We start from the raw sequence: 54,558 nt of genomic DNA on the forward strand, positions 1-54,558 counted from the left end.
GCCGTTTCTGATTCGGCGCGGCGGTTGCTGCCGCGCACGGTGGGCCTGTTGATGGGGCAGGAGATGCTGACCGTGCCTGACATGGCCAGCAAACTGAAGCTGCAATGCGAAGGTGTGGGCTTCGGCTTCCTGCCCGAGCCGTGCGCGCGCGCTGCAGTGGCGCGTGGTCAGCTGGTGATCCGCGAGGTGGAGGAACACAAGCCGGAGGAAACGTTCTGGCTGGCCTGGCGCACCGGCGAGGACGGCGCGGCACTGCGGTGGTGGCGCGAGCGCCTGCGCAGGCCGGAGCTGCTGTCGCAGTGGTGGCAGGCAATGGCCAAGGGGTAGGGGTTTGGCAGGGCTGCGCCCTGCACCCGCTACGATCCAGGGCAACAGCAACAGCAACAGCAACTGCGTGCATTCCGTGAGATGGCGGGGTGGGTCCGGCTGCGGGAGACGCCGTAAACCCTTCCATGGGGGCTTGGCCGCGGCATCCATGCCGCGGACACTCCCGCAACCGGACCCACCCCGCCTTCGACAGTTTTCCGCGATCTGTCGGAACGGCGTACTGCTCTGGTAGGTGTCGACCTTGGTCGGCACGGTGGATCCACGTCATGCGTGGATGAATTCACTCGATATCTGACAGATGTGTCGACCAAGGTCGACACCTACCAACAGCCGCGTGAACCTGTCGAAGGTGGGGCGGTGTCGGAGTGCGGGGTGTCAGCCGCATGGGCCCGAGGCATGCCTCGGGCGGGTTGGGCAGGACGCCCAACCCCGGTCTTGCCGTGTGCGCAGGAAAGTGCACACGAGCAAGCGGCTGCCAAGCCTGCATGGACGTACTTGCGGCGTCCCCGCACTCCGACACCGCCCCGCCAACCCACGGAATGCGTGCTGCTGCTGTTGTCGTTGAGGTTGCCGGCCAGTGGCCGGCACTACCAAGGGTGCAGGGCGCAGCCCTGCCGAAAAACACGCATAAAAAAAACAGCAGGCCGAGGCCTGCTGTTTCGGTGTAATGGTGCGCCCGGAGAGATTCGAACTCCCGACCGCCTGGTTCGTAGCCAGGTACTCTATCCAACTGAGCTACGGGCGCCAATTACATAAACTTGTTGTGCTGACTGTGTATGGTGCGCCCGGAGAGATTCGAACTCCCGACCGCCTGGTTCGTAGCCAGGTACTCTATCCAACTGAGCTACGGGCGCGCGGTACACAATCAAATTTTACTGCATTTCCAGCGGCGTATGCTGAAAACCTGTCGAGTGGTGCGCCCGGAGAGATTCGAACTCCCGACCGCCTGGTTCGTAGCCAGGTACTCTATCCAACTGAGCTACGGGCGCCCTGCGACAGGAGCGGAATTATGCGGATGTCGGCGCGTACCGTCAACAGTTTTGTGAAAATTTTCATCCAACTGAATGAAAAAGCGGTCCGCCACAGCGTCAGGGACCTTCAACCAGGCGAAATGATCGGCACGCGTGCCCAGTTCCTGCGCCGACAGCACGCGCAGCTGCGCGTCCACATTCGGCAGCTTGGCCAGCAATGTCTGCATCGATCCGGTCGGTGCCAACCAGTCGTGTTCCATCAACACCGCCTGCGCGCTGCCATGCACGCGCGCCATCTGTGCGTCGAGGTCTTCGTCCATGCCGGCCGCGGCATAGTGGTTGTTCAGACCGACGCGCGCCCAGTCGGCGATCAGTCCGCGCGCTTCGGTGCCGCCGAAGCCGAGGCGCCGGCCATGCAGCACGCCCTGGCGCTGTGCGATCCACGGCAGGAAGCGGTAGACCAGTGGCAGCAGCCAGCCCCGCGGTGGCGGGAAGCCGCGCCAGAACGGTGAGCCGCTGGCCGCCAACCACAAGCGGTTGAAGTGCTGCGGATTGCGGCCGGCATGCACGCAGGCCAGCTGACCGCCGAGGCTGTGGCCACCGATGATCCAGGGCAGCGCGCCGGCCTCGTCATCCGCCGCGACAAGGACCGCCTGGCTGGTGGGCAGATCCTGTTCGAGTACCTCGCGATAGCCCCAGTCCTGCGTGCGCGACGGCCGCAGTGAGCTGCTGCCATTGCCGCGCCACTCGTGCAGGTACACCGCCACGCCCTTCGCCGCCAGCGCCTGCGCCAGCGGCAGGTAGTGGCGCGCGGCCACGCCCAGTGCCGGCAGCCACAGCAGGCGCGCGATGGGCTGTGCAGGCACGCAGGCAATCACTTCGTAGCGATGGCCATCAGCGCACTGCACGGCGAGGACGTCCGGTGTGAGGCTCATGCGTGTGGTGCCGCGCCGAAGTGATCGAGCACCAGCACCTCGCTGCGGCCGGGGGCATAGCCCTGCTGCAGGCCGCGTGCAACGTAGTCGATACCGGCTTCGCAGGCATTGGCCAGGCTCAAGCCGTTGCACAGTTGCGCGGCGATGGCCGAGGCCAGCGTGCAGCCGGTGCCATGTGCGTCCAGCGGCAGGCGGGCGTGGATGAATTCTTCGCTGCTGACGCCGTCGAAGTAGCGGTCGATCACGCGGTTGCCTTCCTGCAGATGGCCACCTTTGAGCAGCACCGCACCGGCGCCCAGGTCGAGCAGGGCGGAGGCCGCCCGTTCGGCGTCATCGCCGTTGCCGATCTTCCGTCCGACCAGCAGCTCTGCTTCCGGCGTGTTCGGGGTGATCAGCGTGGCCAGCGGGATCAGCCGCTCGCGCATCGCCTGCAGGGCGCTGTCTTCCAGCAGGCGCGCGCCGCTGGTGGCGACCATCACCGGGTCCAGCACCACGTGTGGCGGGCGATGGCGCTCCAATGCATCGGCGACGGCATTGATCACCTCGGCGTTGGCCAGCATGCCGAGCTTCACCGCGTGGATGTCGAAGTCGTCGAAGCAGGCGTCCAGTTGCGCGCGCAGGAAATCGATCGGCGGCACATGCACGGCGATGACGCCGCGGGTGTTCTGCGCGGTCAGTGCAGCAATCGCGGAGAGGCCGTGCACGCGATGCGCTGCAAAAGCCTTCAGGTCGGCCTGGATGCCGGCACCGCCGCCGGAGTCGGAGCCGGCGATGGTCAGGGCGGAAACGGGAGTGGTCGGGCTCATCCAGCGATTGTGCCGTGGTCACCGTAAAGGCGGTAGCGTCGCCGCTGATAGATGGGGTCAGATCCCTTTGCCGCAGGAAAAGGGATCTGACCCCTGGAGCGCCGCCCTCAATGCCGCCAACGCGCCCACTGCTGGTACAGCACATAACCCAGTCCGGTCAGGCCGGTGAGCAGGGCCGGGGCGAGCAGGGCGTCGTACTGCCAGCGCACGAACAGCCAGGCGCCGAGGATGCCGCCGGCGAGGAAGCCGCTGATGATCAGGCCGCTGAGGGTCAGTCGTCGCACCTGCAACGGCAGTCCGCGCAGCAGGTGGCCCAGGCCGATGCCGAGGTCGGTGAACATGCCGCTGAGGTGGGTGGTGCGCACCACCGCGCCGCTGAAAGTGGTGGCCATTGCATTCTGCAGGCCGCAGGCCATGGCGGCGGCCAGTGCGCCCCAGATCTGGTGCCGTTCGAACAGCGGAATGGACACCAGCAAAAGAGCCGATTCCAGCGCCAGTGCCACGCCGTAGCGTCGGCCCAGCTGCAGGGTGCTGTCCTGGATCAGCAGGCCGCTGAGCATTGCGCCCAGCGAGAACGCGATCAGCAGTCCCCACAGGTGGCCGACCGCGCGCCAGTCACCCTGGGCCAGTGCCATGCCGAGCTGGCTGGTACTGCCGGTCATGTGGCTGACCGCCTGGTGCTCGAAACCGAGGAAGCCGACCACGTTGACCATGCCGGCCACGCACGAGAGCGCGACCGCGCCGATCCAGACCCAGGTGGGCAGGCGTATTCCCATCGGCGGGGCCCCTCAGGGCCCGCCGAAGCCGCCGTTGAACTGCAGCTCGCTGAAGGTGTTGCTGGCCGGGTCGAACACCGCGCCCCAGAACTGCGCGCCGCCATCGCAGACGCGGATCGCTTCGCGGGCCGGATTGATGCCGCTGTCGTCGGGCAGGTGGAAGGCATTGATGTAGATCAGCCGTCGGCCTGCGCTTTCGATGCCGACGTACTGCCGGTCAAAGTCGAGCACCTTCGGCACCTGGGCCTCCAGCGAAGACAGATTCGCTTCCAGCTGGTCGATCTGCTGCCGGCTGGGTGCCCAGTAGCCGCTGACCCGCCCGGCCTCGCGGCCGGGGCTGGGCCGCGAGCAGGTGTCGAGCACCTGCGCGGCGATGATCGGGCGGGTGACCACCCAAGACTGGCCGGTGCGCTCGGCGGTGGGCACACTGGCCGGGCCGCGCGTAGTCGTGCAGGCGCCCAGCACGGCTGCGAGGGTGATTGCAGCCGTGGGCAGCAGCAGGCGGGTGCGGCGGTTCACAACACCTCCGAAGCGTAATCGGCCAGGCGCGAACGCTCGCCACGGCGCAGGGTGATGTGTGCACTATGCGGCCAGTTCTTGAAGCGATCCACCGCGTAGGTCAGGCCCGAGGTGGTCTCGGTCAGGTACGGGGTGTCGATCTGCTCGACGTTGCCCAGGCAGACGATCTTGGTGCCGGGGCCGGCGCGGGTGATCAGCGTCTTCATCTGCTTCGGGGTGAGGTTCTGCGCCTCGTCCAGGATCAGGTAGCGCGACAGGAAGGTGCGGCCGCGCATGAAGTTCATCGAGCGGATCTTGATGCGGCTGGCCAGCAGGTCGTTGGTCGCCTGGCGTCCCCACGTGCCGCCTTCCTGGTTGTGCGTGAGCACTTCCAGGTTGTCGGTCAGCGCGCCCATCCACGGCGTCATCTTCTCTTCTTCGGTGCCGGGCAGGAAACCGATGTCCTCGCCGACGCTGACCGTGGCGCGGGTCATGATGATCTCGCGGTAGCGCTGCTGGTCCATCGTCTGCGCCAGGCCGGCGGCCAGCGCCAGCAGGGTCTTGCCGGTGCCGGCGGTACCCAGCAGCGTGACGAAGTCGATCTCTGGATCCATCAGTGCGTTGAGGGCGAAGTTCTGCTCGCGGTTGCGTGCGCTGATGCCCCACACGGCGTGGCTGCCGTGGCGGAAATCATCGACCAGCGACAGCACCACCTTGCCGTCACCGACCACGCGGCTGACGCGCAGCTCGACTTCATCTTCGCCGGGCAGGTAGACGTACTGGTTCGGGTACCACTCCTCGCCGTCCTGCGCCTGGATTTCGTAATGGGTACGGCCCTTGTCGCTCCAGCTGCGCAGGTCGTCGCCGTGGCGCTTCCAGAAGTCTTCCGGCAGCTCGGTAGCGCCGGTGTAGAGCAGGCTGAAATCGTCCAGCGCGCGGTCGTTCTCGTAGTCCTCGGACACGATGCCGGCGATGGCGGCCTTGATCCGCAGGTTGATGTCCTTGGAGACGAACACCACCGGCAGGTCGGGGGTTTCTTCCTTCAGGGCCAGGATCGCGCCGAGGATGGCGTTGTCCGGGATCACCTTGCCGAAGCTCTTGCCAGCGTCGAAATGGCTGGTCTGGAAGCGCAGCTTGCCGGCGCTCTGCTTGCCGCGCAGCTGCAGCCCATTCGGGCGCTGCAGCGGAATGCCGTCGGCCAGGTTGTCCAGGCCGGATTCCTGCACCAGCTCGTTGAGGAAGCGGCTCACCTGGCGGGCGTTGCGGCTCGCTTCGGAGGTGCCCTTCTTGCCGTTGTCCAGCTCCTCGATCACCTGCATGGGCAGGTAGATGTCGTGCTCCTCGAATTTGAACAGCGCGGTCGGATCGTGCATCAGCACGTTGGTATCCAGCACGTAGATGCGCTTGCCTCGGGTCATCGTCGATTCCTGGTTACGGACAGGGAAAAACCACCACGGCCTGCTGCGGGGCAGGGTGATGGCAGACACAGTAGGCAGTGGGACTCACTTGGACTGGGAGGCCTTCAGTTCGGCGAGAACGGCATCGGCATGGCCGGCAACCTTGACCTTGCGCCAGGACTGCACGATGCGGCTGTCGGGGGAAATCAGGAAGGTGCTGCGTTCGATGCCACGTACTTGCTTGCCGTACATGTTCTTCATCTTGATCACGTCGAAGGCGCTGCACAGCGCTTCGTCGCCATCGCTGACCAGGGGGAAGCCGAAGCCCTGCCTGGCACAGAAATTGTCGTGCGACTTCACCGAATCGCGCGAGACGCCCAGCACGACCGCGCCGGCCTTCTTGAACTTCGGCAGCAGCGCGTTGAAGTCGATGCCTTCGGTGGTGCAGCCGGGAGTGCTGTCCTTGGGGTAGAAGTACAGCACCAGCCACTGGCCGGCATAGTCGCCGAGGGTGGCCTGGTCGCCACCGGACAGCGCCAGCGGCAGGGAGAGGGTGGTGCTGTCCAGGGTATCGCCGTTGTTCATGAGGTCCTTCTGTCGAGCCTGGGTTCTTTCCAAGACAATTGCATGAAACGCCACGCGCCCGTGAGAGGCGCGCGAAAAATCAGGAATTCATTCAGAACTTCATCGGGTCCATGATCGCGTCCAGGTTCAGGTGGTCGCAGAATTCAAGGAAATCGTCGCGCAGCGCGGCGATGTGCATGTTGGCCGGCACGCCGATGGTGACCTGTGCACTGAACATTTCCGCACCGGTCTGCATGGCGCGGTAGCGCGTGCTCTGCAGGTTCTCGATGGTGATGCCCTGGCGGTCGAAGAAGTCGGCCAGCTGGAACAGGATGCCCGGCTTGTCGGCGGCGATCACTTCGACGATGTACGGCAGCAGGTTGGACTGCGCCTGCTTGGCGGCGGTGCGGTACCAGACCAGCTTCAGGCCCTCCTCGCGCTCCAGCCGGGTCAGCATCGCCTCGAGCTTGGCCACCGAGTCCCAGGAGCCGGTGGCCAGGGCGGTGACCGAGACATCGCGGCCGACCGTGGCCAGGCGTGCGTCCACCAGGTTGCAGCCGCTGTCGGCGATGCGGCGGGTGACGGACAGCAGGGGGGACTCCGGATGCGTCGTATAGGCGTTGATCAGGAGGTGGTTTTCGCTCGGCGCGGGGCGCGGGGTGGTGTCGGTCAAGGCGATTCCGGGTAATGCATGCGTGAGTCTGAATGCCCGCCAGAGGCGGGGATCCACCGGTGTCCAGCATACTTGCCCGTGCTTTCGCGCCGCAAGTAACATTCAGGCCGCCCCCAGCCTTTCGTGGCGGGCGTTTCCCTTCCCAGCCAAGAGCAGCACGTCCTTGTCCCTTTCCGGCCTCATCACCGCGCTGGCGACCCCGTTCCGGGCCGACGGCGCCCTCGATCCCGATGGTTGGCAGCGCCTGCTGCACCTGCAACTGGAGGGTGGCGTCCATGGCGTTGTCGTGGCTGGCTCTACCGGCGAAGCGGCGACCCTGACCGATGCCGAGTACGACCAGCTGCTGGCCAGCGCCGTCGAACGCATCGGCGGCCGCATTCCAGTCATGGCCGGCACCGGCCTGTCGGGTACCGCCAAGACCATCGAACAGACCCGCCGTGCCGCCGCCCTTGGCGCCAGCCACGCACTGGTGGTCACCCCGCCGTACGTGCGGCCGACCCAGGCTGGCCTGATCGCGCACTATCGCGCGGTGGCCGACCAGGGCGGGCTGCCGGTCGTGCTGTACAACGTGCCCGGCCGTACCGGCTGCGACATGCAGCCGGAGACCGTGGCCGAGCTGGCCAGCCACCCCAATATCGTCGGCATCAAGGAAGCGGTGGGTGACACCGGCCGGGTGCAGGCGCTGCTGGCGCTGCGCAGCCCGAAGTTCGCCGTGCTCAGTGGCGACGACGGCACCGCCGCGCGTTCGATCCGGGCCGGCATCGATGGCCTGATCTCGGTCGGTTCCAACGTGCTTCCGGGCGCGTATCGCCGGATGTGCGAGCTGGCTGCCGCGCACGACCACGAAGCCACCGAGTCGTGGGACGCGCGCCTGCATCCCTTCCATGATTTCTGTGGCGTCGAACCCAACCCGATCCCGGTCAAGGCACTGCTGCGCCGCATCGGCATCGGCCATGACCTGCGCCTGCCGCTGCTGCCGCTGTCGGCAGCACATCATCCCGCGGCCGACCACCTTGCCGGCGACATCGCCGCCCTCGAAGCCCTTTCCAGCCACTGACCTTCCGTCTTGGTCTGACCCAGGAGATTCACATGCGTCAATCCGTTTCCACTGTCCGCGTGCTGTCCTACGCCCTGCTTGCTGTAGCTGTTGCGGCCGGCACCACCGGTTGCTTCAAGCGTGGCGTCAAGGGCGACTACGCCCTGGCCCCGGAAATGCGCCCGCTGGAAGTACCGCCGGACCTGAACCTGCCCAACGCCACCACCGACAACAAGGTGCCGACACTGGCCTCGGCCACCAAGCCGGCGGCGCCGGTCGCCGCAGCCCCGGCGGTGGGCAACACCGGTTTCACCATTGCCGGTGGCAAGGATGAAGCCTTCGCCAAGGTCGGTACCGCACTGGAAGGCGTGGAAGGCGTGACCATTGCCAGCCGCGCGCAGCTGCTGGGCTCGTACGACGTGGCCTACGAAGGCAGCAACTTCCTGGTCCGCGTGGTGGCGGTTGATGCAGGTGCCTACATCTCCGCGGTCGACCCGCGTGGCCTGCCGGCCACCGCCGAAGCGCCGGTGAAGCTGATCGCCGCGCTGAAGGCGAAGCTGGCTCAGTAAGGGCCGCCCTGGTAGAGGCCGACCTTGGTCGGCGCTTCCGTGCCAACCAAGGTTGGCACCTACCGGAAGACGTGCCTTGGTAGAGGCCGACCTTGGTCGGCGCTTTTGTGCCAACCAAGGTTGGCACCTACCGAGAACAGAAAAGGGCGCCATGGGCGCCCTTTTCCGTTGCCGCCGCGGGCGCTTCTCAGCGCTCCAGCAGCTTCAGCTTGTCCGGCTTGCCGTCCCATTCGCCGGCGTCGGCGGGCGGGTCCTTGCGCACGGTCAGCACCGGCCATTCCTTCGCCAGCTCGGCGTTGAGGGCAACGAAGCCTTCCTGGCCGGCGGGGACGTCGTCCTCGGGGAAAATCGCGTTGACCGGGCACTCCGGCTCGCAGAGGGTGCAGTCGATGCACTCATCCGGGTCGATCACCAGGAAGTTCGGGCCTTCGTGGAAGCAATCCACGGGGCACACTTCCACGCAATCGGTGTGTTTGCACTTGATGCAGTTTTCGGTGACGACAAAGGGCATGGGCTGGGGGTGGATCGATTCCTGAACCCGCCAATTCTAGAACAGGTTGGCCCCCGGTGTCGGGATGGGGCGGAAAACGGGCGTCTGGCAGGCGCGGCCATTGGCGGCACGGCAGGGCCTGTGCGAGGCTGCGCGACAACCGGTCCTGGTGGCCGGGCTCCCTTCCCAGCAGGATCGTCCATGTCCCAGGCCCCGTCCCGCACCGCCTCCCACGGTGGTGAAAACACGGCGTTCATCGTCCTGATCAGTTGCGTGGCCACGCTTGGTGGCTTCCTGTTCGGCTTCGACAGTGGTGTCATCAACGGCACGGTCGATGGCCTGCGCCAGGCCTTCAACTCCAGCGAGGCGGCGCTGGGTTTCGAAGTTGCCTCGATGCTGCTGGGCTGCGCGATCGGTGCATTCCTGGCCGGTTGGTTGGGCGACCGCCTGGGGCGCCGTGGTGTCCTGATCGTCTCCGCGCTGATGTTCCTGGTCTCGGCGCTGGGCGCCGGGGCGGCCCACGCGTCCTGGCTGTTCATCGCGGCCCGCGTGCTGGGCGGCTTTGCGGTGGGGGCGGCCAGCGTGATGTCACCGGCCTACATCGCCGAAGTCGCCTCGGCGCGCTATCGCGGCCGGCTGGCCACGGTGCAGCAGATGGCCATCATCTGCGGTTTGTTCGCGGCCTTCCTCAGCAATTACCTGCTGGCCCGCGCCGCCGGCGCCTCGACCGAGCCGCTGTGGCTGGGCCATGAGGCGTGGCGCTGGATGTTCTGGATGCAGGCGCTGCCCTCCGCGCTGTTCCTGGTGCTGCTGCTGGTGATTCCGGAAAGCCCGCGCTTCCTGGTGCTGAAGGGCCGCCAGGGGCAGGCGAGGGCGGTGTTGTCGCGACTGTACGGCGAGGCCGCTGCCCGGGCCAAGCAGGCCGAGATCGAAGCCAGCCTGGCCCAGGACCAGCACAAGCCGCGCTTCGGCGACCTGCGCAGCAGGGCTACCGGCAGGCTGCGCCCGATCCTCTGGGTGGGCATCGGCCTGGCCATGTTCCAGCAGCTGGTCGGCATCAACGTGGTGTTCTACTACGGCGCGGTGCTGTGGCAGGCGGTGGGTTTCTCTGAAAGCGACGCACTGCTGATCAATGTGCTGTCCGGCGCGCTGAGCATCGGCGCCTGCCTGCTCACCGTGCTGCTGATCGACCGCATCGGGCGCAAGCCGCTGCTGTGGGTCGGCTCGGTCGGCATGTCGGTGGCGCTGGTGCTGATGGTGGTGGCGTTTGCCAGCGGCAGCCTGGCCGGCGGGCGCCTGCAGCTGTCCGATGGCATGGGGCGGCTGGCGCTGGTCGCCGCCAACGTCTACGTGGTGTTCTTCAACATGTCCTGGGGCCCGGTGATGTGGGTGATGCTGGGCGAGATGTTCCCCAACCAGATCCGCGGCCCGGCGTTGGCTGTTGCCGGTGCGGCGCAGTGGACGTCGAATTTCGCGATCACCGTGACCTTCCCGATGCTGCTGGCCGGCATCGGCCTGGCCGGCGCCTATGGCATCTACGCGGTCGCGGCGATCCTCTCGATCGTCTTCGTGGTCCGCTACGTACGCGAGACCAAGGGCAAGGAGCTGGAGCAGATGGAAGGCTGACGGCGACTGGCTTCGGTTGTGTTCCGTTGGCGCCTGCTTGTCCAGAGTGTGAGAGGGCGGCCTGCCCCCTCCTGACAGTTCATGGTGCGTGCGGATGCGGCGAAGCGCTGGTCGGTTGTTGCCGCAGCTCGCGGGAAACCGTCCAGAGCCGGTGGGGTCACCCAGGGCAGGACCGTTGGCGCCATGGATGGCGCCATCGAGCCCCCATGGATGGGTTTACGGCGTGTCCTGCCCTGGGTGACCCCACCGGCTCAAGCCGATTGCAGGCCCGGAAAACAGAAAAGCCCGCACAAGGCGGGCTTTTTCGGTTCCTGCTGCAGCGACTGGCGCTCCCTAGGGGACTCGAACCCCTGTTTTAGCCTTGAGAGGGCCACGTCCTAACCACTAGACGAAGGGAGCGTAACTGTGTCGCTGCCGAGGCAGGAGCGCTAGTATATGCACCTCGATGCCATTGGGCAATCCCGAAACTTCAACCGGAAGCGCCAACATCATTTCCTCTGCTACATCACCGTTCAGCCTGCGCGTCATCCCGCGCGACCAGCACACGATCTCCCGCAAGGACATCAGCCCGAACGCCCTGCGCGTGCTTTATCGCCTGCGCGATGCCGGCTTCGGCGCCTACCTTGTCGGCGGCGCGGTGCGCGACCTGCTGGTCAATGGCCAACCCAAGGATTTCGACGTGGCCACCGACGCCACGCCCGAACAGGTCAAGCAGCTGTTCCGCAACTGCCGCCTGATCGGCCGCCGTTTCCGCCTCGCCCACGTTGTGTTCGGCCGCGAGATCATCGAAGTCGCAACCTTCCGCGCCAACAGCGATGACGGTAGTGGCGACCGCGAGATGGAAAACGGCATGCTTGTGCGCGACAACGTGTACGGCACCATCGAAGACGACGCCGTCCGCCGCGACTTCACCTGCAACGCCCTGTACTACGCCATCGAGGACTTCTCGGTGCGTGACTACACCGGTGGTTTCGAGGACGTGCAGGCGCGCCTGATGAAGCTGATCGGCGACCCGGTGCAGCGCTACCAGGAAGACCCTGTACGCATGCTGCGAGCGGTGCGCCTGGCGGCCAAGCTCGGCTTCCAGATCGAAGAGGGTACTGCCGCGCCGATCCCGCACCTGGCCGGCCTGCTCAACGAAGCCGCGCCAGCGCGCCTGTTCGAGGAAGTGCTCAAGCTGTTCCTGTCCGGACACGGCGTGGCCAGCTTCGAAGGCCTTGAGCGTTACGGCCTGCTCGACGTGCTGTTCCCGGAAAGCGCCAAGGCGCTGAAAGCCAACCGCACCGGCGCGCTGCGCCGCATGCTGGTCGAGGGCCTGGCCAATACCGATGCGCGGGTGGCCAACGACGAACCGGTCTCGCCGGCGTTCCTGTTCGCGCTGCTGCTGTGGCCGGCGTTCTGCCGTGCACAGGCGACCCTGCTCAAGCAGGGCGTGGCACCGGAAGAGGCGCAGCGCCGCGCCGCCGACCGCGTCACCGTGCAGCAGTTGAGCACCATCGCGCTGCCGCGCCGCTTCTCGCTGCCGATGCAGGAAATCTGGCTGCTGCAGTCGCGCTTCAGCTCGCGCCAGCGCAAGCGCGTGTTCCGCACCCTGACCCATCCGCGCTTCCGTGCCGCGTTCGATTTCCTCAGCCTGCGCCAGGTGGCGTCGTCCGAGCACGCCGCCGATGTCGAGTTCTGGCGCGAAGCGCAGGCGCAGTCCGGTCGTGAGCTGGAGTCGTCGCTGGATGCGATGCACAGCGAAGATGGCGATGACGAGAGCGGAGCGCCGCGCAAGCGCCGCCGTCGCCGCCGTCGTCCGGGTGCCGCGGCCGGTGCAGCGGGCGAGTAGGCGATGACCCTCGCCTGGATCGGCCTCGGCGCCAACCTCGGCGACGCGGCCGCCACCGTCGGCGCGGCGATTGCCGCGCTGGACGGCCTGCCCGGGACCCGGCTGCGCCAGGCCTCGCGGCTTTACGCAACGCCGGCCTGGGGCAATGAAGACCAGCCGCCGTTCGTCAATGCGGTGGCCTCGGTCGAAACCACCTTGCCGGCCGATGAGCTGCTGCAGGCCATGCTGGCGCTGGAGCAGCGCTTCGGTCGCACGCGTGATCCGACAGTGCACTGGGGCCCGCGCGCGCTGGACCTGGACCTGCTGCTGTATGGTGCGCAGGCGCTCGACCAGCCTGGGCTGAAGGTGCCGCATCCGTACCTGCACGAGCGTGCCTTCGTGCTGGTGCCGCTGGCCGAAATCGCGCCGGAACTGACAATTCCTGGCCATGGACGCGTGCAGGATGCAGTGATGCGGGTCGATGCCTGCGGGATCGCGCCGATAGGGTGATAATGCCCGGGTTATCTCCACCGGTTATCAGCACATGAGCACCCACGCAGACAGCAAGCCCTGGACCGTTCCCGCCCTGGCCGAGGCCAAGCGCAATGGCCAGAAGCTGGTCATGTTGACCGCCTACGACGCCGGCTTCGCCCGCACCTTCGATGCCAACGGCGTCGATCTGATCCTGATCGGCGATTCGCTGGGCATGGTCGTGCAGGGTCATGATTCGACCCTGCCGGTGACCGTGGCCGACATGGTCTACCACACCCGGGCCGTGGCCCGCGTGCTGCAGCGTGCGCTGCTGGTGGCCGACCTGCCGTTCGGCGCCGATGCCACCCCGGAACGCGCGCTGGATGCCTCGCTGCAGCTGCTGCAGGCCGGTGCCGAGATGGTCAAGATCGAAGGTGCCGGCTTCAAGGTCGACATCATCCGCTACCTGGTCGAGCGCGAGATTCCGGTCTGCGCGCACCTCGGCCTGACCCCGCAGTCGGTGCTGCGACTGGGCGGCTTCAAGATCCAGGGCCGCGGCGATGCTGCGCGCCAGCTGGTGGAGGACGCCAGGGCCGTGGCCGCCGCAGGCGCCAGCATCATGGTGCTCGAATGCGTGCCGACCCCGGTCGCTGCCGAAGTGACCGCTGCGGTGGATGTGCCGACCATCGGCATTGGTGCTGGCCCGCAGTGCGATGGCCAGGTGCTGGTGCTGCACGATTTCCTCGGCCTGGACAGTGGCCATCGCCGTCCCAAGTTCGTCAAGGATTTCCTTGCCGAAGGTGGCTCGGTGGCCGGTGCCACCCGCGCCTTTGCCAACGCGGTGCGCGACGGCAGCTTCCCCGACGAACAGCACGCCTACGCCCAATGATCCAGACCTTCAACGAGCTCGGCGCGTTGCGCGAGCAGATCGCCCAGTGGAAGCGTGAGGGCCTGCGTGTGGCGCTGGTGCCGACCATGGGCAACCTGCATGGGGGGCACCATTCGCTGGTGACCCTGGCCCGCCAGTACGCCGACAAGGTGGTGGCGAGCATCTTCGTCAATCCGACCCAGTTCGGCCCCAACGAGGATTTCAGTCGCTACCCGCGCACGCCCGAGGCCGACGTGGCCGGGCTGGAGCAGGTCGGCTGCGATGCCGTGTGGCTGCCCAGCGTGGAGACGATGTATCCGCTGGGCGTGGACAGGACCACGCGCATGCACGCGCCGGGTGTCAGTGAAGTGCTGGAAGGCGCCAGCCGCCCGGGGCACTTCGATGGCGTCTGCACGGTGGTGGCGCGCCTGTTCCTGCAGGTGCAGCCGGACGTGGCCGTGTTCGGCCGCAAGGACTACCAGCAGCTTGCCGTGATCAGGCAGATGGTGGCCGAGCTGTCGTTCCCGATCCAGATCGTCGGTGCTGAGATCGTGCGCGACGAGGATGGCCTGGCCAAGAGTTCGCGCAACCAGTACCTGAGCGACGAACAGCGCCCGGTCGCGACCACCATCCACCGCACCCTGCTGGGCATGCGCGAGGGCTACGTGGCGGGCCAGGCACGTGATCGCATCGAAGCCGACGCCACGGCCGCATTGCAGGCAGCCGGGTTCCAGGTCGACTACGCGGTGCTGCGCACCCCGGAGCTGGCCGAGCCGACCTTCGACGGCGGTGGCCGCGTGGCGCTGATTGCCGCGCGCCTGGGAACCACCCGGTTGATCGACAACCTGGAGTTCTGAGTTCCGGCGGCGCCGCGCGATGCATGGGGTCAGATCCCTTTTCTAGGGGAAAAGGGTTCTGACCCCGGTTTCAGCGGCTACCTGAACAGGTTGCCGGCCGTGATGCCCCGCGCTGCGCGGGTGCTAGAATCCGCTCTTTCCTTTGCCGTTGCAGCGCCCCCATGCACCTGTCCCTGCTCAAGACCAAGATCCATCGCGCCACCGTCACCCATTCCGAGCTGAACTACGAAGGCTCGATCGCCATCGATGACAACCTGCTGGCTGCCACCGGCATCCGCGAGTTCGAGCAGGTGCACATCTGGGACGTGACCAATGGTGCGCGTTTCTCGACCTATGCCATCCGCGCCGAAGCCGGCAGCGGCGTTGTCTCGCTCAACGGTGGCGCTGCGCGCCACGTGCAGGTCGGTGACATCATCATCATCGCCGCGTTCGCCAGCATGACCGAGCAGGAAGCTGACAGCTTCAGGCCGAAGCTGGTGTACGTTGATGGCAACAACCAGATCACCCACACCAACGACACGATCCCGACCCAGGCCGCATGACAACGAACAACGGATTCGACTCGCTGCATTCCCACGCCCAGCGCCTGAAGGGCGCAAGCATTCCCAGCCTGCTCGCCGCCGAACCCGGCCGTGTACAGGAGCTGGCGCTGCGGGTCGGTCCGTTGTACGTCAATTTCGCCCGGCAGAAATACGATGCCGCGGCGTTGCAGGCGCTGTTGGCGCTGGCTGCCGAGCGTGATGTCGGCGGTGCCATCACGCGCCTGTTCCGCGGCGAACAGGTCAACCTGACCGAAGGGCGCGCCGCGCTGCATACCGCGCTGCGCGGCGATGTGGTCGATGCGCCGGTGGCGGCCGAGGCCTATGCCACCGCGCGCGGGATCCGCCAGCGCATGGGCGTGCTGGTGCGCGCGCTGGAAGACAGTGGCGTGACCGATGTGGTCAGCGTCGGCATCGGTGGTTCCGACCTTGGCCCGCGCCTGGTCGCCGACGCGCTGCGTCCGGTCAGCGGTGCGCGCCTGCGCGTGCATTTCGTCTCGAACGTGGACGGCGCCGCCATGCAGCGCACGCTGGCCACGCTGGATCCGGCCAAGACCGCCGGCATCCTCATCTCCAAGACCTTCGGTACGCAGGAAACGCTGCTCAACGGCCAGATCCTGCACGACTGGCTGGGCGGCAGCGAGCGCCTGTATGCAGTCAGCGCCAATCCGGATCGCGCCGCCAAGGCCTTCGCGATCGCCGCCGATCGCGTACTGCCGATGTGGGACTGGGTGGGTGGCCGCTATTCGCTGTGGTCGGCGGTCGGTTTCCCGATCGCGTTGGCGATCGGCTTCGAGCGCTTTGAGCAGCTGCTGGAAGGCGCCGCACAGATGGATGCGCATGCGCTGGATGCACCGCTGGAGCGCAACCTGCCGGTGCTGCATGGCCTGACCGACATCTGGAACCGCAACCTGCTGGGCCATGCCACGCATGCGGTGATGACCTACGACCAGCGTCTGGCGCTGCTGCCGGCCTACCTGCAGCAGCTGGTGATGGAAAGCCTGGGCAAGCGCGTGCAGCGTGATGGTGCGCCGGTCACCACCGACACCGTGCCGGTGTGGTGGGGTGGGGCAGGCACCGATGTGCAGCACAGCTTCTTCCAGGCGCTGCACCAGGGCACCAGCGTCGTTCCGGCCGACTTCATCGGCTGTGTGCACAACGATGATCCCTACACGATCAATCACCAGGCCCTGCTGGCCAACCTGTTGGCACAGACCGAGGCGCTGGCCAATGGCCAGAGCAGCGACGATCCGCACCGTGATTACCCGGGCGGGCGGCCGAGCACGCTGATCCTGCTCGACGCGCTGACCCCGCAGGCACTGGGTGCGCTGATCGCCATGTACGAACACGCCGTGTACGTGCAGTCGGTGATCTGGAACATCAACGCGTTCGACCAGTTCGGTGTCGAGCTCGGCAAGCAACTGGCCAGTGGCCTGCTGCCGGCGCTGCAGGGCGAGGATGTGGCGGTTGCCGATCCGATGACCCGCGAGATCCTGGCGCAGCTGAAGCGCTGATGCTCTGGTAGTGCCGGCCGCTGGCCGGCATCCAGGTGATGCTTCAATCGTTCATGAGGTTGCCGGCCAGCGGCCGGCGCTACCGCAGCAGATGGGTTGCCGGCCAGCGGCCGGCACTACCGCAGCGGATGGGTTGCCGGCCAGCGGCCGGCACTACCGCAGCGGATGGGTTGCCGGCCAGCGGCCGGCACTACCGTGTCACCGGCTCGGGTCGCGCTCCGGGCTTGGCCGCTTGGCCAGTTTGCGCTGCAGCGAGCGCCGGTGCATGCCGAGCAGGCGCGCGGCCGCTGACACATTGCCGCCGGTCTCGTGCATCGCCTGCTGGATGTGTTCCCACTGCAGGCGGCTGATCGGCGTCATCGCATCGGGCACTTCCATTTCGCCATCGTCGGCCGGGCCGTCGTCTTCCTCGCCGAGGGCGCGCAGGATCATCGGCACCGTGGCCGGCTTCGGCAGGTAATCATCCGCACCCAGCTTGATCGCCTCCACCGCGGTGGCGATGCTGGCGTAGCCGGTCACCAGCAGGATCCGCATGTCCGCGCGCAGCGCGCGCAGCGGCTGGATCAGTGCCAGGCCGGAATCGCTGCCCAGCTTCAGGTCGATCAGCGCGAACGCCGGTGGATGCTGCCGGGCCAGCGCCAGCGCACTGGCGGCATCCTGTGCGGTCTGCGTTTCAAGCCCCTTGCGGGCCAGGCTGCGTTGCAGGGTACGCAGGTACAGCTCGTCGTCGTCGACCAGCAGGCCCAGGGTGGAATGGTGAAGGCTCATGGGGTGTCCTCGCGTGGGGCCAGCGGCAGGCGGAAGCCGACGCGGCTGCCGGCCCCCTGGGCCGGGCGCATCCACATCTCGCCGTCGAGGCGTTCGATGGTGGCATGGGACAGGGCCAGGCCGACGCCCATGCCCTCGCTCTTGCTGCTGCCGAACAGCTTGCCCGGCAGCACGGCGGCACGGGCGTCGAAGCCATGGCCGTAGTCGCGGACTTCGCCGATCAGGTCGTCGCCTTCGATGCGCAGGTCCAGGTCCACGCGTGGCCGGCCGGCTTTCTCGCCGGCATCGGCGGCGTTGTTGAGCAGGACCATCAGCAGATGGCCAACGCCCGGGTCCAGCGGTAGCCGCAGTGGCGCATCATCGTTGCGGTGCAGGTCGATGGTCGGCCGCACCAGGCGCCATTGCTCCAGCACCTGCTGTGCGCTGGAATGGCTGCGGCCCGGTGCGTCGGCCGAGGCCGGAGCAGCCAGCGCCAGCACGCGCTCCCGGCACTGCACCAGCAGCTCGCGCAGGGTTTCCATGTCCTCGCGCACTTCCGGCTCTTCGCTGCGCTCGGCCACATCGTCGGCGAGCAGGGTCATGGTCGCCAGCGGCGTGTTCAGTTCATGCGCCACCGAGGCGGCATGGGTGGCCAGCGCGACGATGCCCTCGTTGCGGGCGAAGCGCTCGCGCAGTGCCGACAGTTCCAGTTCGCGCTCCCGCAGGGCCAGCGCCAGCCGGGTGGAGAAGGCCAGTACCACCGCGGCGGAAATCAGGAAGTTGGCGACCACGCCCCAGCGATTCAGGTCCTGCGCGCGGAAATAACCGTCCGGCAATGGCTGGCCGAAGATGCCGCTGGCGGCGTAGCCGAGCAGGCAGGCCAGTGCGACCGCCAGTGCCCAGCGCAGGGGCAGGGCGAACGCGGCCAGCGCGATCAGGATCAGGAACAGCGAGCTGAACGGGTTGGCCATGCCGCCGCTCCAGCCGACCATCCAGGTCAGGATGATCACGTCCACCAGGATGTGGCCGAACGCGGTCAGCGGTGCGGTGTCAGCCGCGTCCGGACGCAACTGGGTATAGATGTTGAACAGGGCCAGCACCGCCACGCCGGCCCATAGCGGCAGCTGCGGCAACGGCAGGCCCAGCACCCAGGTGGCAACCAGGATGGTGGCGGCCTGGCCGCCTACGGCAAGCCAGCGCAGGCTGCACAGGGTACGGAGAAACGGGGCGTCGGGACCGGTCATTCACGCTCATCGTATGCGTTCACGGGCGGCTGTGCCTGCGACAATCGGCCGCAGCCGTGCCACCGGCTGAATGCGAGTCACCCGGAATGCGGGGGCGGGCGGTAGAATGCGCCCATGCACGACGCCGTCACCCGCCCGACTCCTCCCTCCGATGCCACCTCCTGGCCCCGCCGCCAGACCCATGCCGTGCAGATCGGCGGGGTCACCGTAGGCGGAGGCAAGCCGGTCGTGGTGCAGTCGATGACCAACACCGACACGTCCGACGTGGCCTCCAGCGTGAAGCAGGTGGCCGAGCTGTGGCGGGCCGGTTCGGAAATGGTGCGTTTGACCGTCAATACCGTGGAAGCCGCTGCGGCGATCCCGCGCATCGTCGACAAGCTGGCGATGATGGGCATCGACGTGCCGCTGATCGGTGATTTCCACTACAACGGCCACCAGCTGCTGACCGCCGAGCCGGCATGTGCCGAAGCGCTGGCCAAGTACCGCATCAACCCGGGCAACGTCGGCTTCGGCAAGAAGAAGGACCTGCAGTTCGCCCAGTTGATCGAGTTCGCGATCCGCTACAACAAGCCGGTGCGCATCGGTGCCAACTGGGGCTCGCTGGACCAGGCCCTGGCGGCGAAGTTGATGGACGAGAACAACCTGCGCGAGCAGCCCTGGGATGCCGGTCGCGTGCTGCGCGAGGCGCTGATCCGTTCGGCGCTGGATTCGGCCGAGCAGGCGGTGGAGCTCGGCCTGCCGCGCGATCGCATCGTGCTGTCGGCCAAGGTCAGTGGCGTGCAGGAGCTGATCGCGGTGTACCGCGACCTGGCCCAGCGCTCCGATTTTGCCCTGCACCTGGGCCTGACCGAGGCCGGTATCGGCAGCAAGGGCATCGTCGCCTCGTCGGCGGCGCTGGGCGTGCTGCTGCAGGAAGGCATCGGTGACACCATCCGCATCTCGCTGACCCCGGAACCGGGCCAGTCGCGCACGCAGGAAGTGATCGTCGCCCAGGAACTGCTGCAGACCACCGGCCAGCGTGCCTTCACGCCGCTGGTCACGGCTTGTCCGGGCTGCGGCCGCACCACCTCCGAGTTCTTCCAGGAACTGGCCAAGGTGGTGCAGAATCACGTGCGCGAGAAGATGCCGCTGTGGAAGATCCACCATCCGGGTGCGGAGAACATGACCCTGGCGGTGATGGGCTGCATCGTCAATGGGCCGGGTGAGTCGCGGCACGCCAACATCGGTATTTCCCTGCCGGGCACCGGCGAAACCCCGGCCGCGCCCGTGTTCGTCGATGGCGAGAAGAAGGTGACCCTGCGTGGCGAGAACATCGCCCAGGAGTTCGTCGCCCTGATCGACGATTACGTCGAACACAAATATGTCCGAAGCGCCGGATAAGCCTGCGATCCTCGCTGCGCCGGAGTCCGCCTCCGGTTTCCGCCACTGGATGGCGCACAATGCCTGGCGCCTGGTGCTGCTGTTCGGTGGCGTGCTGCTGCCGTTGGCGGGTTTCGTCGCCCTGGCCGACGAAGTGCACGAGTTTGAATCGTTCCATTTCGATGCGCCGCTGCTGTGGCAGATGCATGGCCTGCACTCACCGCTGCTGGACCGCTTCTTCGTGCTCATTTCCAGGCTGGGCTACGAATGGTTCCTGATTCCCGCCGACGTGCTGATCATCGGCGTGCTGCTGGGCTACCGGCGTTGGCGTGAGGCCACCTTCGTGGCGGTCAGCTTCGTCGGCTCGGCGCTGCTGAACATGGGCAGCAAGCATTTCTTCCAGCGCCAGCGCCCCAGCCTGTGGGAATCGATCGCGCCGGAATCGACGTTCAGCTTTCCCAGCGGCCACGCGATGGGCTCGATGACCCTGGCCGTGACCCTGGTGCTGCTGGCCTGGAACACCCGCTGGCGCTGGCCGGTGCTGCTGCTGGCGCCCGCGTTCAGCCTGCTGGTCAGCGTCTCCCGGGTCTATCTGGGCGTGCATTACCCCTCCGATATCCTGGCCGGATGGTGTGCCGCGCTGGTTTGGGTGGTAGGGTGCTATCTGGTCATGTTCAGTCGCCGGCATCCTTGGCGACGTCAGGATTCGCCGCCAGCGACGGCCAGCGAAGCATCATCACAGGGGGATTGACGTGGATGGCCCCTCCGGGGCGTCTACGTAATAGATCAGTTGTTTCGTTGCAGCAGGTTCTGCAAGACAGGGGGCAAGCACAACGCGCGGTACTGTGATGCGCAAGGCAGAATGCCCGGGTCGCATCTCGAACGCGCTTGCAGGGGTATCGGCGCCCTGCCTAGCTTGACCTGCAATGGCCGCATTCGAAGAGGTACGTGAATGACGATTCGAGTCTACCTGGTGGATGACCACGCACTGGTCCGCACCGGGATGAAGATGATCCTGTCGGGGGAGACCGACATCGAGGTGGTGGGCGAAGCCGAGACCGGCGAAGATGCGCTGCGCGACGTCCGCCAGTTGCTGCCGGACGTGGTGCTGTGCGACCTGCACCTGCCCGGCGTGAGTGGCATGGAGGTGACCGAGCGCATCGTCCGCAGCCATCGCAACACCCGCGTGGTGATCGTGTCGGTGCTGGAAGACGGGCCGCTGCCGAAGCGCTTGCTGGAAGCCGGGGCTGCGGGCTACATCGGCAAGGGCTGCGATGCACAGGAGCTGCTGCGTGCGGTGCGCGATGTGGCCATGGGCCGTCGCTACCTGGGCACCAGCATCGCGCAAAACCTGGCCTTGTCGACCGTTGAAGGCAACGGCTCTCCATTCGACAGCCTGTCGCCGCGCGAGCTGGAAGTGGCGTTGCTGCTGACCCAGGGCCTGCGCCAGGAAGACATCGCGCGGCGCCTGAGCCTGAGCGCGAAGACAGTGAACACGCACAAGGCGCGGCTGTTCGAGAAGATGGGGATCCACGACAACATCGCGCTGGCGCGCATGGCCAGCCAGTACGGGCTGGTGGATCCGGCACGGCCGCTGTAAGGGATTCGGCCAACGGCTGAGCCCTCCGCAGGGCCACCGACAGGTTCCGTGCGCCGTCACTGCCGATAGAGGAAATGTAGAGCCGAGCCTATGCTCGGCTACTTTCCGGCCTGCGGGCGCGGAGCCGAGCATGGGCTCGGCTCTACACCTGTGTCGGGCTCAGTGGCCGCGTACGCGCTTGATGATCTTCGCGGCGTCGGCGGCGCTGGCGCGCACCTTGTCCCACTGACCGTCGGCGATCCAGCTGCCCGGCACCATCCACGAACCGCCGATGCAGACCACGTTCTTCTGCTCGAGGTACTCGGCGGCGGTGTTTTCGGTGATGCCGCCGGTCGGGCACAGCTTGAGGTCGGCAACCGGGCCGGCCAGACCCTTGATCATCGCCAGCCCCCCCACGGCGGTGGCAGGGAACAGCTTGCACACGCGGAAGCCGCGCGCATACAGCGACAGCAGTTCGGTCGGCGTGGCCGCACCCGGCACTACCGGCAGCGGTGCCGCCGCCAGCGCATCGGCCAGCGCCGGTGGCGTACCCGGGGTCACCAGGAAGTCCGCGCCCGCATCGATCGACTGCTGCATCTGCTCCACGGTCAGCACCGTGCCGGCGCCCACCACCACGTCCGGCAGCTCGCGCTTGAGCATCGCCAATGCTTCCATCGCCACTGGCGTACGCAGCGTCAACTCGATCGCCGGCAGGCCACCTTCCAGCAACGCCGCACTGACCGCACGCGCCTGGTCCAGCGTATGAATCGTCACCACCGGCAGGATGCCCGCCGCACGCAACAGCTCCGCCGCCTTCACCTGATGTTGTTCGATACCCATGCTTTTGCCCTTGCCTTTGCTCTTCTTGATTCAGTGGCCGCAGCGCAAATGACGCGCCGGGAATTGTCCAGGGCGCTCTACTGCCCAGGCCGGGAAGCCTGCCGCGGCTTTTCGCTTCAGGCGTCTTTTGCCTCATGCGGCGCCGCCGCCGCTGCGGCATCGTGCCCCAGCTCGTACTCCGCGTCGTATTCCCACGGCCCGCCATCGGCCGCCGCCGGCCCGCACGAAATCGAAATCGCACCCTGATCGGCCGGCCCCACCATGCGTCGGTTGATCGCGAACAGGTTGCGGCCCAGGTCATGCGCGGCAGGCGCCGTGTTCGGGGCCAGCGGACGCGCGGCCCACTCGGCCGCGTCCACCAGCACTTCCAGCGTGCCGGCCTCACCATCGAGGCGGATCATGTCGCCTTCGCGGACCTTGGCCAGCGGACCACCGCGTGCCGCTTCCGGCGTCACATGGATCGCCGCCGGAATCTTGCCCGAGGCACCGGACAGGCGGCCGTCGGTGACCAGTGCCACGCGCCGGCCCTGGTTCTGCAGCAGCCCCAGCAGCGGCGCCAGCGAATGCAGTTCCGGCATGCCGTTGGCACGCGGGCCCTGGTAACGCACCACCGCCACGAAGTGCTCGGGCAGCAGGCCGCCGGCATGCAGCTTGTTCAGCACCTGCGGCGCATCGACAACCACGGCCGGTGCTTCGATCGTGCGGTACTGCGGCTTCACCGCCGACAGCTTGATCAGCGACTTGCCCAGGTTGCCGCGCAGCAGGCGCAGGCCGCCCTGGTGCTCGAACGGATTGTCGACGCCACGCACCACTTCGTCATCGGCGCTGTGTTGCAGGCCCGGCAGGTAGACCAGCTGGCCGTCGCGCAGCTGCGGCTCGCGCGCGTAGTCGGCCATGCCGCCGCGCGCCACGCTGACCAGGTCACCGTGCATCAGGCCCGCCCTGATCAGCTCGCCGAACACGAAGGCCGGTCCGCCAGCGGCCGCGAAGCGGTTCACGTCGGCCTCGCCGTTCGGATAGACGCGGGCCAGCAGCGGAATCAGCTGCGACAGTTCGTCGAAGTCGTCCCAGGTCAGCACGATGCCGGCGGCACGCGCCACTGCGATCCAGTGGATGGTGTGGTTGGTCGAACCGCCGGTGGCCATCAGCGCGATGACCGCGTTGATGATCGCGCGCTCATCGATGATCCGGCCCAGCGGACGGAAGTCGTCGCCGAGCGCGGTGATGTCCAGTGCACGTTCGGTGGCTTCGCGGGTAAGGGCATCGCGCAGCGGCGTGCCCGGATTGACGAACGATGCGCCCGGCAGCTGCACGCCCATCGCTTCCAGCAGCACCTGGTTGGAATTGGCGGTGCCGTAGAAGGTGCAGGTGCCAGCGCCGTGGTACGACGCGGACTCGGCTTCCAGCAGCTCTTCGCGGGTGGCTTCGCCGGCGGCATAGCGCTCGCGCACCTCCGCCTTCTGCTTGTTCGGGATGCCCGGGGTCATCGGGCCGGCCGGCACGAACACCGCCGGCAGGTGGCCGAAGGCCAGCGCGCCGATCAGCAGGCCCGGCACGATCTTGTCGCACACGCCGAGGTAGACGGTGGTATCGAACATGTCATGGCTGAGGCCGATCGCAGTGGCCTGGGCGATCACATCGCGCGAGAACAGCGACAGTTCCATGCCGCCGCGGCCCTGGGTGACGCCGTCGCACATCGCCGGCACGCCGCCGGCCACCTGTGCCGTAGCACCCAGCTCGCGGGCGATCTCGCGGATCTGCTCGGGATAGGTCTCGAACGGCTGGTGCGCCGACAACATGTCGTTGTAGGCGGTGATGATGCCCAGGTTCGGCGTCACGCCGCCGCGCAGGCGGCTCTTGTCGGTACCGCCACAGGCGGCGAATCCATGGGCGAGGTTGCCGCAGCTCAGGCGGCTGCGGAACGGGCCTTCGCGCAGGGAGGCGTCGATCGCGGCCAGGTAGGCGGCACGCGAGGCGGCGCTGCGGCGGATGACACGCTCAGTGATGGCTTGCAATTGCGGATGGAGGCTCATTGGCTACCGGCGTTCAAGGTGGCGAGAGGCAAGCGGCGGCAGGGCACCGCCGCCGACATCAATCAGCCCAGTGGACGCGCAAACGCGCGCCTTCCAGGTTGATCGCGTTGAGGATCGGATACTGCTGGGCGTCGTTGCTGTCCAACGCTTGGCGCAGCACCTGCAGCTTCTGCTTGCCGCGCAGCAGCAGCAGGCGCTGTCGGCACTGGCGCAGCCCATGCGGGGTCAGCGTGATGCGCAGCGGCCACTGGTTCGCACCCGGGCAGCCGGTGGCATCCAGCGCGGCATAGGGCAGGGTGCTTTCCAGTGCGCGGGCGAGGTCCTTCGAGCCCGGGAACAGCGAGGCGGTGTGGCCGTCGTTGCCCATGCCCAGTGCCACCAGGCTCGGCGGCTGGCTGTGCTGTGCCTGCAGGTTGGCGGTGTACACGCATTCGGGCAGGGGCTTGCCGATCCGCACCAGTGGATCGAAATGCGCACCCTCGGCGCGTTTCAGCAGGTGCTGGCGCACCAGCCAGGCATTGCTGTCGCGATCCTGCGGCGACAGCCAGCGCTCGTCGGCCAGGCTCACTTCCACCCGGTCCCAGTGCACGTCCAACTCGGCCAGCGCCTGGTAGACCGGCGCCGGTGTAGTGCCGCCAGACAGCAGGATGCGGGCGCGGCCCACTTCGTTGATGTCGTGGTTGAGGGTGTGCGCCATCTCGGCGGCAACGGCTTCGATCCAGCCATCGGCATCGCCATGGTTGATGAACTCGATGCGGTCGTCGTGGAAGGTGGTGGGGCTCATGCGGCAACTCCAGGTGCGTCACGTTCGGCGTCGGCGGCATAGGCGGCGGCGCCCAGCAGTCCGGCGTGGGGATGCATCACCGCCAACGAGGGCACGCGCGCCATGATGGAAGAGAACCGGCCCTTGTGCTCGAAGCGCTGGCGGAAACCGGAGTGCTGCAGCGAATCGAGCATCTTCGGGGTCAGCCCGCCGGTCAGGAACACGCCGTCCCAGGCGCCCTGGGTCAGCACCAGATCGCCAGCAATGGCGCCGAACACGGCGCAGAACACATCCACGGTGCGCATCGCCTGCGGATCGCCGTGCAGGGCGCGGGCGGTCACGTCCACCGGCTGCAGCTGGCCCGGATCGATGCCGGCCATCTCGCACACGGCGCGATGGATGTTGACCAGGCCGGGGCCGCAGATCAGGCGCTCGTTGGAGACGCGGCCGAACTGCTCGGACAGGATCTCCAGGATGCGGATCTCTTCCGGGGTTCCCGGCGGGAAGCTGACATGGCCGCCTTCGGTTTCCAGCGGATAGCAACGGCCGTGGCGCATGATCAGGCCGCCGACGCCGAGCCCGGTACCGGGCCCGATCACCGCGTAGTTGCGTGGCTGGCCGGGCTTGCCCGGTACCCAGGCAGCCCCGCCGACCTGGACCACGTCATCGGGCTGCAGCAGTGAAATCGCCATCGCCTGCGCGGCGAAGTCGTTGATCAGGTGCAGTTCGTCGAACCCGAGCATGGCAGCGGTGCGGCTGCGCGAGATTACCCACGGATGGTTGGTGATGCGTGCTTCGTCACCATCCACGCGACCGGCCACGGCGAACACGCCGCGGCTTGCCGTGGCGCCGATCTGTTCCAGATGGTGGCGCGCGGCATCACCCAGCGACGGGAACTCCGCCACCGCGTACTCGCGGATGCTGTCCTTCTGCAGCGGTGCGTCCAGCGAGGTGTCGGCCAGGGCGAAGCGCGCGTTGGTGCCACCGATGTCGGCGACCAGCACTGGCTGCGAGCTGGCACTCATGCCGACGCTCCGCTGTCGGGCGCGTCCAGGTCCTGCGGCAGGAACCCGCCCGCATTGCCCGGGCCCCATTGGCCGGCGGGGTAGGGCTCCAGCGGCAGCTTGGCGTCCTTCCAGGCGTCGGCGACGCTGTCGATCCAGGCCCAGGCCGCACGCACTTCGTCATCGCGCACGAACAGCGTGTGGTTGCCGTTGAAGGCATCCAGGAACAAGCGTTCGTAAGCGATACGGCGGTGCAGGCCGGTCGGCACCGACAGTTCCAGCTCCAGCGGATGCAGCTCCAGCGCGCCCCATTCCGGGCCTGCCAGGCTGCTCATCAGGCCCAGTTCGATGTTTTCCTGCGGCTGCAGCTGGAACACCAGGCGGTTCGGTGCGGCCTGCGCGCGCTGCGGGCGCTCGAACAGCCAGTGGGTGACCGGCTTCAGCGTGACCACCACGCGGGTGGTGCGCTCGGGCAGGCGCTTGCCGGTGACCAGGTGGAACGGCACGCCGCTCCAGCGCCAGTTGTCGATATGCGCGGTGACACCGGCGAAGGTTTCCACGTCGCTGCCTTCCGGCGGCTGGTAGGCCTGTGCCGGCTGGCCATTGATGGTGCCGGCGGTGTAGCGGCCACGGATGCTGTCACGCGCGGCGTGCCGGGCATCGAGCGGGCGCAGGGCGCGCAGCACCTTGACCTTCTCGTCGCGGATGCGATCGGCTTCCAGCGATGCCGGCGGTTCCATCGCCACCATGCACAGCAGCTGCAGGATGTGGCTCTGCACCATGTCGCGCAGCGCGCCGGAGCGGGCGTAATAGGCATCGCGGCCATCCACGCCTTCGCTTTCGGCCACCAGGATGTGCACCGATTCGATGTAGTTGCGGTTCCACACCGCTTCCAGCAGCGTGTTGCCGAAGCGCAGTGCGATCAGGTTCTGCACCGCGGCCTTGCCCAGGTAGTGGTCGAGGCGGAACACGCGGTCCTCGTCGATCCACTGGCCGATGGTGCTGATGATTTCCTCGGCGCTCTCGCTGTCGCTGCCGATCGGCTTTTCCAGCATCAGGCGTGCCGGCGCGGCGAGGGCGCCGCCCTTGGCCAGGCCTTCGCAGGTGGAGATGTACAGGCCCGGTGGGATGGCGAGGTAGCTGACGCACTTGCGGTGCACGAGGTCGGCGACCGCGGCGGCAACCGAGTCGACGTCGCGCAGGTCCACAGAGCGGTAGTCGATGCGGCGCAGCAGGGCGCTGATGTCGTCCTGCGTGGCCATCGGCATGGCCTGCTGCAGGCGCGGCCGCAGGATGTCATGGAAGGCTTCGGTGTCATGCCCGGACAGGGCCAGCGCACGGATGCGGAAGTCCTCCGGCAGCAGGCCGTCGCCAAGCAGGCGAAGCAGCGAAGGGAACAGGTAGCGCTGGGCCAGATCACCTGTGGCACCGAACAGGAAGAGGGTGTCGTGCATCGCTCGAGTTTCAGATCCGGGTGACATCGTTGTCAATCGCTTCATGGCTGGGTTCGGGGGACATCCGCGCAACTGCCTGTCCGAGGTTCGTCAGGGGCGTTCTCCGGGGTGCCGGAAGACCGTTCCATTCGAAACCACTGCCTCGGCGGAACCTTCGTTCAACCGCCGACGCAGATCGGTGCGCACCGATCATCGGATAGTGCCACGTGAAAACGTTTACATGGCAGAATGGGCAACTGTATTCGATTGCAGTGCTCGCCGTCATGCGGCAAGCGCGCAATCATCACTGCCATCGGGAGGGCCGAGGCAGTCCCAAAAGACAGCCCGGCTTCGGGCGGACCGGATAGGTGATATGGCAAAAGTGCAGTTGCAGGGTGTGCGCAAGGTCTATGACAACGGCCAGGTCGCGGTGAAGGACGCCAGCTTCGAGGTCGCCGATGGCGAGCTGATGGTGCTGGTCGGCCCGTCCGGCTGTGGCAAGTCGACCCTGCTGCGGATGGTGGCTGGCCTGGAGGAGATCAGCGGCGGCACGCTGACCATCGGTGATCGCGTGGTCAACGACGTGGCGCCGAAGGATCGCGACATCGCGATGGTGTTCCAGAGTTATGCGCTGTACCCGCACATGACCGTGGCCGAGAACCTGGCCTTTGGCCTGAAGCTGCGCGGTCACGACAAGGCGACCATCGACAAGCGCATCGCCGAGGCGGCGCAGACGCTGGGCCTGACCGAGATGATGGACAAGCTGCCCAAGGCGATGTCCGGTGGCCAGCGCCAGCGTGTCGCGCTGGGCCGTGCGCTGGTGCGCGAGCCGGCGGTGTTCCTGCTCGACGAACCGCTGTCCAACCTGGATGCCAAGCTGCGCCACAGCGTGCGTACCGAGATCGCGCAGCTGCACCGCAAGCTGGGCACCACCATGATCTACGTGACGCACGACCAGGTCGAAGCGATGACCCTGGGCCAGCGCATCGTGGTGCTGAAGGATGGCGTCATCCAGCAGATCGATACGCCGATGGCGCTGTACGATCGCCCCGCCAACCTGTTCGTGGCCGGCTTCCTCGGCAGCCCGGCGATGAACGTGCTGCGCGGTACGCTGCAGGGCGATGCCGGTGGCGTGACCGTGGTCGACGGTGAGTGGCGTGCACCGCTGGGCCAGGCCGCCATCGATCCGGCCTGGCTGCAGAAGCCGATCGCGGTGGGCGTGCGTCCGGAGCACCTGCAGCCGGCGGCCGCCGACGATGCGCATGCGTTCGTCGCACGCATTGAAGGCATCGAACCGGTCGGTAACGAGATCTTCGTCAACCTGAGCAGTGGCCAGCACGCGCTGACCATGCGCGTGGCGCCGCAGGCGCTGCCCGAGGTGGGCGAGCAGATCCGCGTGGCGATCCATCCGCAGGGCCTGCATTTCTTCAATCCGGAAACCGGCGCGCGCCTGTAAGGGGTAGTGCCGGCCGCTGGCCGGCAACCTCAACCCTGCATGGTTGCCGGCCAGCGGCCGGCACTACCATTCCTGCACCCACCCGTGCAGGTCCCCGCCTGCTTCAGCGGGCCAGGCCATCCAGCAACGGCACGCGCTGCGCAATGGCATCGCCCACCTGCAGGTCAGCGTCGCTGGCCTCCAGTGGCAGTACCGCCAGTGCCAGGTCGCCGGCCACGCTGGCAATCGTGCCCAGCCCCGCGCCATCCTGCTGCACGCCATCGCCGGCCTGTGCCGGTGCTGCGGTATGCAGCAACTGCACCGCACGCTTGGCCTTGCCGAGGAAGTGGGTGCGGGCGACGATTTCCTGGCCGGGATAGCAGCCCTTCTTCACGCTGTAGCCGTTCAGGCGGTCCAGGCCCAGCTGTTGGGGGGTCCACACTTCGCGCTGGCCTTCTTCCAGCCGCGGCAGGCCGTAGCGCAGGTCGGCCTGGCGCCAGGCCAGGGCGAAAGCGGCCTCATCGGCTTCATTGCCGGCAGCGAACGCGTCGGCGCTGCCAATGCGCAGGGTGCGCGGCAGGGCATCGCTGCCCAGGTCCAGCTCCCAGCCGTCGCCTGCGGTCTGCGCAATCGCCGCGCCGCTGGCGGCCTCGGGCGCGGTGAACGCGCCAGCCGCCGCCAGATCGCTGCGCACCTGCACCTTCACCTTGCGGCGGAACACGAAGCGCTGCAGTTGCGACGCAATCGCATCGGCATCGCCGTCAGCCAGCACCAGCATCACGTGGTCGTCGGCCAGGCGAAGCAGCTGGAACACCGCCAGGGTGCGGCCCTTGGCGCTCAGCCAGGCACTCCACTGCCAGTGCTGCAGGGGCAGGGCGGTGACATCGCTGCTGAACTGGGCGTGGGCAAAGACAGCCGCATCCGGGCCCTGCAGGCTCAGCAGCTGGTGGCCGGGCAGGCGCGGATATCCGACGAAAGCAGGGGGCAGGTTGTCAGGCACGTGAACGAGGTCTAAAATTTGTGCGTTGCGAGACCGAACATGATAGGCCAAACAACCCCCACTCCCGACGACGAATCTGAAGCCCCGCTGGTCCCCGCGGCACCCGTGCCCGTGGAACAGGAAAAAGCGGAAGAATTCGGCGGCCGCGGCGGACTTGATCCGGTGCGGTATGGCGATTGGGAGAAAAACGGACGCTGCATCGATTTCTGATCAGCATTGAGCCAACGCGGCCGTGTGCCGCCCAGCCGAGACAACGAGCCCAGCGAATGGCGACCAGACAACGCCCACTTTCCCCGCACCTTCAGGTGTATCGCTGGCAGATTCAGATGGCCACCTCGATCCTGCATCGAGCCACTGGCGTCTTTCTGTCTGTTGGTGCCCTCATCATCGCCGCCGGCCTGCTGGCCCTGATGATGGGGCCCGAGTCCTGGAACTGCTTCACCGGCCATGCCGGGGCCTGGTATGGCCGCGTGTTCCTGTTCGCGTGGACATGGTCGTTCGCCTATCACCTGTGCAATGGCATCCGCCACGTCGTGCAGGACTTCGCCATCGGCTTCAGCATCCCCGCCTTCATCCGCAGCAGCTGGCTGTCGGTCATCGGCAGCCTGGTGATCACCCTGCTGGTGTGGGCCTATGTGATGTTCGGAGGTGCCGCGTGAGCAAGTTCCGTACCCCGTTGAAGAACGTGCGCGGCCTTGGCTCGGCCAAGACCGGCACCGAGCACTTCGTGCACCAGCGCCTGACCGCCGCCGCACTGGTGGTGCTGGGCATCTGGTTCCTGGTCTTCGTGCTGGGCCTGCTGGGCTCGGACTACGCCACCGCCGCCGCCGCCGTGGCCAAGCCGTGGAACGCGGTGCCGTTGATCGGCCTGCTGATCGCCATGTTCTGGCACGCGCAGCTCGGCATGCAGGTCGTGCTGGAAGACTACATCCACGAATCGCTGCTGGCCCTGGTGCTGCAGACCGCGGTGAAGTTCGTCGCCGTGCTCGGCATGATCGTCAGTGTGTTTGCGGTGGGCCGCATCGCCCTCGGCGTTGCCTGAGCCCAGGCACCTACACAGGAATCCAGATTAGATGTCCGCTTACAAGATCACCGAACACAAGTACGACATGGTCGTGGTCGGCGCCGGCGGTGCCGGCCTGCGCGCCACGTTCGGCCTGGCCGCCAAGGGCCTGCAGACCGTGTGCCTGACCAAGGTCTTCCCGACCCGTTCTCACACCGTTGCCGCCCAGGGCGGTATCTCGGCCGCGCTCGGCAACATGGGCGAGGACGACTGGCGCTACCACTTCTTCGACACCATCAAGGGGTCGGACTGGCTGGGCGACCAGGACGCCATCGAGTACATGTGCCGTGAGGCCATCCCGGCCATCATCGAGCTCGAACATTACGGCGTGCCGTTCTCGCGCACCGCCGAAGGCAAGATCTACCAGCGGCCGTTCGGTGGCATGACCACCAAGTATGGCGAAGGCCCGGCGGCGCAGCGTACCTGCGCGGCGGCCGACCGTACCGGCCACGCGATGCTGCACACGCTGTACCAGCAGTCGCTGAAGCACGATGCGCGCTTCATGATCGAGTACTTCGCGCTTGACCTGATCTTCGACGAGGAAGGCGCCTGCCGCGGCGTGCTGGCCCTGGACATGTCCGACGGCACCCTGCACCTGTTCCGCGCCCAGGGCGTGGTGCTGGCCACCGGCGGCTACGGCCGTGCCTACTTCAGCGCCACCTCGGCGCACACCTGCACCGGCGACGGTGGCGGCCTGGCCATGCGTGCCGGCATCGCCATGCAGGACATGGAGTTCGTGCAGTTCCACCCGACCGGCATCTACGGCGCCGGCTGCCTGATCACCGAGGGTGTCCGCGGTGAAGGTGGCATCCTGCGCAACAGCAGCGGCGAGCGCTTCATGGAGCGTTACGCGCCGCACTACAAGGACCTGGCCTCGCGCGACGTGGTCAGCCGTTCGATGACCATCGAGATCCGCGAAGGCCGCGGCGTCGGCGAGCACAAGGACCACATCCTGCTCGACCTGACCCACCTCGGCCCGGGCGTGATCGACGAGAAGCTGCCGGGCATCGCCGAGAGCGCCCGCATCTTCGCCGGCGTCGACGTGCACAAGCAGCCGATTCCGGTCATCCCGACCGTGCACTACAACATGGGCGGCATCCCGACCAATTACCACGGCGAAGTGGTGCAGAAGGTCGGCGACAACGACAATGCCGTGGTGCCGGGCCTGTACGCCATCGGCGAAGCGGCCTGCGTGTCCGTGCACGGCGCCAACCGCCTGGGCTCGAACTCGCTGCTGGACCTGGTGGTGTTCGGCCGTGCCGTGGCCAACCGCTGCGCCGAGACCATCAAGCCGGGCGCCGCGCACAAGCCGCTGCCGGCCGATGCCTGCGACAAGGCGCTGGGGCTGCTGGACAAGCTGCGCCACGCCAACGGCGATACCCCGACTTCGGTCATCCGCGATCGCATGCAGCGCACCATGCAGGCCGACGCGGCGGTCTTCCGCACCAGCCAGACGCTGAAGGAAGGCTGCGAGAAGATGGACAAGATCTTCGACTCGTTCCAGGACGTGAAGGTCTCCGACCGTTCGCTGGTGTGGAACTCGGACCTGATCGAGACCTACGAGCTGAACAACCTGCTGCTCAATGCGGTGGCGACGATCAACTCGGCCGAACAGCGCAAGGAAAGCCGCGGCGCGCATGCGCACGAGGACTTCCCGGACCGCGACGACGTCAACTGGCAGAAGCACACCCTGGTCAGCGTCGACGAGAAGGGCAAGTGCAGCTTCGACTACCGTCCGGTGCACATGTACACGTTGACCGACGACGTGTCCGTGGTGCCGCCGAAGCCGCGCGTGTACTGATCCGACCCCGCCTACCATGCAATCCGCGCCCACGGGCGCGGGCCGCCTGAGCCAACGAGAGCAGCCATGGCCGAGTTTTCACTCCCCAAGAATTCCAAGATCACGAAGGGCAAGCATTTCCCCGTCAAGAACGGCGGCAAGAATGTGCGCACCTTCAAGATCTACCGCTGGAGTCCGGACGACGACAGCAACCCGCGCACCGATACCTATGAAGTCGATCTGGACGCCTGTGGCCCGATGGTCCTGGACGCCCTGATCAAGATCAAGAACGAGATCGACCCGACCCTGACCTTCCGCCGCTCGTGCCGCGAAGGTATCTGTGGTTCGTGCGCCATGAACATCGACGGCACCAACACCCTGGCCTGCACCCGAGCCATCTCGGACTGCGGCAAGAAGGAAGTGCCGATCTACCCGCTGCCGCACATGAACGTGGTCAAGGACCTGGTTCCGGACCTGACCCACTTCTACGCGCAGTACGCGTCGATCAAGCCGTGGATCCGTACCCAGACCCCGGCACCGCCGGACCGCGAGCGCCTGCAGTCGCCGGAAGACCGCAAGAAGCTGGACGGCCTGTACGAGTGCATCCTGTGCGCCTGCTGCTCGACCAGCTGCCCGAGCTACTGGTGGAACGGCGAGCGTTACCTGGGCCCGGCGATCCTGCTGCAGGCCTACCGCTGGATCATCGACTCGCGCGATGAGGACACCGGTGCGCGCCTGGACGATCTGGAAGATCCGTTCAAGCTGTACCGCTGCCACACCATCATGAACTGCGCCCGGACCTGCCCGAAGGGCCTGAACCCGGCGCTGGCGATCGCCGAGATCAAGAAGCTGATGATGGAACGCCGCGCCTGATCAGGCCCGGCTGTACCGGGTAGAGCCACGCCACGCGTGGCTGTGCCACCCCAGTAGAGCCACGCCATGCGTGGCTTTGCTGTATCTGGAGAAGCACGATGGAAGAAGATGTTCTGCTGAAGAAGCTGCGCTGGCGCTGCCGCCGCGGCATGCGTGAGCTGGACCAGCTGTTCGGCCGCTACCTGGACCACGAGTGGAGCACTGCGCCGACCGAAGAGCGCGAGGTTTTCCTGTTCCTGCTCGACTGCGAGGACGATAAGTTGTGGCGCTGGTTCATGGGCTACGAGGCCTGCCCGCATGCGCACGCGATCCCCCTCATGCAGAAGATCCTCGCCCTCAAGCCTTGAGTGGCGCCCCTCGCGGCTGCAGGTCGCCGCCCAACTGGCGGTGCTGCTGGCTGCGCCGTGGCTGCTGCGCGCATCGGATCTGCCTTCACGGCTGCTGATGCCCGCAGTGGTGTTGGCCTGGTGCGTGGGCCTGGCCGAGCTGGCCTGGTGCCAGCGCAGGCCGCGCGTGCAGGTGCTTCTGCCGCCGCTTCCCGAGCCGATTCGGGTGGCCGGGCAGGACGTCGAGGCACCCCGGCTGGTGGTGCGCGGGCCGTGGCTGCTGTTGCGCTGGCATCAGGACCAGCGCCGCCAGCGCCTGCTGTTCTGGCCGGATGTGCTCGATTCCGGGCAGCGACGTGAACTGCGACTGGCCGTAGCCGCACGCGCCGTTTCCCGTCAGCCCCGGACGATGGCACCATAAGCTGAATTGACCGGCGTGCCTGCATGTTCAAACCCATTCCCGTGGCCATCGGCCTGCGCTACCTGCGCGCCAAGCGCCGCAACGGCTTCATCTCCTTCATCTCGATGGCATCGATCCTGGGCATCGCGCTCGGCGTTACGGTGCTGATCACCACGTTGGCGGTGATGAGCGGATTCCAGAAGGAAATCCGCAGCCGCCTGCTGCAGATGACCGCGCACACCACCATCAGCCGCGACGGCGAGCCGATGCCGGACTGGATGCGCGTGGTCGACGTGGCCCGCAAGGATCCGCGCGTGGCCGGTGCCGCGCCGTACATCGAGATCCAGTCGATGATCAGCGGCCCGCGCGTGCAGGGTGCGATCATCCAGGGCATCGATCCGGCGCTGGAGCCGAAGGTATCGGTGATCGACAAGAAGGTCACCAAGGGCAGCTATGCCAGCCTGACGCCGGGCAGCTTCAACCTGCTGCTGGGCAAGGAACTGGCGATCTGGCTCGGCGTCGACGTCGGTGACCAGGTGCTGGTGACCTTCGCCGAAGTGCAGGGCACGCCTGCCGGTGCCGTGCCGCGGATGAAACGCTTCACCGTCAGCGGCATCTTCGAGGCCGGCTACAACGAGGTCGACCGGGGCGTCGGCTTCGCCAACATGCAGGACCTGGAGCGCGTGCTGCGCAGCGACGGTGCCACCGGCGTGCGGTTGAAACTGCACGACATGGACCGCTCGCTGGAAGTGGGCGTGGACCTGGCGCAGAGCCTGGGTGGTGCCTACCGCGTGAGTGACTGGACCCAGCAGAACGCCAACCTCTACCACTCGCTGCGCATGGAGAAGGTGGTGATGGGCATCCTGCTGTCGCTGATCATCGCCATGGGTGCGTTCAATCTGGTGTCCTCGCAGGTGATGCTGGTGACCGACAAGCAGGCCGACATCGCCATCCTGCGCACCCTCGGCCTGACCCCGGGCGGGGTGATGCAGGTGTTCATGGTGCAGGGTTCGCTGATCGGCATCTTCGGCACGCTGGCCGGCCTGATCGGCGGCATCACCCTGACCCTCAACCTGGAACGCATCCTCGGTGCCATCGAGAGCGTGTTCAACGTCAAGCTGCTGCCGGAGGATGTGTACTACATCACCGGCCTGCCGACCGACATGCAGACCGGCGACGTGGTGGCGATCACCGTGGTCGCGCTGCTGATGAGCTTCCTGGCCACCCTGTATCCCGCCTGGCGGGCAGCACGCACCCAGCCGGCGGAGGCCCTGCGTTATGAATAAGGTCTTCAACCGCGGCGATGAGGTGATCCGCGCCGAAGCACTGGGCAAGACCTACGCCGAAGGGCGCATGCAGACCCCGGTGTTCGATGGCCTGGACCTGACCGTGACCGCCGGCGAGACGGTGGCGATCATCGGTGCCTCCGGTGCCGGCAAAAGCACGCTGCTGCACCTGCTGGGCGGGCTGGATGTTCCGACCGCAGGCGAGGTGTACGTCACGGGCCAGCGCATGTCGGCGTTGTCGGATACCGCGCGCGGCCTGCTGCGCAACCAGGCGCTGGGCTTCGTCTACCAGTTCCACCACCTGTTGCCGGAATTCACCGCGCTGGAAAACGTGATGATGCCGGTGCTGCTGGCCGGCACTGCCGTGGCCGAAGCGAGCAGCCGGGCCACCACGCTGCTGGAAGCGGTCGGCCTCGGACATCGCCTGGACCACAAGCCGGGCGAGCTGTCCGGCGGCGAACGCCAACGTGCCGCGGTGGCACGTGCGCTGGTCAATCATCCGGCCTGCGTGCTCGGTGACGAGCCGACCGGCAACCTGGATGACCGCACCGCGGGCACCGTGTTCGAGCTGATGCTGGAACTCAACCGCGCGCGTCATACCAGCCTGGTGCTGGTCACCCACGACCGCAGCCTGGCGCGGCGCCTGGACCGGGTGCTGGAGCTGCGCGAAGGGCGCCTGCACGCACTGGCCCACGCTGACGTCTGAGCGGCCGGCAACGGCCGCCTCCCGGCGCCTGAACGGGTTTACCTGCCCTCGCGCCGGCCGCACATCGGCCGGCGCATGATCGCAGCAGGTTCCCCGAGGAGATCGCCATGAAGACCCCGATCCTGATCGCCGGACTCTGCCTGGCGCTGGCCGCCTGCGCGACCACCGGCCGGCTCAGCAGTACCGAGAAACTGGATCTGTACCGCGCCCACGCCGGCGCGCCGCAGAACGACATGCAGTTCTTCGGCAGCCTCAATGGCTGGACCGAACTGGGTGACAGCGCGCTGGCGGTGTGGACCCGGCCGAGCGAGGCTTACCTGCTGGAACTGAGTGGTCCGTGCCCGGACCTGTCGTACGCCACCGCCATCGGGTTGACCAGCAGCATGGGCCGCGTGTCATCGCGTTTCGACAAGGTGCTGGTGCGCGACCCGACCGGTGGCCCGCGCATGCCGTGCTTCATCAACAGCATCCGCAAGCTGGACGTGAAGGCACTGCGTGCCTCCGAGCAGGAGCTGCGCCAGGCGCAGGTGCAGGAGCGCGAGGAAAATACGAAATAGCGCGGTAGTGCCGGCGCTGGCCGGCAACCTGGCATCTGCGCGATGCCGGCCAGCGGCCGGCACTACCCGTGCGTCAGGTTTCCGGAGTGAAGCCAGCCGGCTTTTCCGCGTCCTTCTCGAACAGGAACTTGACCAGTTCGCCTTCAAGGAACGCGCGATGCTCCGGGGTACGCGGCGACAGGCGGTTTTCGTTGATCAGCATGGTCTGGTGCGCAAGCCACGCCGCCCAGGCCTGCTTGCCGATGTTGCTGAAGATGCGCTGGCCCAGTTCGCCGGGGTAGGGCACGAAGTCCAGGCCCTCGGCATCGCGTTGTTCGTACTGGCAGAAGACGGTTCGGGACATGGTACTCACTCGTGGTTGCGGGGTTTCTTGGGCGTTCGTTTCGGCGCCTTGATCGTGGCGCCATCGAGCAGCTTGCGGATGGGGGCCGGCAGGCCCAGCGCGGGCAGTTCGTCGGTGGCGACCCAGCGCAGCGTGGGTTCTTCCACGCGCAGGCCGTGCACCTGCCGCGACAGCACCTGCAGGTGCAGCTTGTAGTGGCTGAAGGTGTGCTGCAGCACGGGCAGCTCCTCGGCGTCTTCCAGCGTGCCGTCAACGTGCGCGTCGAACCAGTCCTGCAGTTCGCTGCCGGCCTCGGCCTGCGGCAGCGTCCACAACTGTGCCCAGATGCCGGTGTCCGGCCGCTTCTGCAGCAGCACGCGCTGCTGGGCATCGCGCAGCAGCAGGGCCACGGCTTCGCGCTCGGGCAGGGTCCTGCTGGGCTTGGGCGTGGGTAGTTCGGCGGTGCGGCCTTCGCGGCGCGCCACGCACGCGTACTGCAGCGGGCAGATCACGCAGGCTGGCTTGGCGCGGCTGCACACCGTCGCACCCAGGTCCATCTGCGCCTGGGTGTAATCAGCCATTCGCCCGGCCGGCACCTGCGCCACGTGCGCCTCGGCAATCGACCACAACTGTTTCTCGATGGCCGGCAGGCCGGGAAAGCCGTCGATGCCGTGGTAACGGCTGAGCACGCGCTTGACGTTGCCATCGAGGATCGCGAACGGATCGTTCCAGGCCTGGCTGAGGATCGCACCTGCGGTGCTGCGGCCGATGCCGGGCAGGGCATGCAAGGCATCGAAATCGCGCGGCAGGTCGCCGTCGTGCAGTTCCACGCAGCGCTTCGCGGCGGCATGCAGGTTGCGTGCGCGGGCGTAGTAGCCGAGCCCGGCCCACTGCGCCATCACCGCGTCATTGCTGGCGGCGGCGAGGTCGGGCAGCGTCGGGAAATGCTGCAGGAACCGCTGGAAGTACGGGATGACCGTGGCTACCTGGGTCTGCTGCAGCATGATTTCCGACAGCCAGACCCGATAGGGGCTGCGTGGGTGCTGCCAGGGCAGGTCGTGGCGACCATGGCCGTCGAACCAGTGCAGCAGGCGGGCGACGAAACCGTCCCGTTCTGCAGTTTCGGCGCTGGCGTGCGGCTGGCGGGGCATTGGAGTTCCAGAGAGGCAGCCACCCGTGGGGTGGCTCTACCAGGCTGCGGTAGAGCCACGCCATGCGTGGCTGCGCGGTGTATCAGGCGCCCAGCGCTTCGGGCAGCAGGGCGTCGACGAAGGCTTCCGGGTCGAACACGCGCAGGTCTTCCGGGCGCTCGCCGATACCGGCAAAGCGGATCGGGATGCCGAACTCGCGGGCCAGCGCGAACACCACGCCGCCCTTGGCAGTGCCGTCCAGCTTGGTCACCACCAGGCCGGTCACGTTCACTGCGGCATTGAACTGGCGCAACTGCGACAGCGCGTTCTGGCCGGTGGTGCCGTCGATCACCATCAGCACTTCGTGCGGGGCGGTGGGGTCGATCTTGCCGAGCACGCGGCGGATCTTGCCCAGCTCGTTCATCAGGCCGGACTGGGTGTGCAGGCGGCCGGCAGTATCGGCGATCAGCACCGAGGTGCCGCGGGCCTTGCCGGCCTGCAGCGCGTCGAATGCCACCGAAGCGGCATCGGCGTTCTGCCCCTGCGCGACCACGGCTACGCCGTTGCGCTCGCCCCAGGCCTGCAACTGGGCCACGGCGGCGGCGCGGAAGGTATCGCCGGCAGCCAGCATCAGGCTGTGGCCGTCGTCCTTGAAGCGCTTGGCCAGCTTGCCGATGGTGGTGGTCTTGCCGACGCCGTTGACGCCGACGGTGAGCACCACGAAGGGCTTGGCGTTGCGATCGATCACCAGCGGCTTGGCCACCGGCTGCAGGATCGCGATCAGCTCGGCGCGCAACGCGGCCAGCAGCGCATTGGCGTCGGCGAACTCGCGCGACTTCATGCGCTTGCGCAGGCCCTCGACCAGATCGGTGGTGGCGCCCACGCCGACGTCGGCGGTGATCAGTGCGGTTTCCAGCTCGTCCAGCAGATCGTCGTCGAGCTTGGGGTTGCGCGAGAACAGGCCACCGAAGCTGCGCGCGATGACGCTGTTGCGCAGGCGTTCGCGCCAGCCGGGCTTGCCGGCAGGCGCCGGCACGGCGTCGACCGAGGCGGCGGCCGGCAGGTCATCGGAGACCGGTGCCAGTGCCGGGGTGGACTCAGGCAGCGGCGCGGGTGCCGGTTCGATGGCCGGGGCCGCTACCGGGGCGACGTCGATCCGGGCGGCCGGTTGCGGAGCGCTCGGAGCGGGAACGACCGGAGCCGGAACCACCGGGGTGGGCTCGACAGCGACCGGAACGACGGCTGCCGGCGGCGGCTCGACCGGCGCAGGCGCGGCCGGTACGGCTACCGGTGCTGGCTCTTTGTCCTCGATCGGCGCGGCCGACGGGAACGCCGCCGCCAGCTCTTCAGCCGAGTAGTGCTGGGTCTTGGGTGCCTCCGCTGCGGGGGCATCCTGGGGCTTCTTGCGGCGGAAAAAACTGAGCATTGGCAAAAGGCGCTGAAATCAGGGGGATATGCTACCACTCGGGCCTGTCGGGCCGATGTGGACTCAAGGTCGCGGCCCGCCGGCCGTTAACCGGTCCGGAGGGCTGCGCCGTGCGGCCCGGCAGGCGCCAACCGCCGCCCCTGGTGGGTGCCAACCTTGGTTGGCACTCTCCACCCGCGCCGGTAGCTGCCAACCTTGGTTGGCACGCTCGATCCGCCCCGGTAGGTGCCAACCTTGGTTGGCACGCTTTTGGGGCGCCAACCAAGGTCGGCCTCTACCAGAGCACCGCCGGGTAAGCCGGGCCATGCCCGGCGACCACCCTGTCGATCAGGCCGACAGCTCCAGCAGCAGCTTGTTCAGCCGCGCCACGTAGGCACCCGGGTCCTTCAGGCTGTCACCGGCGGCCAGCGCGGCCTGGTCGAACAGAACCCGGCCGAGGTCGTCGAAACGCGCGCCATCGGCTTCGGCATCCAGCTTGGCAATCAGTGGGTGGCCCGGGTTGATTTCCAGCACCGGCTTGCTGTCCGGCACCTTCTGCCCGCTGGCTTCCAGGATCTGGCGCATCTGCAGGCCCAGGTCCTGTTCGCCGATGGCCAGTACCGCCGGCGAATCGGTCAGGCGGTGTGACACGCGCACTTCGGCCACGTCATCGCCCAGCACGGTCTTCAGGCGCTCGACCAGGCCCTGCTTGTCCTTCGCCGCGGCTTCCTGTTCCTGCTTGTCCGCTTCGGTTTCCAGCGCGCCCAGGTCGAGATCGCCACGAGCGATGTCGACGAAGCCCTTGCCGTCGAAATCGGTCAGGTAGCCCATCAGCCACTCGTCGATGCGGTCGGTCAGCAGCAGCACTTCCACGCCCTTCTTGCGGAACACTTCCAGGTGGGGGCTGTTGCGCACCTGGCTGTAGCTCTCGCCCGTCAGGTAGTAGATCTTGTCCTGGCCTTCGGTCATGCGGCCGAGGTAATCGGCCAGCGACACCGTCTGTGCATCGCCGTCGCCGCGGGTGGAGGCGAAGCGCAGCAGCCCGGCCACCTTCTCGCGGTTGTTGTAGTCCTCGGCCGGGCCTTCCTTCAGCACCTGGCCGAATTCCTTCCAGAACGTGGCGTATTGCTCCGGCTTGTCGGCGGCCAGCTTGTCCAGCATGTCCAGCGAGCGTTTGGTCAGCGCCGCCTTCATCGAATCGATGACCGGGCCGGACTGCAGGATCTCGCGCGAGACGTTCAGCGACAGGTCGTTGGAGTCGACCACGCCCTTGATGAAGCGCAGGTACAGCGGCAGGAACTGTTCGGCCTGGTCCATCACGAACACGCGCTGCACATAGAGCTTCAGGCCCTTGGGCGCATCGCGGTGGTACAGGTCGAACGGCGCGCGGCCGGGCACGTACAGCAGCGAGGTGTACTCCAGCTTGCCCTCGACCTTGTTGTGGCTCCACGCCAGCGGGTCGCTGTGGTCGTGCGCGACGTGCTTGTAGAACTCGGTGTACTCGGCGTCGCCGATCTCGGTGCGCGGACGGGTCCACAGCGCGCTGGCGCGGTTGACGGTCTCCCACTCGACGGTGGCGCCTTCCTCGCCTTCCTTCGGCATCTGGATCGGCAGGCCGATGTGGTCCGAGTACTTCTTGAGGATGCTGCGCAGGCGCCAGCCGTCGGCGAAGTCGTGCTCGCCATCCTTCAGATGCAGGACGATGCGGGTGCCGCGCTCGGCCTTGTCGACGGTGGCGACGTTGAAATCGCCTTCGCCGCGCGAGGTCCAGCGCACGCCTTCACCTGCGGCCAAGCCGGCGCGGCGCGAGGTCACTTCGACCTCGTCGGCAACGATGAAGGCGCTGTAGAAGCCGACGCCGAACTGGCCGATCAGCTGCGAATCCTTCTTCTGGTCGCCGGACAGCTGGCGCAGGAAATCGCCGGTGCCGGACTTGGCGATCGTGCCGAGATGGGCAATCGCCTCGGCGCGACTCATGCCGATGCCGTTGTCTTCGATGGTGATGGTGTGGGCGGCGGGGTCGAAGCTGACGCGCACGCGCAGTTCGCTGTCGCCTTCCAGCAGGGCCGGCTGGGTCAGGGCCTCGAAGCGCAGCTTGTCGGCGGCGTCGGCGGCGTTGGAGACCAGCTCGCGCAGGAAGATCTCCTTGTTGGAGTACAGCGAGTGGATCATCAGCTGCAGCAGCTGCTTGACTTCGGTCTGGAAGCCAAGGGTTTCGGTCTGGGTGGTCTCGGTCATCGATAGGGCTCCATGTGCAATGCCGCGCCAGCGCGTGCGGCCTCGCCAAGGGGTATGGCTGATTGTCCCGAAATCAAGGGGTTGGTCGGCCGGGCGGCGCCCGGCACCTGCAGAGGCCGAAGCAACAGCAACGCCAACCCACACCGCCCCGCCTCTGACAGATTTCCCGCGGCTGTTGGTAGGTGTCGACCTTGGTCGACACATCTGTCAGACATCGAAATAAATCTGGGGTCAGATCCGTTTTCCGCAGGAAAACGGATCTGACCCCAAGAGCCGTTCCGACAGATCGCAGGGAACTGTCGAAGGCGGGGTGGGTCCGGTTGAGGGGGCGTGAGCCGCATGGATGCGGCGACCGAGCTTACATGGACGTACTTGCAGCGTCCCCCTCGACCGGACCCACCCCGCCATCCCACGGGGATGCCCGCTGTTGCTGTTGCTTCGGCTTCTGCGGGTGCCGGGCGCCGCCCGGCCGAACTACAATCCCGCTCATGCTGAATTTCTCGAATTCCTCCCGCCGGGGGCGCCGATGAGCGGCCGCGGTGGCAATGACGGCCAGGTCCGCATCATCGGCGGGCGCTGGCGCAATACCCGGCTGCCGGTGCCGACCCTGCCGGGCCTTCGCCCCAGCAGCGACCGCGTGCGCGAGACCCTGTTCAACTGGCTGATGCCCAAGCTCGGCGGCGCCCGCGTGCTGGACCTGTTCGCTGGCAGTGGCGCGCTGGGCCTGGAGGCGGTCTCGCGTGGCGCTGCCCACGCCACCCTGGTCGAGCGCGATGCGCAGCTGGGACGCAACCTGACCGCCGCCGTCGCCAGGCTGCAGGCCAGCGACCAGATCACCGTCGTGCAGGCCGATGCCCTGCGCTGGCTGCAAGGGGCGCAGGCGCAGCAGGCCGACCTGGTCTTCATCGACCCGCCGTTTGCCGATGGCCTGTGGCAGGACGTGCTGGCCCAGCTGCCGCGGCACCTGGCCGCCGACGCCTGGCTGTACCTGGAATCGCCAGCCGGCCACGTGCCGGTGCTGCCGCCGGACTGGCTGCTGCACCGCGAGGGTGGCACCCGCGAGGTGCGCTTTGCCCTGTACCGCCGTGCCACTGCTACACTTTGACCTCATCTGAACATCTGCATCCGCCCATGACCGTGGCCAATCGCCGCATTGCCGTCTACCCCGGCACGTTCGACCCCATCACCAACGGTCATATCGACCTTGTGAGCCGGGCCGCGCCGCTGTTCGAAAAGGTCGTGGTCGGCGTGGCGCAGAGCCCGTCCAAGGGCCCGGCGCTGCCGCTGGAGCAGCGCGTGCAGCTGGCGCGTGGCGCGCTGGCCCACCACGGCAACGTCGAGGTCATCGGCTTCGATACCCTGCTGGCCCATTTCGTACGTTCGGTGCAGGGCGGGGTGCTGCTGCGCGGCCTGCGCGCGGTGTCCGACTTCGAGTACGAATTCCAGATGGCCAGCATGAACCGCCACCTGATCCCCGAGGTCGAGACCCTGTTCCTGACCCCGGCCGAGCAGCACAGCTTCATTTCGTCCTCGCTGGTCCGCGAGATCGCGCGCCTGGGCGGCGACGTGTCCGGTTTCGTGCCGGCCGCGGTGCTCGAAGCCCTGCGCAAGGTCCGCGAAGCGAAGTCGGCACAGTCGTAAGCCCCGCTGTACCCGCACCCCATTACGTACACCACCACGCACCATTCCGGGAGGAAACCCATGAACACCACCATGCGCGCGATGCTGATCGCTTCGTTGGCCCTGGCCTTCACCGCCTGCAAGAAGGAAGAGGCCGCTCCGGTCGACGAGGCCAAGCCGGCCCTGGTCGCCCCGGCCAAGGACGACGATGCAGGCTGGAAGAAGTACCTGCAGGAAGTGGCGATCCAGAACATGGGCAACATCACCAACAGCCCGTTCCTGTACTACCTCTCGCCGGAATCGGACCCGGACTTCCAGGCCAAGTACGAGCGCCAGACCGAAAGCGCGACCCAGGCCGTGGCCCGTGGCGTGCAGCCGGGCAACATGCTGGCCTTCGGTTCGTCGGCCTCGGGCAAGATGGCTGACATGATCCAGGCCGTGTTCAAGGACGTGTCGCCGGATTCGATGAAGGGCGTGCGCGTCGTCTTCATTGGCCAGTCGGCCGACAACGCCCGCGTGCAGGCTGCGATCCAGCCGACCGGTGCCGAGTACATTTTCGTCGAAGCCAAGTAATACCGAGCCATGGCGGCCATGCTCCGGCATGGCCCGGGCGGCATCCTGCAAGGGCGCCGCTGATGACCTGACCGGCCCGCGCGCCCGCGCTGGCCGGTCCTTTGTCCCAGGGCGCGGGCGAGGAGTATCGCCGTGTCGCTGAAAATCAACGAGCTCTGCGTCAACTGCGACGTGTGCGAGCCGGCCTGCCCCAACCAGGCCATTGCGATGGGTGAAACCATCTACGTGATCGACCCTGCGCGCTGCACCGAATGCGTGGGTCATTTCGACGAGCCACAGTGCGTGGTCGTCTGCCCGGTCGAGTGCATCGACCCGGACCCGGAGATCGTGGAAACGGAAGACCAGCTGCTGGCCAAGCTGCGCCAGCTGCAGCACGATCACCCCGAACTCTACGCGGAGCCCCCATCCGAATGAAGACGCTGATCGTCCGCCCCCTGTTGCTGCTCGGCCTGCTGCTGAGCCCCATGGCCTGGGCTGACAGCCCGGCCCGTGCCGATCGCCCTGATGGCGCGGCCATTGCCAGCGGCCACGCACTGGCCACCCAGGCCGGCATCGACATCCTGGCGCAGGGCGGCAACGCCTTCGACGCTGCAGTGGCGGTGTCGTCCACGCTGGCGGTGGTCGAGCCGATCAGTTCCGGGTTGGGCGGCGGCGGCTTCTTCCTGCTGCACGACGCGGCCACCGGCAAGGATGTGATGCTGGATGCGCGCGAGACCGCCCCGGCCGCGGCGACCCCGCAGGCCTTCCTCGACAAGCAGGGCAACCTGGACCGTGATCGTTCGGTCAACGGTGCCTGGTCGGCGGGTATTCCCGGCCTGCCCGCAGCGCTGGTCGAGCTGTCGGCCAAGCATGGCAAGCTGCCGTTGTCGGCCTCGCTGCAGCCGGCGATCCGCATCGCGCGCGAAGGTTTCCCGGTGTACGACCGCATGGCCAAGGGCTACGCGTCGCGGCGTGAAGTGATGGAGCGCTATCCCGGCACGCGCGAGGTCTACCTGCGCAATGGCAAGCCGATCGCCAGCGGCGACCTGTTCAAGCAGCCGGAACTGGCGCAGACGCTGGAGCGCCTGGCCGCGGGGGGCTTTGATGGCTTCTACAAGGGCCAGACCGGAAAGCTGTTGCTGGCGGGCGTGAAGCAGGCTGGCGGCAAGTGGACCGCTGAAGAACTGGCCGGTTACCGCGTCAAGCAGCGCGAGCCGATCGTGTTCAGCTACAACGGCTGGAAGATCACCACCGCGCCGCCGCCGTCGTCCGGTGGCATCGCGCTGGCGAGCATGCTGCAGATCCTGGAAGGCTGGGACATCAGGAAGATGGACCCGGCCCACCGCACCCACCTGGTGGTGGAGTCGATGCGCCGCGCCTACCGCGACCGCACCTTCTTCCTCGGCGATCCGGACTTCGTGCAGATCCCGCAGAAAGTGCTGACCAGCAAGGATTATGCGCAGGGCCTGCGGGCGACCATCCATCCGGAGAAGGCCACGCCCAGCGACCTGCTGTCGGGCAATCCGACGCCGCTGGAAGACGACGAGACCACGCACTTCTCGATCATCGACCGCGACGGCAACCGCGTCGGCGCCACCCAGACCGTCAACCTGCTGTATGGCTCGGGGCTGATTCCCAAGGGCACCGGCGTGCTGCTGAACAACGAGATGGACGACTTCGCGCTGAAGCCGGGCACGCCCAATGCGTTCGGCGTGATGGGCTATGAGGCCAATGCGCCGAAGGCCGGCAAGCGCATGCTCAGCTCGATGACGCCGACCTTCATGGAGAACGCCGACAAGGTCGTGGTGCTGGGCACCCCGGGTGGCAGCCGCATCATCACCATGGTGCTGCTGGGCATCCTCGGCTACGACGACGGCCTGGATGCACAGCAGGTTGCCGCGCTGCCGCGCTACCACCACCAGTGGCTGCCGGACCTGATCGAAGCCGAGGACGATGCGTTCGACGCGGCGACGGTGAAGCAGTTGCAGGCGATGGGCCACAAGATCGACCTGCCGGGTGACGTCGCCGCAGGCGGCCGCGGTTCCAGTCACGTGTGGGGCAACCTGCAGACCGTGGAATGGGACCGCAAGGCGAACAAGCTGTTCGGCGGCAGCGACCCCCGCAACCCGGTGGGCAGCGCCCAGGTCGTGCCGGCACGCTGATCCGGTAGCGCCGGCTGCTGGCCAGCAATCCGGCAGATTACCCAAACCCCGCCTTTGCCGGCGGGGTTTTCTGTTTCCTTTCTAGCGATTATTTAACGGGCCGGCGCCGATAATCGACGCATGAAACTCTGGTCTATTCGCGGAAACTCGCAGCGCCTCGATGGCGGTGCGATGTTCGGCAACGCACCGCGTGCGTTGTGGGAAAAATGGGCGGCACCCGACGAGCTCAATCGCATCGAGCTGGCCTGCCGCGCACTGCTTGCCAGTCCGCTGGAAGGCAAGACCGTGCTGTTTGAAACCGGTATCGGGGCGTTCTTCGATCCGCGCATGCGCGAGCGCTACGGAGTGCAGGAAAGCCAGCACGTACTGATCGATTCGTTGCGCGAAGCCGGCTTCGAGCACGAGGATATCGATGTGGTGGTGCTCAGCCACCTGCATTTCGATCATGCTGGCGGCCTGCTGGCGGCATGGAGCGAAGGGCGTGAACCCGAGTTGCTGTTCCCCAACGCGACCTACGTGGTCGGTGCGCAGCATTGGCAGCGCGCCGTGCAGCCGCATCCGCGCGACCGTGCCAGCTTCATTCCGGAACTGCCGGGCCTGCTGCAGGCCAGTGGCCGGCTGGAAGTGGTGGACGGGGAGTACTCGAAGGCACTTGGCCGCAGCGTGCGCTTCAGCTACAGCGACGGGCATACGCCGGGACTGATGCTGGCCGAGATCGTCGGTCACGCGCATGCCGGCGAAAGTGCGCATGGTGGCGTGGTGTTCTGTGCCGACCTGATCCCGGGGCGCTCATGGGTACACGTGCCGATCACCATGGGCTACGACCGCAACGCCGAGCTGCTGATCGACGAGAAGCGGCAGTTCCTTGAAGACAAGCTGGCGCGCAACGTGCGGCTGTTCTTCACCCACGACCCGCAGGTGGCGCTGGCGCAGCTGGGCCGTGATGACAAGGGACGTTTCGTGACCCTGCACGAACAGGGCGAGCTGAAGGCGCGCGCCCTGGGGTAATGAAAAGGCCGGGCAATGCCCGGCCTTTCACTGACGGTGGCAGATCCACGCCATGCGTGGATGGCGTTCGATCCGGACGCGACGATTACGACGACTTCAGGCAGCTGCTCATGAAGGTCTTGCGCGCATCACCGGCCAGCTTCTTCGCGCCCGCGTCAGCGTTGCACTTGCGCATCCGTTCCTGCTGCGGATTGACCGCCTTGGTCTCGGCGGCGTGGCCGCTGAGGCAGGAGCTCTGCGCGGTCTTGTAGGCATCACCCTTCAAGCCCTTGGTCTTGGCCGAGCATTCGGCCATGCGCTGCTGCTGCGGGGTGGTGGCGTTGGCAGCCAGGGGCAGGCCGACCAGCAGGACGGCGGCCAGCAGGAAAGAGGCTTTCATCGGGAGCTCCAAGGGTGGCGGGTGCGCGGAGCATTCGCTTCAGGCCGGCAAGGCCACGTGAAGAATCACGCCAGTGCCGCGCCTGCTTGCGGCAACGTTCAGACCGGCGTATTACTTAGCCATATGGGTAAGTATTATCCTGCCATTGAAGACGTCTTCCAGGCACTGGCCGACCCGACCCGTTGCGCGATCGTAGCGGCGCTTGGGCAGGGGCCGCGCACGGTGTCGATGCTGGCCGAACCCTTCGAGATGGCCTTGCCCTCGCTGATGAAACACCTGGCCGTGCTGGAGCGCAGCGGCGTGGTGCGCAGCCACAAGCAGGGGCGCACACGCACCTGCGAACTGGTGCCGGCGCGGCTGGGCCAGGCCGAACAATGGCTCGCAGAACAGCGTGCCGCTTGGGAAGCGCGTTCCGACCGCATGGTCGATTTCGTCGAAACCCTTCACCGACAGGAGCAGGCCCATGGCCGTAGCCGCAGGTAACAACCCCGCCACCGATCTGGTGATCAGCCGTGTGCTGAACGCACCGCGCGCCGCCTTGTGGCGGGCGTGGACCGACCCGGAACTGCTGCGCCAGTGGTGGTGCCCGAAGCCGTGGACCACCGAGGTACGCGCATTCGACCTGCGCCCCGGCGGGGCCTTCCACACCTTCATGCAGGGCCCCGATGGCGGCAGCAGTGACAATCCGGGCAGTTTCCTGGAGATCGTGCCGCAGCAGCGCCTGGTGTTCACCTCGATGCTGGGTGCGGGCTGGCGACCGCAGTCACCCTGGCTGGGCTTTACCGCCGTGATCACGATGGAGGACGAGGAGCAGGGCTGCCGCTACACCGCGCGGGTGATGCACCCGGACAAGGCCCTGCGTGACCAGCATGAGCAGCTGGGCTTCTTCGACGGCTGGAACACCGCCATCGACCAGCTGGAAGCCTTCGCCGCCGGGCTGTAGGCCGGAATGCGGGGTGGTGGGGTCAGAGCCCTTTCTGCGAAAGGGGTCCGACCCCCGCGATGTTGGGGTCAGATCCCTTTCGCTGTGAAAGGGCTCTGACCCCGGTTCACCGGATCAACCGACGCGGGTACCGAAGATGCGGTCGCCGGCGTCGCCCAGGCCCGGCAGGATGTAGCCCTTGTCGTTGAGCTGGGCATCGATGGCTGCGGTGTAGATCTCCACGTCCGGGTGCACGGCCTTGACCGCTTCGATGCCTTCCGGCGCGGCCACCAGGAAGATGCCCTTGATGCGGCGGGCACCGGCACGCTTGAGCATGTCGATGGTGGCTATCAGGGTGCCGCCGGTGGCCAGCATCGGGTCCAGGATCAGCGCGTCGCGCTCTTCCAGGCGGCCGGTCAGGCGCTCGAAGTAGGGCACCGGCTGCAGGGTTTCCTCGTCGCGCTGCAGGCCGACCACGCTGACACGGGCCGCCGGGATCAGCGACAGCACGCCGCTGAGCATGCCCAGGCCGGCACGCAGGATCGGCACCACGGTGATCTTGGCGCCGGCAATACGCTGCACCGTCACCGGGCCGGCCCAGCCGGGCAGGGTGTGCGGCTCGGTGTCCAGGTCGGCGGTGGCCTCGTAGGCCAGCAGCGTACCCAGCTCGTTGGCCAGTTCGCGGAAATCCTTGGTGCTGAGCGCAGCGTTGCGCATCAGGCCGATCTTGTGCTGCACCAGCGGGTGGCGCACTTCGACGATCTTCATGGTCGGGAAGGGGGGAAAGGAGAGAGGAGGCCATTTTGCCGGATTGGCGTGTCGAACCCCAAACCGGGCCTGGATCTGATGTACATGAAATGTGCAGGCGCATGTCACGGCCATGCAACCTTGCGGACATACCGTGCAGACCCATTCTTAACAGGAATGGGGATTCCCAGTGCATATCAAGACTCCGTTGGCCGTTGCCATCACCCTGACCCTGGCGATGGGGGCCGCGGCACCGCTGCAGGCTGCCGGGCAACAGGCGGTAGCCGCTACCGGCGCCGTGGCGGCCGACGCGGTCGACCTGGACCGTATCGAAGTGCGCGCCCAGCTCGAATCGCAGATCCGCGCGGTCGACCTCAAGCGCAGCAGCGACGCCATCGAGGACGCGGTGTCCTCCGATGCCCTGGGCCAGTATCCGGACAAGAACGTGGCCGAATCACTGCAGCGACTGCCGGGCGTCAGCGTGACCCGCGACCAGGGCGAAGGCCGCTTCGTGGTCATTCGCGGCCTGGATGCCAATCTCAACAGCGTCAGCGTGGATGGCATCGCCATCGGTACGCCGGAAGATTCCAGCCGCGCCGCGCCGCTGGACGTGATCCCATCGGACTCCACCGAGCGCCTGCGCGTGGTCAAGTCGCCGACCCCGGACATGCCCGGTGATGCCATCGGCGGCGCCGTGCTGGTCGAATCGGCGTCGGCCTTCGACCGCGACGGCCGCAGCCTGCGCGGCAAGATCGAGGGCAGCCACCAGCAGCTGTCCGGCGAGACCAGCCCCAAGGCCGCCTTCAACTACAGCGAAGTGTTCAACGACACGTTCGGCGTGGCGCTGGGCGTGAACTACCAGAAGCGGAAGTTCGAGTCGGACAACACCGAAGTGGAATATGACGGCGAGGACGATGCCGCCCCCGGTGACGTGACCGCGATCAACCTGCAGCATCGCAAGTACGAGATCGAGCGCAAGCGCATCGGTGCCAACCTCAACCTCGACTGGCGCCCCAACGAAGACAGCAAGTACTACCTGCGCACGCTGTACAGCCAGTTCGACGATGCGGAGACCCGCCAGCGCGTGATCTTCAACTTCGACGACGCGAAGATGGTCAAGACCGGCACCGACCAGTACCGGCTCGATGGCATGCCGAAGGACTCGATCGACAAGCGCATGCGCTACCGCACCAAGAAGGAGAACACCTTTGCGGCCAGTCTTGGTGGCGAGAACAAGCTGACCGACGCCGTGGTCGATTACCGGATCGGCTACACCCGTACCGAAGAGCGCGTGAACGACGAGATGGAGGCGCGCTTCAAGCTCAACGGCAAGGCCTTCAATGGCACCCTGGACCAGAGCAGCCGCCTGCCCAGCTACAGCTTCGATAACCCGCAGTGGCTGGACAACGGCAACTACGCGTTCGACCGCGTCGTGCTTTCGCCCAAGCAGGTGAACGACAAGGAACACAGCGCGCAGGTCAACGTGCGCTTCGACGGCGACAGCAGCAGCATCAAGTTCGGCCTGCTCGGCCGCTGGCGCGACCGCGACGTGAATGTCGATGAGCGCGAACTGCGCGTCGGCCCGAAGGTGGTGCTGTCGAGCTGGACCACCTCTTCGCCGGAGCATCGCCACGGCAACATGGGGGATGGCATGGACTCGGCTGCGATGCGCGCGTTCTGGGCCGCCAATGGTGGCCAGTACAGCGCCCGCCCGCAGGATGTCGGCGGCAATGCGATGACGTCGCTGGAAGAGGATTACGTGGCCAGCGAGGACATCTTCGCCAGCTATGCCATGGGTACCTGGGATGTGGGCGCGCTGCGCATCATCGGCGGCGTGCGCGTGGAGAACACCCGCTTCAAGGCAGTCGGCAACCAGGTGGACGTGGCCGCCAACGGCCGCAGCTTCACCGTCACCCCGCGCGTGGCCAACAGCAGCTACACCAACGTGCTGCCGGGCCTGCATCTGCGCTATGACGCGGCCGATGACTGGGTGCTGCGCGCCTCGGCCAACAAGACCGTATCGCGCCCGTCCTTCGGCGACGTCTCGCCGCGCGTGGGTTACAGCCGCGGTGACGAGGAAGTGCGCCTGGGCAACCCCGAACTGGATCCGTACGAGTCGAAGAACATCGACCTGTCGGTGGAGAAGTACATCGGCAGCAGCGGCATCGTTTCGCTGGGACTGTTCCACAAGTCGATCGATGGCTACATCGTGGAGACCGTGCGGACCAATGATCCGGCCTACGGTGGATTCGACGTGACCCAGCCGATCAATGGTCGCAAGGCCACCGTGCGTGGCGCGGAGTTCAACTGGCAGCAGCAGCTGGCCTTCCTGCCGGAGGGCCTGGATGGCCTGCTGGTCGGTGCCAGTGGCACCTGGCTGGACACCACGTTCGATGCCGGCATCAAGGGACGTGAGGACGAGGACTTCACCCTGCCGCGCGCTTCCAAGCATGTCTACAGCGCACACATCGGCTATGAAAAGTACGGTGTAAGCACGCGTCTGGCGGCCGTGTACCGCAGCGAGTATCTGGACAGCATCGGCAAGGGGCGTGCATTCGACATCTACGTGGCACCCAACACCCAGCTCGATTTCTCGCTGGACTACAAGTTCACCCCGCGCGTGAGCATGTACTTCGAAGCGCAGAACCTGCTGGACAAGCCGCTGGAGCTGTACCAGGGCACCCGCTCGCGCACCCTGCAGATGGAAGAGTACGGCCGCACCTATGCGCTGGGCCTGAAGGTGGCGCTGTGATGGGGCGTGCCGTCACTGTCCTGGCCGCCGCGCTGGCGGCTACGCTGGTCGCCGGCTGCACGCCGGCCACCGGCAACGATCCGGTTGCGGGAGCGGCCGCGCCGGCCGCCAGTGGCGAGCGCGTGGTGAGCACCATCGCCGAAGCGTTCCTGTCACCGATGACCCCGGCCGACAACATCGACTCGCCGGCGGCCTGGCGCGCGCCGGACGGCGCGCTGTGGCTGATCGCCACCGCCAAGGCCACCGACAAGCTGGTGGTCTACGACGGCAGCACCGGCCAGCACCTGCGTGACGTCGGCAGCAGCGGCACCGCACCGGGGCAGTTCGACCGCCCAAACGGCATCGCGGTGACCGACGACCTGCTGTGGATCGTCGAGCGCGACAATCACCGCGTGCAGGTGCTGAGCCTGCCGGACTTCGCGCCGCTGGCGACCTTCGCTTCGGACGACCTGCGCAAGCCGTACGGTCTGTGGGTCGACCGCCGTGCCGATGGCTACAGCGTCTACGTCACCGATTCCTGGGACAACGGCGAGGATGCGCAGGGGCGTGACATCCTGCCGCCGCTGGCCGAGCTGGACAAGCGCGTGCGCCAGTACCATGTGACCCGCGACGGCGCGAAGGTCGAGGCGAAGCTGGTGGCCAGCATCGGCGATACCACCGAGGCCGGTGCACTGCGCGTGGTCGAGTCGATCTGGGGCGACCCCGAGAACGACCGGCTGCTGATTGCCGAAGAGGACGAGCGCTACGCCAGCGAGTTCAAGGTCTACACCCTGGCGGGCCGCTTCACTGGCACCACCTTTGGCCGCGACGTGTTCAAGGCCCAGGCCGAAGGCGTGACCCTGCGCACCTGCGGCAAGGACGGCTGGTGGATCACCACCGAACAGGGCAAGCAGCGCAGCGTGTTCCACCTGTTCGACCGGCACACGCTGAAGCCGGTCGGCGCGTTCCAGGGCAATACCGTGGCCAACACCGATGGCATCTGGATGATGCAGCAGCCCAGCGCGCGCTTCCCACACGGTGCGCTGTATGCAGTACATGACGACCAGGGCGTGGTGGCCTTCGACTGGGAGAGCATCGCCAAGCAGCTGGCGTTGCCGCTGGAGTGTGGCGCATGAGCGGGCAGTGCGTAATGCGCGCGCTGGCGCTGGGCCTGCTGCTGTCGCTGCCGTCGCTGTCGTTCGCGGCGGCCGAACCGAATACCCAGGTGCCGGCAGGTAGCCGCCACTACGCGGCGACGACGGTGCCGGACCGCATCGTCGCCTCGCCGGCGGTTGATTCCAGTCATGGGTTCGCCGTGGCCTGGCGTACCGACGACAGCGTGCAGGCGCCGCTGCTGGAAATCGCGCTGGCCGCAGATTCGCCGGCCATTGAAGGCATCCGCCAGGTGCGTGCGACGACCCGCGCGCTGCAGACCGAGAACGGTCTGTCGCACCACCATCGGGCAGATATCGATGGCCTGCAGCCGGATACCCAGTACGTCTACCGTGTGCAGGGCAATGGCAGCTGGAGCGCCTGGAACCAGCTGCGCACGCTGGCCAGCGCCGATCAGCCGCTGACCCTGCTGTACTTCGGCGATACCCAGAACAAGAACGTCAGCCATGTCAGCCGCGTGGTGCGCGCCGCGCAGAAGGCCGCGCCGCAGGCGCGCATGAGTCTGTTTGCCGGCGACCTGGTCAGCGGTGGCGACAACATGGATGACAGCGAGTGGGGTGAGTGGTTCGCTGCGACCAGTTGGCTGGCGCAGGAAACGCTGGTGGCGCCGGCCATCGGCAACCACGAGTACTTCGAGGAATTCGAGGACACCCCGCAGGAGCGCCGCGTGCTGGGCCGCCACTGGCCGGTGACGTTCGCGCTGCCGGGCAATGGCGCCACCGCCGCGCAGCAGACCAGCTACTGGTTCGATGCGCAGGGCGTGCGCGTGGCCGTGGTCGATGGCACATCGGCACTCGACCTCGGCACCGCCAAGGCGCAGGCACAGTGGCTGGACAAGGTGCTGACCGGCAATCGGCAGGCGTGGACCATCGTGCTGCTGCACCAGCCGTTCTACTCGCCGCGCGAAGGGCGCGAGAACGCCGCGTTGCGTGACGTGCTGCTGCCGGTGGTACGCCGCCACAACGTCGATCTGGTGCTGCAGGGCCATGACCACACCTATGGCCGCCGTGGCGA

The 54,558-nt window shown here is 67.0% G+C and carries 57 protein-coding genes and 4 tRNA genes (2 of these 61 cut by a window edge); 35 read left to right on the plus strand and 26 right to left on the minus strand.

The window, feature by feature from the left end:
• Positions 1–327, plus strand: the end of a protein-coding gene (locus AC5P98_RS04810; protein ID WP_049407098.1) for a LysR family transcriptional regulator. 594 nt of this gene lie to the left of the window's left edge; 327 of the gene's 921 nt are visible here — the last part of the coding sequence; its start codon lies off the left edge, out of view; it ends in the stop codon at positions 325–327.
• A gap of 668 nt (positions 328–995) precedes the next feature.
• On the opposite strand, the gene AC5P98_RS04815 is transcribed toward AC5P98_RS04810, so the two are convergent.
• From AC5P98_RS04815 to AC5P98_RS04860, 10 genes are all read right to left on the minus strand, one after another.
• Positions 996–1,072, minus strand: a tRNA-Arg gene (locus AC5P98_RS04815).
• Between the two features lie 32 nt (positions 1,073–1,104).
• Positions 1,105–1,181, minus strand: a tRNA-Arg gene (locus AC5P98_RS04820).
• 58 nt (positions 1,182–1,239) lie between these two features.
• Positions 1,240–1,316: transfer RNA gene (locus AC5P98_RS04825), tRNA-Arg, on the minus strand.
• Entirely contained in the window at positions 1,307–2,233 is a 927-nt protein-coding gene (locus AC5P98_RS04830) for an alpha/beta hydrolase family protein (RefSeq protein ID WP_049406122.1), read from the minus strand. Before AC5P98_RS04830 ends, AC5P98_RS04825 begins: the two co-directional genes overlap by 10 nt.
• Positions 2,230–3,039 (minus strand): bifunctional hydroxymethylpyrimidine kinase/phosphomethylpyrimidine kinase, encoded by an 810-nt coding sequence (gene thiD / locus AC5P98_RS04835; protein WP_046429932.1) that lies wholly within the window; start codon positions 3,037–3,039, stop codon positions 2,230–2,232. The genes AC5P98_RS04830 and thiD overlap by 4 nt, the downstream gene beginning before the upstream one ends.
• A gap of 107 nt (positions 3,040–3,146) precedes the next feature.
• Entirely contained in the window at positions 3,147–3,815 is a 669-nt protein-coding gene (locus AC5P98_RS04840; protein ID WP_049406125.1) for a YoaK family protein, read from the minus strand.
• 12 nt (positions 3,816–3,827) lie between these two features.
• Positions 3,828–4,334, minus strand: a complete 507-nt coding sequence (locus AC5P98_RS04845; protein WP_014646741.1) for a hypothetical protein — start codon at positions 4,332–4,334, stop codon at positions 3,828–3,830.
• A complete protein-coding gene (locus tag AC5P98_RS04850) occupies positions 4,331–5,731 on the minus strand; it encodes a PhoH family protein (protein WP_049406129.1) in 1,401 nt (466 codons plus the stop codon). The genes AC5P98_RS04845 and AC5P98_RS04850 overlap by 4 nt, the downstream gene beginning before the upstream one ends.
• An 84-nt stretch (positions 5,732–5,815) precedes the next feature.
• The gene (locus tag AC5P98_RS04855) at positions 5,816–6,295 is read right to left on the minus strand and encodes a peroxiredoxin (RefSeq protein ID WP_014646743.1); all 480 of its coding nucleotides are present in this window, start codon (positions 6,293–6,295) and stop codon (positions 5,816–5,818) included.
• A 91-nt stretch (positions 6,296–6,386) separates the two neighbouring features.
• Positions 6,387–6,947: a glycine cleavage system transcriptional repressor gene (locus AC5P98_RS04860; protein WP_005409051.1), complete on the minus strand. Its 561-nt coding sequence runs from the start codon at positions 6,945–6,947 to the stop codon at positions 6,387–6,389.
• A 163-nt stretch (positions 6,948–7,110) separates the two neighbouring features.
• Here AC5P98_RS04860 and dapA point away from each other — a divergent pair, with 163 nt between their 5' ends.
• Positions 7,111–8,004, plus strand: a complete 894-nt coding sequence (gene dapA, locus AC5P98_RS04865; RefSeq protein ID WP_014646744.1) for a 4-hydroxy-tetrahydrodipicolinate synthase — start codon at positions 7,111–7,113, stop codon at positions 8,002–8,004.
• A 32-nt stretch (positions 8,005–8,036) separates the two neighbouring features.
• Positions 8,037–8,552 (plus strand): hypothetical protein, encoded by a 516-nt coding sequence (locus AC5P98_RS04870; RefSeq protein ID WP_032960832.1) that lies wholly within the window; start codon positions 8,037–8,039, stop codon positions 8,550–8,552.
• A 187-nt stretch (positions 8,553–8,739) separates the two neighbouring features.
• Here the strand turns inward: AC5P98_RS04870 and fdxA are convergent, their stop codons facing one another.
• Positions 8,740–9,063 (minus strand): ferredoxin FdxA, encoded by a 324-nt coding sequence (gene fdxA / locus AC5P98_RS04875; protein WP_005409054.1) that lies wholly within the window; start codon positions 9,061–9,063, stop codon positions 8,740–8,742.
• Positions 9,064–9,243: 180 nt separating this feature from the next.
• Between fdxA and AC5P98_RS04880 the strand changes: the two genes are divergently transcribed.
• A complete protein-coding gene (locus AC5P98_RS04880) occupies positions 9,244–10,668 on the plus strand; it encodes a sugar porter family MFS transporter (protein WP_049419044.1) in 1,425 nt (474 codons plus the stop codon).
• Between the two features lie 324 nt (positions 10,669–10,992).
• Here the strand turns inward: AC5P98_RS04880 and AC5P98_RS04885 are convergent.
• Positions 10,993–11,067, minus strand: a tRNA-Glu gene (locus AC5P98_RS04885).
• A 52-nt stretch (positions 11,068–11,119) separates the two neighbouring features.
• On the opposite strand from AC5P98_RS04885, the gene pcnB reads away from it, so the two are divergent.
• From pcnB to pgi, 6 genes are all read left to right on the plus strand, one after another.
• On the plus strand, positions 11,120–12,499 hold the full coding sequence (gene pcnB, locus AC5P98_RS04890; RefSeq protein WP_049406243.1) for a polynucleotide adenylyltransferase PcnB: 1,380 nt from the start codon (positions 11,120–11,122) through the stop codon (positions 12,497–12,499).
• Positions 12,500–12,502: 3 nt separating this feature from the next.
• A complete protein-coding gene (gene folK / locus AC5P98_RS04895; RefSeq protein ID WP_049406244.1) occupies positions 12,503–12,988 on the plus strand; it encodes a 2-amino-4-hydroxy-6-hydroxymethyldihydropteridine diphosphokinase in 486 nt (161 codons plus the stop codon).
• Between the two features lie 34 nt (positions 12,989–13,022).
• Positions 13,023–13,838, plus strand: a complete 816-nt coding sequence (panB, locus tag AC5P98_RS04900; RefSeq protein WP_049406246.1) for a 3-methyl-2-oxobutanoate hydroxymethyltransferase — start codon at positions 13,023–13,025, stop codon at positions 13,836–13,838.
• Positions 13,835–14,674 (plus strand): pantoate--beta-alanine ligase, encoded by an 840-nt coding sequence (panC, locus tag AC5P98_RS04905; protein ID WP_014646750.1) that lies wholly within the window; start codon positions 13,835–13,837, stop codon positions 14,672–14,674. The genes panB and panC overlap by 4 nt, the downstream gene beginning before the upstream one ends.
• A gap of 161 nt (positions 14,675–14,835) precedes the next feature.
• The gene (panD, locus tag AC5P98_RS04910) at positions 14,836–15,216 is read left to right on the plus strand and encodes an aspartate 1-decarboxylase (protein WP_014646751.1); all 381 of its coding nucleotides are present in this window, start codon (positions 14,836–14,838) and stop codon (positions 15,214–15,216) included.
• Positions 15,213–16,727 carry a glucose-6-phosphate isomerase gene (gene pgi / locus AC5P98_RS04915; RefSeq protein WP_049406249.1) on the plus strand — a complete coding sequence of 505 codons (1,515 nt, stop codon included), beginning with the start codon at positions 15,213–15,215 and terminating at the stop codon, positions 16,725–16,727. Before panD ends, pgi begins: the two co-directional genes overlap by 4 nt.
• Before the next feature lie 198 nt (positions 16,728–16,925).
• On the opposite strand, the gene AC5P98_RS04920 is transcribed toward pgi, so the two are convergent.
• Together AC5P98_RS04920 and AC5P98_RS04925 are read right to left on the minus strand one after the other, a co-directional pair.
• Positions 16,926–17,495 (minus strand): response regulator transcription factor, encoded by a 570-nt coding sequence (locus tag AC5P98_RS04920; protein WP_012510702.1) that lies wholly within the window; start codon positions 17,493–17,495, stop codon positions 16,926–16,928.
• Positions 17,492–18,718 (minus strand): ATP-binding protein, encoded by a 1,227-nt coding sequence (locus tag AC5P98_RS04925; protein ID WP_032960817.1) that lies wholly within the window; start codon positions 18,716–18,718, stop codon positions 17,492–17,494. Before AC5P98_RS04925 ends, AC5P98_RS04920 begins: the two co-directional genes overlap by 4 nt.
• Positions 18,719–18,832: 114 nt before the next feature.
• On the opposite strand from AC5P98_RS04925, the gene ispG reads away from it, so the two are divergent.
• The 3 genes from ispG to AC5P98_RS04940 all read left to right on the plus strand — a co-directional run bounded on the left by ispG (position 18,833) and on the right by AC5P98_RS04940 (position 21,677).
• Positions 18,833–20,098, plus strand: coding sequence for a flavodoxin-dependent (E)-4-hydroxy-3-methylbut-2-enyl-diphosphate synthase (gene ispG, locus AC5P98_RS04930; RefSeq protein WP_041863307.1), 1,266 nt, complete (start codon positions 18,833–18,835; stop codon positions 20,096–20,098).
• Positions 20,079–20,828 carry a phosphatase PAP2 family protein gene (locus AC5P98_RS04935; protein WP_032958602.1) on the plus strand — a complete coding sequence of 250 codons (750 nt, stop codon included), beginning with the start codon at positions 20,079–20,081 and terminating at the stop codon, positions 20,826–20,828. The genes ispG and AC5P98_RS04935 overlap by 20 nt, the downstream gene beginning before the upstream one ends.
• A gap of 201 nt (positions 20,829–21,029) precedes the next feature.
• Positions 21,030–21,677, plus strand: coding sequence for a response regulator (locus tag AC5P98_RS04940; RefSeq protein WP_005416124.1), 648 nt, complete (start codon positions 21,030–21,032; stop codon positions 21,675–21,677).
• Between the two features lie 159 nt (positions 21,678–21,836).
• Here the strand turns inward: AC5P98_RS04940 and AC5P98_RS04945 are convergent, their stop codons facing one another.
• The 5 genes from AC5P98_RS04945 to zwf form a co-directional block, all read right to left on the minus strand.
• Positions 21,837–22,496, minus strand: coding sequence for a bifunctional 4-hydroxy-2-oxoglutarate aldolase/2-dehydro-3-deoxy-phosphogluconate aldolase (locus tag AC5P98_RS04945; RefSeq protein WP_014646757.1), 660 nt, complete (start codon positions 22,494–22,496; stop codon positions 21,837–21,839).
• Positions 22,497–22,612: 116 nt separating this feature from the next.
• Positions 22,613–24,529, minus strand: a complete 1,917-nt coding sequence (gene edd, locus AC5P98_RS04950; protein WP_049407626.1) for a phosphogluconate dehydratase — start codon at positions 24,527–24,529, stop codon at positions 22,613–22,615.
• A gap of 58 nt (positions 24,530–24,587) precedes the next feature.
• Complete coding sequence (gene pgl, locus AC5P98_RS04955) at positions 24,588–25,313, minus strand: 6-phosphogluconolactonase (RefSeq protein ID WP_032958606.1); 726 nt, start codon at positions 25,311–25,313, stop codon at positions 24,588–24,590.
• Complete coding sequence (gene glk, locus AC5P98_RS04960) at positions 25,310–26,317, minus strand: glucokinase (RefSeq protein ID WP_014646760.1); 1,008 nt, start codon at positions 26,315–26,317, stop codon at positions 25,310–25,312. The genes pgl and glk overlap by 4 nt, the downstream gene beginning before the upstream one ends.
• A complete protein-coding gene (gene zwf / locus AC5P98_RS04965; protein WP_014646761.1) occupies positions 26,314–27,750 on the minus strand; it encodes a glucose-6-phosphate dehydrogenase in 1,437 nt (478 codons plus the stop codon). Before zwf ends, glk begins: the two co-directional genes overlap by 4 nt.
• Positions 27,751–28,102: 352 nt before the next feature.
• Between zwf and AC5P98_RS04970 the strand changes: the two genes are divergently transcribed.
• The gene (locus AC5P98_RS04970) at positions 28,103–29,185 is read left to right on the plus strand and encodes an ABC transporter ATP-binding protein (protein WP_049407624.1); all 1,083 of its coding nucleotides are present in this window, start codon (positions 28,103–28,105) and stop codon (positions 29,183–29,185) included.
• 103 nt (positions 29,186–29,288) lie between these two features.
• Here the strand turns inward: AC5P98_RS04970 and ygfZ are convergent, their stop codons facing one another.
• Entirely contained in the window at positions 29,289–30,164 is an 876-nt protein-coding gene (gene ygfZ / locus AC5P98_RS04975; RefSeq protein ID WP_046429944.1) for a CAF17-like 4Fe-4S cluster assembly/insertion protein YgfZ, read from the minus strand.
• Between the two features lie 39 nt (positions 30,165–30,203).
• Here ygfZ and AC5P98_RS04980 point away from each other — a divergent pair, with 39 nt between their 5' ends.
• The 10 genes from AC5P98_RS04980 to AC5P98_RS05025 all read left to right on the plus strand — a co-directional run bounded on the left by AC5P98_RS04980 (position 30,204) and on the right by AC5P98_RS05025 (position 37,155).
• Positions 30,204–30,374, plus strand: coding sequence for a DUF1674 domain-containing protein (locus AC5P98_RS04980; protein ID WP_005409075.1), 171 nt, complete (start codon positions 30,204–30,206; stop codon positions 30,372–30,374).
• A 56-nt stretch (positions 30,375–30,430) separates the two neighbouring features.
• Complete coding sequence (gene sdhC / locus AC5P98_RS04985; RefSeq protein ID WP_024958620.1) at positions 30,431–30,823, plus strand: succinate dehydrogenase, cytochrome b556 subunit; 393 nt, start codon at positions 30,431–30,433, stop codon at positions 30,821–30,823.
• A complete protein-coding gene (gene sdhD / locus AC5P98_RS04990) occupies positions 30,820–31,206 on the plus strand; it encodes a succinate dehydrogenase, hydrophobic membrane anchor protein (protein ID WP_005409077.1) in 387 nt (128 codons plus the stop codon). Before sdhC ends, sdhD begins: the two co-directional genes overlap by 4 nt.
• Before the next feature lie 31 nt (positions 31,207–31,237).
• Positions 31,238–33,028 carry a succinate dehydrogenase flavoprotein subunit gene (sdhA, locus tag AC5P98_RS04995; RefSeq protein WP_014646765.1) on the plus strand — a complete coding sequence of 597 codons (1,791 nt, stop codon included), beginning with the start codon at positions 31,238–31,240 and terminating at the stop codon, positions 33,026–33,028.
• Between the two features lie 66 nt (positions 33,029–33,094).
• Positions 33,095–33,880, plus strand: coding sequence for a succinate dehydrogenase iron-sulfur subunit (locus AC5P98_RS05000; protein ID WP_005409079.1), 786 nt, complete (start codon positions 33,095–33,097; stop codon positions 33,878–33,880).
• A gap of 98 nt (positions 33,881–33,978) precedes the next feature.
• Entirely contained in the window at positions 33,979–34,227 is a 249-nt protein-coding gene (locus tag AC5P98_RS05005; RefSeq protein ID WP_005409080.1) for an FAD assembly factor SdhE, read from the plus strand.
• On the plus strand, positions 34,178–34,627 hold the full coding sequence (locus AC5P98_RS05010) for a hypothetical protein (RefSeq protein ID WP_049407619.1): 450 nt from the start codon (positions 34,178–34,180) through the stop codon (positions 34,625–34,627). Before AC5P98_RS05005 ends, AC5P98_RS05010 begins: the two co-directional genes overlap by 50 nt.
• 23 nt (positions 34,628–34,650) lie before the next feature.
• Positions 34,651–35,892: a lipoprotein-releasing ABC transporter permease subunit gene (locus AC5P98_RS05015; protein ID WP_032958619.1), complete on the plus strand. Its 1,242-nt coding sequence runs from the start codon at positions 34,651–34,653 to the stop codon at positions 35,890–35,892.
• A complete protein-coding gene (gene lolD / locus AC5P98_RS05020; RefSeq protein WP_049407617.1) occupies positions 35,885–36,598 on the plus strand; it encodes a lipoprotein-releasing ABC transporter ATP-binding protein LolD in 714 nt (237 codons plus the stop codon). The genes AC5P98_RS05015 and lolD overlap by 8 nt, the downstream gene beginning before the upstream one ends.
• Before the next feature lie 107 nt (positions 36,599–36,705).
• A complete protein-coding gene (locus AC5P98_RS05025) occupies positions 36,706–37,155 on the plus strand; it encodes a DUF6491 family protein (protein WP_032958624.1) in 450 nt (149 codons plus the stop codon).
• A gap of 73 nt (positions 37,156–37,228) precedes the next feature.
• On the opposite strand, the gene AC5P98_RS05030 is transcribed toward AC5P98_RS05025, so the two are convergent.
• The 4 genes from AC5P98_RS05030 to htpG form a co-directional block, all read right to left on the minus strand.
• A complete protein-coding gene (locus AC5P98_RS05030; RefSeq protein ID WP_032958626.1) occupies positions 37,229–37,498 on the minus strand; it encodes an oxidative damage protection protein in 270 nt (89 codons plus the stop codon).
• Between the two features lie 5 nt (positions 37,499–37,503).
• Complete coding sequence (gene mutY / locus AC5P98_RS05035; protein WP_049407615.1) at positions 37,504–38,628, minus strand: A/G-specific adenine glycosylase; 1,125 nt, start codon at positions 38,626–38,628, stop codon at positions 37,504–37,506.
• Between the two features lie 82 nt (positions 38,629–38,710).
• Complete coding sequence (ftsY, locus tag AC5P98_RS05040; protein ID WP_049407613.1) at positions 38,711–40,033, minus strand: signal recognition particle-docking protein FtsY; 1,323 nt, start codon at positions 40,031–40,033, stop codon at positions 38,711–38,713.
• Between the two features lie 327 nt (positions 40,034–40,360).
• Positions 40,361–42,250, minus strand: coding sequence for a molecular chaperone HtpG (gene htpG / locus AC5P98_RS05045; RefSeq protein WP_099475998.1), 1,890 nt, complete (start codon positions 42,248–42,250; stop codon positions 40,361–40,363).
• 526 nt (positions 42,251–42,776) lie between these two features.
• On the opposite strand from htpG, the gene rsmD reads away from it, so the two are divergent.
• The 6 genes from rsmD to AC5P98_RS05075 all read left to right on the plus strand — a co-directional run bounded on the left by rsmD (position 42,777) and on the right by AC5P98_RS05075 (position 47,592).
• Positions 42,777–43,355 (plus strand): 16S rRNA (guanine(966)-N(2))-methyltransferase RsmD, encoded by a 579-nt coding sequence (gene rsmD, locus AC5P98_RS05050; protein WP_014646773.1) that lies wholly within the window; start codon positions 42,777–42,779, stop codon positions 43,353–43,355.
• Between the two features lie 26 nt (positions 43,356–43,381).
• Complete coding sequence (gene coaD, locus AC5P98_RS05055) at positions 43,382–43,891, plus strand: pantetheine-phosphate adenylyltransferase (protein WP_014036814.1); 510 nt, start codon at positions 43,382–43,384, stop codon at positions 43,889–43,891.
• Between the two features lie 60 nt (positions 43,892–43,951).
• Positions 43,952–44,443, plus strand: coding sequence for a hypothetical protein (locus tag AC5P98_RS05060; protein ID WP_032959157.1), 492 nt, complete (start codon positions 43,952–43,954; stop codon positions 44,441–44,443).
• 132 nt (positions 44,444–44,575) lie between these two features.
• Entirely contained in the window at positions 44,576–44,857 is a 282-nt protein-coding gene (locus AC5P98_RS05065; protein WP_004153175.1) for a YfhL family 4Fe-4S dicluster ferredoxin, read from the plus strand.
• On the plus strand, positions 44,854–46,584 hold the full coding sequence (gene ggt, locus AC5P98_RS05070; RefSeq protein ID WP_495229897.1) for a gamma-glutamyltransferase: 1,731 nt from the start codon (positions 44,854–44,856) through the stop codon (positions 46,582–46,584). Before AC5P98_RS05065 ends, ggt begins: the two co-directional genes overlap by 4 nt.
• Before the next feature lie 120 nt (positions 46,585–46,704).
• A complete protein-coding gene (locus tag AC5P98_RS05075) occupies positions 46,705–47,592 on the plus strand; it encodes an MBL fold metallo-hydrolase (RefSeq protein ID WP_019338337.1) in 888 nt (295 codons plus the stop codon).
• A gap of 85 nt (positions 47,593–47,677) precedes the next feature.
• On the opposite strand, the gene AC5P98_RS05080 is transcribed toward AC5P98_RS05075, so the two are convergent.
• Positions 47,678–47,971: a PsiF family protein gene (locus AC5P98_RS05080; protein ID WP_049405732.1), complete on the minus strand. Its 294-nt coding sequence runs from the start codon at positions 47,969–47,971 to the stop codon at positions 47,678–47,680.
• A gap of 57 nt (positions 47,972–48,028) precedes the next feature.
• On the opposite strand from AC5P98_RS05080, the gene AC5P98_RS05085 reads away from it, so the two are divergent.
• Together AC5P98_RS05085 and AC5P98_RS05090 are read left to right on the plus strand one after the other, a co-directional pair.
• Positions 48,029–48,454 carry an ArsR/SmtB family transcription factor gene (locus tag AC5P98_RS05085; RefSeq protein WP_234413141.1) on the plus strand — a complete coding sequence of 142 codons (426 nt, stop codon included), beginning with the start codon at positions 48,029–48,031 and terminating at the stop codon, positions 48,452–48,454.
• Complete coding sequence (locus tag AC5P98_RS05090; protein WP_049405734.1) at positions 48,435–48,914, plus strand: SRPBCC family protein; 480 nt, start codon at positions 48,435–48,437, stop codon at positions 48,912–48,914. The genes AC5P98_RS05085 and AC5P98_RS05090 overlap by 20 nt, the downstream gene beginning before the upstream one ends.
• Positions 48,915–49,028: 114 nt before the next feature.
• Here the strand turns inward: AC5P98_RS05090 and upp are convergent, their stop codons facing one another.
• A complete protein-coding gene (gene upp / locus AC5P98_RS05095) occupies positions 49,029–49,661 on the minus strand; it encodes a uracil phosphoribosyltransferase (protein ID WP_005409099.1) in 633 nt (210 codons plus the stop codon).
• A gap of 217 nt (positions 49,662–49,878) precedes the next feature.
• Between upp and AC5P98_RS05100 the strand changes: the two genes are divergently transcribed.
• The 3 genes in view from AC5P98_RS05100 to AC5P98_RS05110 are tightly spaced (at most 14 nt apart) and all read left to right on the plus strand, a layout consistent with a single transcriptional unit that may run on beyond the window.
• The gene (locus tag AC5P98_RS05100) at positions 49,879–52,392 is read left to right on the plus strand and encodes a TonB-dependent receptor (protein ID WP_306814001.1); all 2,514 of its coding nucleotides are present in this window, start codon (positions 49,879–49,881) and stop codon (positions 52,390–52,392) included.
• On the plus strand, positions 52,392–53,507 hold the full coding sequence (locus tag AC5P98_RS05105; protein WP_049419223.1) for an NHL repeat-containing protein: 1,116 nt from the start codon (positions 52,392–52,394) through the stop codon (positions 53,505–53,507). Before AC5P98_RS05100 ends, AC5P98_RS05105 begins: the two co-directional genes overlap by 1 nt.
• A 14-nt stretch (positions 53,508–53,521) precedes the next feature.
• Positions 53,522–54,558, plus strand: the 5' portion of a protein-coding gene (locus tag AC5P98_RS05110) for a purple acid phosphatase family protein (protein ID WP_234413165.1). The gene runs 313 nt beyond the window's last position; the window shows 1,037 of its 1,350 coding nt (coding positions 1–1,037); its start codon is at positions 53,522–53,524; its stop codon lies beyond the right edge, outside the window.

It is taken from the genome of Stenotrophomonas sp. YJH_SMC_135 (assembly GCF_059372355.1).

What these genes read in the sequence shown, in the direction of transcription:
- mutY (WP_049407615.1), bottom strand. Translation starts at nt 38,628, where the DNA reads ATGCCCCGCCAGCCGCACGCCAGCGCCGAAACTGCAGAACGGGACGGT.
- AC5P98_RS04935 (WP_032958602.1), top strand. Translation starts at nt 20,079, where the DNA reads ATGTCCGAAGCGCCGGATAAGCCTGCGATCCTCGCTGCGCCGGAGTCC.
- AC5P98_RS05025 (WP_032958624.1), top strand. Translation starts at nt 36,706, where the DNA reads ATGAAGACCCCGATCCTGATCGCCGGACTCTGCCTGGCGCTGGCCGCC.
- AC5P98_RS05030 (WP_032958626.1), bottom strand. Translation starts at nt 37,498, where the DNA reads ATGTCCCGAACCGTCTTCTGCCAGTACGAACAACGCGATGCCGAGGGC.
- AC5P98_RS05015 (WP_032958619.1), top strand. Translation starts at nt 34,651, where the DNA reads ATGTTCAAACCCATTCCCGTGGCCATCGGCCTGCGCTACCTGCGCGCC.
- coaD (WP_014036814.1), top strand. Translation starts at nt 43,382, where the DNA reads ATGACCGTGGCCAATCGCCGCATTGCCGTCTACCCCGGCACGTTCGAC.
- AC5P98_RS05080 (WP_049405732.1), bottom strand. Translation starts at nt 47,971, where the DNA reads ATGAAAGCCTCTTTCCTGCTGGCCGCCGTCCTGCTGGTCGGCCTGCCC.
- AC5P98_RS05090 (WP_049405734.1), top strand. Translation starts at nt 48,435, where the DNA reads ATGGCCGTAGCCGCAGGTAACAACCCCGCCACCGATCTGGTGATCAGC.
- glk (WP_014646760.1), bottom strand. Translation starts at nt 26,317, where the DNA reads ATGAGTGCCAGCTCGCAGCCAGTGCTGGTCGCCGACATCGGTGGCACC.
- fdxA (WP_005409054.1), bottom strand. Translation starts at nt 9,063, where the DNA reads ATGCCCTTTGTCGTCACCGAAAACTGCATCAAGTGCAAACACACCGAT.
- edd (WP_049407626.1), bottom strand. Translation starts at nt 24,529, where the DNA reads ATGAGCCTCCATCCGCAATTGCAAGCCATCACTGAGCGTGTCATCCGC.
- AC5P98_RS04970 (WP_049407624.1), top strand. Translation starts at nt 28,103, where the DNA reads ATGGCAAAAGTGCAGTTGCAGGGTGTGCGCAAGGTCTATGACAACGGC.
- AC5P98_RS05000 (WP_005409079.1), top strand. Translation starts at nt 33,095, where the DNA reads ATGGCCGAGTTTTCACTCCCCAAGAATTCCAAGATCACGAAGGGCAAG.
- panC (WP_014646750.1), top strand. Translation starts at nt 13,835, where the DNA reads ATGATCCAGACCTTCAACGAGCTCGGCGCGTTGCGCGAGCAGATCGCC.
- AC5P98_RS05005 (WP_005409080.1), top strand. Translation starts at nt 33,979, where the DNA reads ATGGAAGAAGATGTTCTGCTGAAGAAGCTGCGCTGGCGCTGCCGCCGC.
- AC5P98_RS04850 (WP_049406129.1), bottom strand. Translation starts at nt 5,731, where the DNA reads ATGACCCGAGGCAAGCGCATCTACGTGCTGGATACCAACGTGCTGATG.
- pgi (WP_049406249.1), top strand. Translation starts at nt 15,213, where the DNA reads ATGACAACGAACAACGGATTCGACTCGCTGCATTCCCACGCCCAGCGC.
- panB (WP_049406246.1), top strand. Translation starts at nt 13,023, where the DNA reads ATGAGCACCCACGCAGACAGCAAGCCCTGGACCGTTCCCGCCCTGGCC.
- AC5P98_RS04870 (WP_032960832.1), top strand. Translation starts at nt 8,037, where the DNA reads ATGCGTCAATCCGTTTCCACTGTCCGCGTGCTGTCCTACGCCCTGCTT.
- ftsY (WP_049407613.1), bottom strand. Translation starts at nt 40,033, where the DNA reads ATGCTCAGTTTTTTCCGCCGCAAGAAGCCCCAGGATGCCCCCGCAGCG.
- folK (WP_049406244.1), top strand. Translation starts at nt 12,503, where the DNA reads ATGACCCTCGCCTGGATCGGCCTCGGCGCCAACCTCGGCGACGCGGCC.
- AC5P98_RS04925 (WP_032960817.1), bottom strand. Translation starts at nt 18,718, where the DNA reads ATGACCGGTCCCGACGCCCCGTTTCTCCGTACCCTGTGCAGCCTGCGC.
- AC5P98_RS04945 (WP_014646757.1), bottom strand. Translation starts at nt 22,496, where the DNA reads ATGGGTATCGAACAACATCAGGTGAAGGCGGCGGAGCTGTTGCGTGCG.
- upp (WP_005409099.1), bottom strand. Translation starts at nt 49,661, where the DNA reads ATGAAGATCGTCGAAGTGCGCCACCCGCTGGTGCAGCACAAGATCGGC.
- rsmD (WP_014646773.1), top strand. Translation starts at nt 42,777, where the DNA reads ATGAGCGGCCGCGGTGGCAATGACGGCCAGGTCCGCATCATCGGCGGG.
- AC5P98_RS04840 (WP_049406125.1), bottom strand. Translation starts at nt 3,815, where the DNA reads ATGGGAATACGCCTGCCCACCTGGGTCTGGATCGGCGCGGTCGCGCTC.
- ggt (WP_495229897.1), top strand. Translation starts at nt 44,854, where the DNA reads ATGAAGACGCTGATCGTCCGCCCCCTGTTGCTGCTCGGCCTGCTGCTG.
- ispG (WP_041863307.1), top strand. Translation starts at nt 18,833, where the DNA reads ATGCACGACGCCGTCACCCGCCCGACTCCTCCCTCCGATGCCACCTCC.
- lolD (WP_049407617.1), top strand. Translation starts at nt 35,885, where the DNA reads ATGAATAAGGTCTTCAACCGCGGCGATGAGGTGATCCGCGCCGAAGCA.
- AC5P98_RS05060 (WP_032959157.1), top strand. Translation starts at nt 43,952, where the DNA reads ATGAACACCACCATGCGCGCGATGCTGATCGCTTCGTTGGCCCTGGCC.
- sdhC (WP_024958620.1), top strand. Translation starts at nt 30,431, where the DNA reads ATGGCGACCAGACAACGCCCACTTTCCCCGCACCTTCAGGTGTATCGC.
- AC5P98_RS05100 (WP_306814001.1), top strand. Translation starts at nt 49,879, where the DNA reads ATGGGGGCCGCGGCACCGCTGCAGGCTGCCGGGCAACAGGCGGTAGCC.
- AC5P98_RS05105 (WP_049419223.1), top strand. Translation starts at nt 52,392, where the DNA reads ATGGGGCGTGCCGTCACTGTCCTGGCCGCCGCGCTGGCGGCTACGCTG.
- htpG (WP_099475998.1), bottom strand. Translation starts at nt 42,250, where the DNA reads ATGACCGAGACCACCCAGACCGAAACCCTTGGCTTCCAGACCGAAGTC.
- AC5P98_RS04830 (WP_049406122.1), bottom strand. Translation starts at nt 2,233, where the DNA reads ATGAGCCTCACACCGGACGTCCTCGCCGTGCAGTGCGCTGATGGCCAT.
- pgl (WP_032958606.1), bottom strand. Translation starts at nt 25,313, where the DNA reads ATGAGCCCCACCACCTTCCACGACGACCGCATCGAGTTCATCAACCAT.
- AC5P98_RS04940 (WP_005416124.1), top strand. Translation starts at nt 21,030, where the DNA reads ATGACGATTCGAGTCTACCTGGTGGATGACCACGCACTGGTCCGCACC.
- sdhA (WP_014646765.1), top strand. Translation starts at nt 31,238, where the DNA reads ATGTCCGCTTACAAGATCACCGAACACAAGTACGACATGGTCGTGGTC.
- panD (WP_014646751.1), top strand. Translation starts at nt 14,836, where the DNA reads ATGCACCTGTCCCTGCTCAAGACCAAGATCCATCGCGCCACCGTCACC.
- AC5P98_RS04980 (WP_005409075.1), top strand. Translation starts at nt 30,204, where the DNA reads ATGATAGGCCAAACAACCCCCACTCCCGACGACGAATCTGAAGCCCCG.
- thiD (WP_046429932.1), bottom strand. Translation starts at nt 3,039, where the DNA reads ATGAGCCCGACCACTCCCGTTTCCGCCCTGACCATCGCCGGCTCCGAC.
- AC5P98_RS04880 (WP_049419044.1), top strand. Translation starts at nt 9,244, where the DNA reads ATGTCCCAGGCCCCGTCCCGCACCGCCTCCCACGGTGGTGAAAACACG.
- AC5P98_RS04920 (WP_012510702.1), bottom strand. Translation starts at nt 17,495, where the DNA reads ATGAGCCTTCACCATTCCACCCTGGGCCTGCTGGTCGACGACGACGAG.
- AC5P98_RS04855 (WP_014646743.1), bottom strand. Translation starts at nt 6,295, where the DNA reads ATGAACAACGGCGATACCCTGGACAGCACCACCCTCTCCCTGCCGCTG.
- AC5P98_RS05010 (WP_049407619.1), top strand. Translation starts at nt 34,178, where the DNA reads ATGCGCACGCGATCCCCCTCATGCAGAAGATCCTCGCCCTCAAGCCTT.
- AC5P98_RS05075 (WP_019338337.1), top strand. Translation starts at nt 46,705, where the DNA reads ATGAAACTCTGGTCTATTCGCGGAAACTCGCAGCGCCTCGATGGCGGT.
- zwf (WP_014646761.1), bottom strand. Translation starts at nt 27,750, where the DNA reads ATGCACGACACCCTCTTCCTGTTCGGTGCCACAGGTGATCTGGCCCAG.